This is a genomic window from Asticcacaulis sp. (genome assembly GCF_051954415.1).
In the GTDB taxonomy this organism is placed as follows: domain Bacteria; phylum Pseudomonadota; class Alphaproteobacteria; order Caulobacterales; family Caulobacteraceae; genus Asticcacaulis.
This window is the reverse complement of record NZ_JBQCHT010000036.1, coordinates 1-55,808: the sequence shown is the minus strand read 5'-3', so window position 1 is coordinate 55,808 and position 55,808 is coordinate 1. Positions and strand designations below refer to the sequence as shown.

At 59.6% G+C, this 55,808-nt stretch carries 56 protein-coding genes (1 of these 56 running past the window's edge); 30 read left to right on the top strand and 26 right to left on the bottom strand.

Going from position 1 to position 55,808, the window contains the following annotated elements; translation table 11 throughout:
• The 6 genes from grxD to purC form a co-directional block, all read right to left on the bottom strand.
• Positions 1-278: the 5' portion of a Grx4 family monothiol glutaredoxin gene (grxD, locus tag ACTHND_RS14105; RefSeq protein ID WP_440178586.1), read on the bottom strand. It extends 58 nt beyond the left edge of the window; 278 of the gene's 336 nt are visible here — the first part of the coding sequence; it begins with the start codon at positions 276-278; the stop codon falls past the left edge of the window.
• A gap of 74 nt (positions 279-352) precedes the next feature.
• Positions 353-1,264, bottom strand: a complete 912-nt coding sequence (locus tag ACTHND_RS14100) for an aldo/keto reductase (RefSeq protein ID WP_440178585.1) — start codon at positions 1,262-1,264, stop codon at positions 353-355.
• Positions 1,265-1,510: 246 nt separating this feature from the next.
• Complete coding sequence (gene purL, locus ACTHND_RS14095) at positions 1,511-3,721, bottom strand: phosphoribosylformylglycinamidine synthase subunit PurL (protein WP_440178584.1); 2,211 nt, start codon at positions 3,719-3,721, stop codon at positions 1,511-1,513.
• Positions 3,722-3,808: 87 nt separating this feature from the next.
• Positions 3,809-4,480 carry a phosphoribosylformylglycinamidine synthase subunit PurQ gene (gene purQ, locus ACTHND_RS14090; protein ID WP_440178614.1) on the bottom strand — a complete coding sequence of 224 codons (672 nt, stop codon included), beginning with the start codon at positions 4,478-4,480 and terminating at the stop codon, positions 3,809-3,811.
• Positions 4,481-4,486: 6 nt separating this feature from the next.
• A complete protein-coding gene (gene purS, locus ACTHND_RS14085; RefSeq protein WP_440178583.1) occupies positions 4,487-4,726 on the bottom strand; it encodes a phosphoribosylformylglycinamidine synthase subunit PurS in 240 nt (79 codons plus the stop codon).
• A 1-nt stretch (position 4,727) separates the two neighbouring features.
• Entirely contained in the window at positions 4,728-5,489 is a 762-nt protein-coding gene (gene purC, locus ACTHND_RS14080) for a phosphoribosylaminoimidazolesuccinocarboxamide synthase (protein WP_303831377.1), read from the bottom strand.
• Positions 5,490-5,787: 298 nt separating this feature from the next.
• Between purC and ACTHND_RS14075 the strand changes: the two genes are divergently transcribed.
• Positions 5,788-6,108: a DUF1476 domain-containing protein gene (locus ACTHND_RS14075; protein WP_303831376.1), complete on the top strand. Its 321-nt coding sequence runs from the start codon at positions 5,788-5,790 to the stop codon at positions 6,106-6,108.
• A gap of 36 nt (positions 6,109-6,144) precedes the next feature.
• Positions 6,145-6,327 carry a hypothetical protein gene (locus ACTHND_RS14070; RefSeq protein ID WP_440178581.1) on the top strand — a complete coding sequence of 61 codons (183 nt, stop codon included), beginning with the start codon at positions 6,145-6,147 and terminating at the stop codon, positions 6,325-6,327.
• Here ACTHND_RS14070 and ACTHND_RS14065 read toward each other — a convergent pair whose 3' ends face one another.
• Together ACTHND_RS14065 and purB are read right to left on the bottom strand one after the other, a co-directional pair.
• A complete protein-coding gene (locus ACTHND_RS14065) occupies positions 6,328-7,008 on the bottom strand; it encodes a 2OG-Fe(II) oxygenase family protein (protein WP_440178580.1) in 681 nt (226 codons plus the stop codon).
• A gap of 166 nt (positions 7,009-7,174) precedes the next feature.
• Complete coding sequence (gene purB, locus ACTHND_RS14060) at positions 7,175-8,476, bottom strand: adenylosuccinate lyase (RefSeq protein ID WP_440178579.1); 1,302 nt, start codon at positions 8,474-8,476, stop codon at positions 7,175-7,177.
• Between the two features lie 223 nt (positions 8,477-8,699).
• Here purB and ACTHND_RS14055 point away from each other — a divergent pair, with 223 nt between their 5' ends.
• The 4 genes from ACTHND_RS14055 to ACTHND_RS14040 all read left to right on the top strand — a co-directional run bounded on the left by ACTHND_RS14055 (position 8,700) and on the right by ACTHND_RS14040 (position 13,885).
• Entirely contained in the window at positions 8,700-9,989 is a 1,290-nt protein-coding gene (locus ACTHND_RS14055; protein ID WP_440178578.1) for a peptidoglycan-binding domain-containing protein, read from the top strand.
• Positions 9,990-10,048: 59 nt separating this feature from the next.
• Positions 10,049-12,946, top strand: a complete 2,898-nt coding sequence (galA, locus tag ACTHND_RS14050) for a beta-galactosidase GalA (protein WP_440178577.1) — start codon at positions 10,049-10,051, stop codon at positions 12,944-12,946.
• A gap of 65 nt (positions 12,947-13,011) precedes the next feature.
• Complete coding sequence (locus ACTHND_RS14045; RefSeq protein ID WP_440178576.1) at positions 13,012-13,455, top strand: hypothetical protein; 444 nt, start codon at positions 13,012-13,014, stop codon at positions 13,453-13,455.
• A 166-nt stretch (positions 13,456-13,621) separates the two neighbouring features.
• Positions 13,622-13,885, top strand: coding sequence for a hypothetical protein (locus ACTHND_RS14040; protein ID WP_303831367.1), 264 nt, complete (start codon positions 13,622-13,624; stop codon positions 13,883-13,885).
• A gap of 55 nt (positions 13,886-13,940) precedes the next feature.
• Here the strand turns inward: ACTHND_RS14040 and radC are convergent, their stop codons facing one another.
• Genes radC through map form a run of 3 tightly spaced genes read right to left on the bottom strand, consistent with a single transcriptional unit; the run spans position 13,941 to position 15,690 of the window.
• On the bottom strand, positions 13,941-14,684 hold the full coding sequence (gene radC / locus ACTHND_RS14035; protein ID WP_440178575.1) for a RadC family protein: 744 nt from the start codon (positions 14,682-14,684) through the stop codon (positions 13,941-13,943).
• Positions 14,684-14,851 (bottom strand): hypothetical protein, encoded by a 168-nt coding sequence (locus ACTHND_RS14030; RefSeq protein WP_440178574.1) that lies wholly within the window; start codon positions 14,849-14,851, stop codon positions 14,684-14,686. Before ACTHND_RS14030 ends, radC begins: the two co-directional genes overlap by 1 nt.
• Before the next feature lie 20 nt (positions 14,852-14,871).
• Positions 14,872-15,690 (bottom strand): type I methionyl aminopeptidase, encoded by an 819-nt coding sequence (gene map / locus ACTHND_RS14025; RefSeq protein WP_440178573.1) that lies wholly within the window; start codon positions 15,688-15,690, stop codon positions 14,872-14,874.
• Between the two features lie 172 nt (positions 15,691-15,862).
• Between map and ACTHND_RS14020 the strand changes: the two genes are divergently transcribed.
• Together ACTHND_RS14020 and ACTHND_RS14015 are read left to right on the top strand one after the other, a co-directional pair.
• The gene (locus ACTHND_RS14020; RefSeq protein WP_440178572.1) at positions 15,863-16,714 is read left to right on the top strand and encodes a division plane positioning ATPase MipZ; all 852 of its coding nucleotides are present in this window, start codon (positions 15,863-15,865) and stop codon (positions 16,712-16,714) included.
• The gene (locus ACTHND_RS14015) at positions 16,714-17,172 is read left to right on the top strand and encodes a J domain-containing protein (RefSeq protein WP_440178571.1); all 459 of its coding nucleotides are present in this window, start codon (positions 16,714-16,716) and stop codon (positions 17,170-17,172) included. Before ACTHND_RS14020 ends, ACTHND_RS14015 begins: the two co-directional genes overlap by 1 nt.
• A 130-nt stretch (positions 17,173-17,302) precedes the next feature.
• On the opposite strand, the gene ACTHND_RS14010 is transcribed toward ACTHND_RS14015, so the two are convergent.
• Positions 17,303-18,817, bottom strand: coding sequence for a D-alanyl-D-alanine carboxypeptidase (locus tag ACTHND_RS14010; RefSeq protein ID WP_440178570.1), 1,515 nt, complete (start codon positions 18,815-18,817; stop codon positions 17,303-17,305).
• Between the two features lie 476 nt (positions 18,818-19,293).
• Between ACTHND_RS14010 and ACTHND_RS14005 the strand changes: the two genes are divergently transcribed.
• The 3 genes from ACTHND_RS14005 to clpA all read left to right on the top strand — a co-directional run bounded on the left by ACTHND_RS14005 (position 19,294) and on the right by clpA (position 22,969).
• Positions 19,294-19,731: a phasin family protein gene (locus tag ACTHND_RS14005; protein ID WP_303831358.1), complete on the top strand. Its 438-nt coding sequence runs from the start codon at positions 19,294-19,296 to the stop codon at positions 19,729-19,731.
• 274 nt (positions 19,732-20,005) lie between these two features.
• The gene (clpS, locus tag ACTHND_RS14000) at positions 20,006-20,335 is read left to right on the top strand and encodes an ATP-dependent Clp protease adapter ClpS (protein WP_090648314.1); all 330 of its coding nucleotides are present in this window, start codon (positions 20,006-20,008) and stop codon (positions 20,333-20,335) included.
• A 321-nt stretch (positions 20,336-20,656) separates the two neighbouring features.
• Positions 20,657-22,969 (top strand): ATP-dependent Clp protease ATP-binding subunit ClpA, encoded by a 2,313-nt coding sequence (gene clpA, locus ACTHND_RS13995; protein WP_090647974.1) that lies wholly within the window; start codon positions 20,657-20,659, stop codon positions 22,967-22,969.
• A gap of 186 nt (positions 22,970-23,155) precedes the next feature.
• Here the strand turns inward: clpA and ACTHND_RS13990 are convergent, their stop codons facing one another.
• Positions 23,156-24,469: a hypothetical protein gene (locus tag ACTHND_RS13990; protein WP_440178569.1), complete on the bottom strand. Its 1,314-nt coding sequence runs from the start codon at positions 24,467-24,469 to the stop codon at positions 23,156-23,158.
• 129 nt (positions 24,470-24,598) lie between these two features.
• Here ACTHND_RS13990 and ACTHND_RS13985 point away from each other — a divergent pair, with 129 nt between their 5' ends.
• Entirely contained in the window at positions 24,599-25,597 is a 999-nt protein-coding gene (locus ACTHND_RS13985) for an LLM class flavin-dependent oxidoreductase (protein WP_440178568.1), read from the top strand.
• On the opposite strand, the gene ACTHND_RS13980 is transcribed toward ACTHND_RS13985, so the two are convergent.
• Genes ACTHND_RS13980 through ACTHND_RS13970 form a run of 3 tightly spaced genes read right to left on the bottom strand, consistent with a single transcriptional unit; the run spans position 25,594 to position 28,473 of the window.
• Entirely contained in the window at positions 25,594-27,369 is a 1,776-nt protein-coding gene (locus ACTHND_RS13980) for a DUF4153 domain-containing protein (protein WP_440178567.1), read from the bottom strand. The genes ACTHND_RS13985 and ACTHND_RS13980 overlap by 4 nt on opposite strands.
• Positions 27,370-27,418: 49 nt before the next feature.
• Positions 27,419-28,042, bottom strand: coding sequence for a histidine phosphatase family protein (locus ACTHND_RS13975; protein ID WP_440178566.1), 624 nt, complete (start codon positions 28,040-28,042; stop codon positions 27,419-27,421).
• Positions 28,042-28,473: an HIT family protein gene (locus ACTHND_RS13970; protein ID WP_440178565.1), complete on the bottom strand. Its 432-nt coding sequence runs from the start codon at positions 28,471-28,473 to the stop codon at positions 28,042-28,044. Before ACTHND_RS13970 ends, ACTHND_RS13975 begins: the two co-directional genes overlap by 1 nt.
• A 76-nt stretch (positions 28,474-28,549) precedes the next feature.
• Here ACTHND_RS13970 and ACTHND_RS13965 point away from each other — a divergent pair, with 76 nt between their 5' ends.
• The 5 genes from ACTHND_RS13965 (at position 28,550) to ACTHND_RS13945 (ending at position 32,936) form a co-directional block, all read left to right on the top strand.
• Entirely contained in the window at positions 28,550-28,954 is a 405-nt protein-coding gene (locus ACTHND_RS13965; RefSeq protein ID WP_440178564.1) for a fluoride efflux transporter FluC, read from the top strand.
• Positions 28,951-29,955, top strand: a complete 1,005-nt coding sequence (locus tag ACTHND_RS13960; RefSeq protein ID WP_440178563.1) for an RluA family pseudouridine synthase — start codon at positions 28,951-28,953, stop codon at positions 29,953-29,955. Before ACTHND_RS13965 ends, ACTHND_RS13960 begins: the two co-directional genes overlap by 4 nt.
• Positions 29,952-30,650 (top strand): HAD-IA family hydrolase, encoded by a 699-nt coding sequence (locus tag ACTHND_RS13955; RefSeq protein ID WP_440178561.1) that lies wholly within the window; start codon positions 29,952-29,954, stop codon positions 30,648-30,650. Before ACTHND_RS13960 ends, ACTHND_RS13955 begins: the two co-directional genes overlap by 4 nt.
• Position 30,651: 1 nt before the next feature.
• Positions 30,652-31,401, top strand: a complete 750-nt coding sequence (locus ACTHND_RS13950; RefSeq protein WP_440178560.1) for an ATP12 family chaperone protein — start codon at positions 30,652-30,654, stop codon at positions 31,399-31,401.
• 74 nt (positions 31,402-31,475) lie between these two features.
• Positions 31,476-32,936 (top strand): sulfotransferase, encoded by a 1,461-nt coding sequence (locus tag ACTHND_RS13945; RefSeq protein ID WP_440178559.1) that lies wholly within the window; start codon positions 31,476-31,478, stop codon positions 32,934-32,936.
• On the opposite strand, the gene ACTHND_RS13940 is transcribed toward ACTHND_RS13945, so the two are convergent.
• From ACTHND_RS13940 to ACTHND_RS13930, 3 genes are all read right to left on the bottom strand, one after another.
• On the bottom strand, positions 32,927-33,262 hold the full coding sequence (locus ACTHND_RS13940; protein WP_440178558.1) for an Mpo1-like protein: 336 nt from the start codon (positions 33,260-33,262) through the stop codon (positions 32,927-32,929). The genes ACTHND_RS13945 and ACTHND_RS13940 overlap by 10 nt on opposite strands.
• A gap of 390 nt (positions 33,263-33,652) precedes the next feature.
• The gene (locus tag ACTHND_RS13935) at positions 33,653-34,795 is read right to left on the bottom strand and encodes a GNAT family N-acetyltransferase (protein WP_440178557.1); all 1,143 of its coding nucleotides are present in this window, start codon (positions 34,793-34,795) and stop codon (positions 33,653-33,655) included.
• A gap of 46 nt (positions 34,796-34,841) precedes the next feature.
• Positions 34,842-35,309 carry a RidA family protein gene (locus ACTHND_RS13930; RefSeq protein WP_440178556.1) on the bottom strand — a complete coding sequence of 156 codons (468 nt, stop codon included), beginning with the start codon at positions 35,307-35,309 and terminating at the stop codon, positions 34,842-34,844.
• Positions 35,310-35,555: 246 nt separating this feature from the next.
• On the opposite strand from ACTHND_RS13930, the gene ACTHND_RS13925 reads away from it, so the two are divergent.
• The 3 genes from ACTHND_RS13925 (at position 35,556) to ACTHND_RS13915 (ending at position 37,599) form a co-directional block, all read left to right on the top strand.
• Complete coding sequence (locus ACTHND_RS13925) at positions 35,556-35,924, top strand: response regulator (RefSeq protein WP_440178554.1); 369 nt, start codon at positions 35,556-35,558, stop codon at positions 35,922-35,924.
• Positions 35,925-35,933: 9 nt separating this feature from the next.
• The gene (locus ACTHND_RS13920) at positions 35,934-37,307 is read left to right on the top strand and encodes a PleD family two-component system response regulator (RefSeq protein ID WP_440178552.1); all 1,374 of its coding nucleotides are present in this window, start codon (positions 35,934-35,936) and stop codon (positions 37,305-37,307) included.
• 103 nt (positions 37,308-37,410) lie between these two features.
• Positions 37,411-37,599 (top strand): hypothetical protein, encoded by a 189-nt coding sequence (locus tag ACTHND_RS13915; RefSeq protein ID WP_440178551.1) that lies wholly within the window; start codon positions 37,411-37,413, stop codon positions 37,597-37,599.
• Positions 37,600-37,647: 48 nt separating this feature from the next.
• Here ACTHND_RS13915 and rpmG read toward each other — a convergent pair whose 3' ends face one another.
• Positions 37,648-37,815 (bottom strand): 50S ribosomal protein L33, encoded by a 168-nt coding sequence (rpmG, locus tag ACTHND_RS13910; RefSeq protein WP_018079812.1) that lies wholly within the window; start codon positions 37,813-37,815, stop codon positions 37,648-37,650.
• A gap of 213 nt (positions 37,816-38,028) precedes the next feature.
• Here rpmG and ACTHND_RS13905 point away from each other — a divergent pair, with 213 nt between their 5' ends.
• Positions 38,029-38,610 (top strand): hypothetical protein, encoded by a 582-nt coding sequence (locus ACTHND_RS13905; protein ID WP_440178550.1) that lies wholly within the window; start codon positions 38,029-38,031, stop codon positions 38,608-38,610.
• Between the two features lie 211 nt (positions 38,611-38,821).
• On the opposite strand, the gene rnr is transcribed toward ACTHND_RS13905, so the two are convergent.
• Positions 38,822-41,215: a ribonuclease R gene (gene rnr / locus ACTHND_RS13900; protein ID WP_440178549.1), complete on the bottom strand. Its 2,394-nt coding sequence runs from the start codon at positions 41,213-41,215 to the stop codon at positions 38,822-38,824.
• A 51-nt stretch (positions 41,216-41,266) separates the two neighbouring features.
• On the bottom strand, positions 41,267-41,737 hold the full coding sequence (locus ACTHND_RS13895) for a response regulator (protein ID WP_440178548.1): 471 nt from the start codon (positions 41,735-41,737) through the stop codon (positions 41,267-41,269).
• 228 nt (positions 41,738-41,965) lie between these two features.
• Here ACTHND_RS13895 and ACTHND_RS13890 point away from each other — a divergent pair, with 228 nt between their 5' ends.
• Both ACTHND_RS13890 and ACTHND_RS13885 read left to right on the top strand, forming a co-directional pair.
• A complete protein-coding gene (locus tag ACTHND_RS13890; protein WP_440178547.1) occupies positions 41,966-43,423 on the top strand; it encodes a sensor histidine kinase in 1,458 nt (485 codons plus the stop codon).
• 23 nt (positions 43,424-43,446) lie between these two features.
• A complete protein-coding gene (locus ACTHND_RS13885) occupies positions 43,447-43,902 on the top strand; it encodes a response regulator (protein WP_440178546.1) in 456 nt (151 codons plus the stop codon).
• A 3-nt stretch (positions 43,903-43,905) separates the two neighbouring features.
• On the opposite strand, the gene ACTHND_RS13880 is transcribed toward ACTHND_RS13885, so the two are convergent.
• A complete protein-coding gene (locus ACTHND_RS13880; protein WP_440178545.1) occupies positions 43,906-44,601 on the bottom strand; it encodes a DUF1345 domain-containing protein in 696 nt (231 codons plus the stop codon).
• A 97-nt stretch (positions 44,602-44,698) separates the two neighbouring features.
• Here ACTHND_RS13880 and ACTHND_RS13875 point away from each other — a divergent pair, with 97 nt between their 5' ends.
• From ACTHND_RS13875 to ACTHND_RS13855, 5 genes are all read left to right on the top strand, one after another.
• Positions 44,699-45,148, top strand: a complete 450-nt coding sequence (locus ACTHND_RS13875; RefSeq protein WP_440178544.1) for an SRPBCC family protein — start codon at positions 44,699-44,701, stop codon at positions 45,146-45,148.
• Between the two features lie 98 nt (positions 45,149-45,246).
• The gene (locus ACTHND_RS13870) at positions 45,247-47,334 is read left to right on the top strand and encodes a prolyl oligopeptidase family serine peptidase (RefSeq protein WP_440178543.1); all 2,088 of its coding nucleotides are present in this window, start codon (positions 45,247-45,249) and stop codon (positions 47,332-47,334) included.
• Positions 47,331-48,266 (top strand): class A beta-lactamase, encoded by a 936-nt coding sequence (bla, locus tag ACTHND_RS13865; RefSeq protein WP_440178542.1) that lies wholly within the window; start codon positions 47,331-47,333, stop codon positions 48,264-48,266. Before ACTHND_RS13870 ends, bla begins: the two co-directional genes overlap by 4 nt.
• Before the next feature lie 2 nt (positions 48,267-48,268).
• Positions 48,269-49,192: a glutaminase gene (locus ACTHND_RS13860; RefSeq protein ID WP_440178541.1), complete on the top strand. Its 924-nt coding sequence runs from the start codon at positions 48,269-48,271 to the stop codon at positions 49,190-49,192.
• Between the two features lie 114 nt (positions 49,193-49,306).
• Complete coding sequence (locus tag ACTHND_RS13855) at positions 49,307-49,909, top strand: hypothetical protein (protein WP_440178540.1); 603 nt, start codon at positions 49,307-49,309, stop codon at positions 49,907-49,909.
• A 57-nt stretch (positions 49,910-49,966) separates the two neighbouring features.
• Here ACTHND_RS13855 and ACTHND_RS13850 read toward each other — a convergent pair whose 3' ends face one another.
• Positions 49,967-51,352 carry a protein adenylyltransferase SelO gene (locus tag ACTHND_RS13850; protein WP_440178538.1) on the bottom strand — a complete coding sequence of 462 codons (1,386 nt, stop codon included), beginning with the start codon at positions 51,350-51,352 and terminating at the stop codon, positions 49,967-49,969.
• The gene (locus ACTHND_RS13845; RefSeq protein WP_440178537.1) at positions 51,352-51,723 is read right to left on the bottom strand and encodes a cystatin domain-containing protein; all 372 of its coding nucleotides are present in this window, start codon (positions 51,721-51,723) and stop codon (positions 51,352-51,354) included. The genes ACTHND_RS13850 and ACTHND_RS13845 overlap by 1 nt, the downstream gene beginning before the upstream one ends.
• A gap of 56 nt (positions 51,724-51,779) precedes the next feature.
• On the opposite strand from ACTHND_RS13845, the gene nhaA reads away from it, so the two are divergent.
• Positions 51,780-52,979: a Na+/H+ antiporter NhaA gene (nhaA, locus tag ACTHND_RS13840; RefSeq protein WP_440178536.1), complete on the top strand. Its 1,200-nt coding sequence runs from the start codon at positions 51,780-51,782 to the stop codon at positions 52,977-52,979.
• Here the strand turns inward: nhaA and ACTHND_RS13835 are convergent.
• Complete coding sequence (locus tag ACTHND_RS13835) at positions 52,976-54,781, bottom strand: long-chain-acyl-CoA synthetase (RefSeq protein WP_440178535.1); 1,806 nt, start codon at positions 54,779-54,781, stop codon at positions 52,976-52,978. The genes nhaA and ACTHND_RS13835 overlap by 4 nt on opposite strands.
• A gap of 207 nt (positions 54,782-54,988) precedes the next feature.
• Here ACTHND_RS13835 and ACTHND_RS13830 point away from each other — a divergent pair, with 207 nt between their 5' ends.
• The gene (locus ACTHND_RS13830; RefSeq protein ID WP_440178534.1) at positions 54,989-55,426 is read left to right on the top strand and encodes a glycine zipper domain-containing protein; all 438 of its coding nucleotides are present in this window, start codon (positions 54,989-54,991) and stop codon (positions 55,424-55,426) included.
• Positions 55,427-55,808 lie beyond the last annotated feature (382 nt).

Genomic DNA, 55,808 nt, shown 5'->3' with positions numbered 1-55,808 from the left:
ATCTCGCGGACAATGTCGGCGCCGCCGATGAATTCCCCCTTGATGTAGAGTTGCGGTATGGTCGGCCAGTCAGAATAGGTCTTGATGCCTTCGCGCAGGTCATTGTCCTGGAGCACATCTACGCCGATATACTGAGCGCCCAGGTGATCGAGCACCTGGACGACGAGCGAGGAGAAGCCGCAGCGCGGCTGGTCAGGCGTGCCCTTCATGAACAGGACGATGTCGTGCCCCTTGATGGTGGTGTCTATGAAGGTATTGACGTCAGACTCTGCGCTCACGGTACGCTCTCCTAAAGTGGCTAACTGGCATATAGGCGAAGCAGGCTGGCAAATAAAGAGCAGGCGGGGCTTTTTTAACCGCCCGCCAGCTTATGGGCGCGTTCGTTGAAGCGGGCCATCTCGATCTGGGCCGGCACCGAAGAGGGCAGGTGGCGTTCCGGCACCTCGGCGAGGGCTTCCAGATGTTCCGGACTTTCGGCATCGATCAGAATGCACGACATGCTGGGCTGGGAAAGCGCATAACCCAGGCACAGTTCTTCCGGCGTCCAGTCGGGCGTCTGGTGCAGGAAGGCGTGGGTGCCGGCGCCGGCCAGCGGATTTTTGGGCTTGCCGCCAAAGAAGCCGCGGCGAGCCTCCTTTGGCACGACATCCGAGGCCTTGCGATAGGTGGCCGGGTAGAAATCGGTGGCAATGACGTTCATGTCGCGTACCACGGCGTCATCGATCTTGCGGCGCTTGTCCCAGCTTGAATCGATGTCGAAACTGGTCTGGATCACACTGTAAAGCGCGGAAGCAATCAATTCCGACAGATCGTCCGTCTCTCCCATCCCGCCCAGAAAGCGCAGCATCTTCGATTTTTGCAGGCTGTAGAGGAAGTTCAGGCTGTCATCCGGCAGGCTGCCGGCGCCTGGCGGGGCGAAATAGAGCAGGTCGAGCCATTGCAGGCCGGAGTCCTTTATGGCGCCGCGCAGGCGTTCCTTGAGTGGGGCCAGGGCATAGGCGTCAGGATCGCCTGCCTGGAAGGGCTCATGCGCATTCGCTGAAATGAACAGCAGCTTGCGATCAACCACGGAGAACGCATCGGCGGCGATCTGCAGAAAAGCCGGATCGAGACTGTCGAAATGGTAGGTATTGATGCCGTTTTCCAGCGCTGTGATGATCAACTTCTGCATCAGGGCATGATTGCTGTTGAGCAGTTCGGATTTCAGGCGCAGGCCGATGGTGGAAAGCGCCAGTCCGGAACGGCCGAAGGGACGGTAACGCATGGCTACGGTCTCCTGTCCGCTGGCCAGCCTGCGGGCATCATCATGGTCATGTCAGGCCGCCCCAAGTTAGCCGGTTGCAGATATACGCTGAAAACAACAGGATTCGTCTGGTCCCAGACTAGGCCGCAAACCGGTTAAGAGAGATTTAAGCCTGTTGTTGAAATCGTGTTCGGGGCAGCGATTTCGCAAACAAAAAGGCCGCCCGGCCATGAGCGGGGCGGCCTTGTTTTCAGGCTGGCAGATCGTTTACGCCTTGCCGGCCATGTAGTTCGGCAGCCAGTCCTCGTGCGCCTTGCGCAGGGCTTCGATGCTTAAGGACAGGCCGGTATAGCTGAGGTCCGTGCCGCCGGCGACACCGATAACGGCGGCATGGACATCGGCTTCCGCCGCCTGGGCGATGACGAGGTGGGCGGAGGCTTCATCGACCGCGATCAGGTAGCGTGCCTGGTCTTCGGCGAAACCGAAGACGTGATCGGCCAGTTCGGTCGGGTTCTTCAGTTGCAGGCCGACCTTTGACGCCAGAACCACATCGACCGCCGCTGACAGCAGGCCGCCATCGGAGAGATCGTGGACGCCCTTGGCGACGCCGGACTTGATCAGGCGGCGCACCAGGGTGCCGTTGTTCTTTTCGCAAGCCAGGTCGACCTTCGGCGGCGCACCGGCCTCGATGCCGAAGACTTCGCGCAGGTAGAGCGAGGAGCCCATCTCGCCCTTGGTTTCGCCGATCAGGATGATCACCTGGCCGGGCTGGACCTTGTTGAAGCCGACGCGCTGGTCGTAATCCTTGATCAGGCCGACGGCGCCGACGGTCGGCGTGGGCGGGATCGAGATGCCGTTGGTCTCGTTGTACAGCGACACATTGCCGGAGACGACCGGGAAGGACAGTTCGCGGCATGCTTCGGCCATGCCGTCGATGGCGCGGACGATCTGGCCCATGGTCTCGGGCTTTTCCGGGCTGCCGAAATTGAGGTTGTCGGTGATGGCGATCGGCTCGGCTCCGACGGCGGTCAGGTTGCGCCAGGCTTCGGCCACGGCCTGCTTGCCGCCTTCATAGGGATTGGCCTGGACATAGCGCGGGGTGCAGTCCGAGGTGACGGCCAGGGCCTTTTTCGTGCCGTGAACGCGGACCATGCCAGCATCGTGGCCGGTGGATGAATCCGCCAGGGTATCGGCCATGACGTGGCGGTCATATTGTTCCCACAGCCAGCGCTTGGAGGCTTCATCCGGGCTGGAAATGATCTTGAGCAGGGCGTCGTTGAGGTCATGCGTCACCGGCACGTCGGCCTCGGTCAGTTCCGGTTCCTGCGCCGGCTCGATCCACGGACGGTCATAGAGCGGGGCGTCGTCGGACAACGGAGCCAGCGGCAGGTCGCAGACGACCTCGCCCTTATGCTTCAGGACGATATGGCCGGAGGTGTTGGTTTCACCGATGACGGCGGCATCGAGGCCCCACTTCTTGAAGATGCGGTAGCCGTCTTCCTCGCGGCCGGGCTTGAGGATGGCCAGCATACGCTCCTGGCTTTCGCTGAGCATCATTTCGTAGGCCGTCATGTTGGTTTCGCGCTGCGGCACCTTGTCGAGGTCGAGCGTAATACCAAGGCCGCCCTTGCCGGCCATTTCCACGGAACTGGAAGTGAGACCGGCGGCGCCCATGTCCTGAATGGCGGCGACGGCACCCGAAGCCATCAGTTCGAGCGTGGCTTCGATCAACAGCTTTTCGGCGAAGGGATCGCCCACCTGGACGGTCGGGCGCTTTTCTTCCGAATCCTCGGAAAATTCAACGGAGGCCATGGTGGCGCCGTGGATGCCGTCACGGCCGGTTTTCGAGCCGAAGTAAACCACCGGCAGGCCGGGTTCGGGCGCGGCGGAATAGAAGATCTTGTCGGCATCGGCCAGGCCGACGCACATGGCGTTGACCAGGATGTTGCCGTTATAGCCGGCGTGGAAGTTGGTCTCGCCGGCCACGGTTGGTACGCCGACGCAGTTGCCATAGCCGCCGATGCCGGACACCACGCCTTCGACTAGGCGGCGGGTCTTGGGATGGCGGGGCTCGCCGAAGCGCAGGGCGTTGAGCAGGGCCACCGGACGGGCGCCCATGGTGAAAACGTCGCGCATGATGCCGCCGACGCCGGTCGCCGCGCCCTGATATGGCTCGATAAAGGACGGGTGGTTGTGCGATTCCATCTTGAAGATACAGGCCTGGCCGTCATCGATATCGATGACGCCGGCGTTCTCGCCGGGGCCGCAGATGACTCGCGGGCCGGTGACCGGGAATTTGCGCAGATGCAGGCGCGAGGACTTGTAGGAGCAGTGCTCCGACCACATGACCGAATAGACGCCCAGTTCGACGTCGTTCGGTTCGCGGCCGAGACGATCGAGGATGACCTGATATTCGTCTGCCTTGAGGCCATATTCGAGGGCCTTTTCGGCCATGGTTTTGGTGGTTGCGGTGGTCATGCGAGATGCCCTTTACAAGAATCCCCCCTGTGTTTCAGGGGGGATAAATCGTCTCAAGCTTCCTAAATCAGGAACCTATATTTAAATTCAAGCAGTCTGGAGCGCGTTCACCAGGCTTTGGAACAATGGCGCGCCATCGGCGGAACCCAGCGCGTCCTCGAAGGCGCGATCGGGGTGCGGCATCATGCCCAGCACATTGCCGGCCTTGTTGATGATGCCGGCGATGTCATTGACAGACCCATTGGGGTTTTCGGCATAACGGAAGACGACCTGGTTGTTGTCTTCGATGTCCTTCAGCACGTCCGGCTCGGCGAAGAAGTTGCCGTCGCCATTGCCCTGGGTCATCCAGACGCTCTGGGCATTGCCATAGGCATTGGTGAAGCGGGTATTGCGGTTCTCGATCTTCAGTTCGATCGGCTTGCAGACATATTTCAGGGCAGCATTGCGCAGCAGGGCACCCGGCAGCATCCCGGCTTCGCACAGGATCTGGAAGCCATTGCAGATGCCCAACACGGAAACACCGCGTTCGGCTTCGGCCTTGACCGCCTGCATGACCGGCGACAGCGAGGCCATGGCGCCGCAACGCAGGTAATCGCCGTAGGAGAAGCCGCCGGGGATGACGATGAGGTCGAGGCCGGAGGGCAGGGTGCTTTCCTCGTGCCATACCATCTCGACCTTGCCGCCGACCGTGGTTTCCACGGCCGTCTTGCAGTCGCGGTCGCAGTTGGAGCCGGGGAATACGAGAACCGCTGCCTTCAAAGCCATTTAAGCCACCTCAACCTTGTAGGATTCGATGACCGTATTGGCCAGGAGCTTCTCGCACATGGCCTTCAATTCGCCCTTGGCGGCTTCCTGGTCGGAACCATCGAGATCGAATTCCAGCAGCTTGCCGACGCGGACATTGGAAACGCCGTCCCAGCCAAGACCGTGCAGGGCGCCTTCAACGGCCTTGCCCTGGACATCGAGCACGCCGGGTTTCAGGTAAACGTGAACCTTGGCCTTCATGTTACTGCACTCCGCCTTCGATGACCTTGGGCATGTCGCCCATGATGCCGAGACGCTTGGCGACCTCGGTATAGCTTTCGATCACATTGCCCATGTCGCGGCGGAAGCGGTCCTTGTCGAGCTTCTCGCCCGAGGTCGAATCCCACAGGCGGCACGAATCCGGGCTGACCTCGTCGGCCAGGATAACGCGCGAGAAATCGCCTTCGAACAGGCGGCCATATTCGATCTTGAAGTCGACGAGGGTGATGCCGACCGCGGCGAACATGCCCGACAGGAAGTCGTTGACGCGCAGGGTGGTGGCCAGGATGTCGTCGATTTCCTGGGTATTGGCCCAGTTGAACGCCGTGATATGCTCCTCGGTGACCAGCGGGTCATTGAGCGCGTCGTTCTTGTAGTAGAATTCGATGATCGAGCGCGGCAGTTGCTGGCCTTCCGGCAGGCCGAAGCGCTTGGCCATCGAGCCGGCCACGACGTTGCGGCAGACGACTTCCAGCGGCACGATCTCGACTTCACGGATCAGTTGCTCGCGCAGGTTCAGGCGCTTGATGAAGTGGTTCTGGACGCCGATATTGTTGAGCTTGGTCATCACGAATTCGCTGATGCGATTATTGATGACGCCCTTGCCTTCGAGCTGGGCCTTTTTTTCGCCGTTGAAGGCGGTGGCGTCGTCCTTGAAGTACTGGACGAGCGTGCCGGGCTCCGGGCCTTCATAGAGGATCTTGGCCTTGCCTTCGTAGATTTTCTTGCGGTTTTTGGTGGTCATTGTCTGTTCCAGTCGGAATGTCCAAAACGGCGGTCGCGCCGGGAAGGCGGGGCCTTGCGAGGCGTTTCGGGAGAAGGCTCGAAGGCGGGAATATCGGGCAGCATCCTAAAGGACGCGCTTTTGCGCCGCAAATAAACAAAAATGTCCGTTCTGTATAGGGCGGACACGGACATTTCGTGTCTTTTTTAACCGCTCCGGTGTGCGTGCGGCTAAGAATCTGGTGGTTATCTGTCAGATGTAGTTGCGTCAGCACGAAAGGGGAACTAGAACCGGTTATACCTGAAAGGTTTTCTACTCTATGCCGATGTCCGATACCCAGCCTGCCGAATCCAATGAACCCCCGCTACAGGGGAGTGAGGCTTTTGAATTTCAGGCCGCTGCCGCCCGCAATCGCATGATGGCCCTGTGGGGGGCTGAAAAGATGGGCCTGACCGGCAAGACGGCGGAAAACTATGCCGCCGCCGTGGTCCGCGCCAATGGCGAACAGCCTTCTGAAGAAGACGTGATTCGCAAGGTTCTGGGTGACCTGACGGCTTCCAATATCGCCGTGCGTGAATCCGAAGTCCGCACCAAGGCGGCGGAATTCCTGGCCCAGGCCAGAGAAGCTCTGAAAAGCTGAAGCGTTGAAAAGCTGATTTCTTAGAAGGCGATGATTATGAAAAAGGTTGTTACAGCGTTCATGATCATCGGTTTTGCGGCTGCCGTGGCGGGATGCGCGACGGTCGAACCGTCGCCGGGCCTCGATACCCAGCCGATCGGCGCGCCACCACCCCCGCCGCCGTTGGATACCCAGCCGGTCGATGCCCCGCCGCCGCCGCCGCCAACCGGCGGGAACTGATTAGCCGAACCTTCCGGTAATCGAGAAACGTGGGCCGCCGGCATAGGGGGCGACGCTGGCAATGCTGCGTGGCTGGTCGCCGGCATAAAGCGACAGGTCGTTGAAGCGCGGCATAATCCCGCCTTCGATATCGCCCGACGGCGAATGGAACAGCATCTGACCGCCCCAGTCCGAGCGCCAACCTTGCGTGAAGTTCCATTCGAAGCACAGGCGGGCCGACGTGTCGGTATGCTGGGTGAAGAAGTCGCCATTGCGATAACAGACGGCATCGAGCGAGGCCAGGTCGAGCCCCGACAGGCCGGTTAGCTGGCTGCAGAAGGCCGCGAAGGCTTCCGATTTCAGCAGGTTGGAGAACGGGGCCAGCGCGATGGTATCGGCGTCGATCAGGTCGAGACCAAGGCGCAGGTATGACAGGCCGGTCTGGGCGCGTTCGGCGGCATCCTGCAAACGGGTCTGGATGGTTTCCGGCGACAGGGTTTCCAGTTCGGCGCGCGACAGGATGGCGGGCTTGCCGTCCCTGGTGACGATCTGGAGATCCCACGGGGTCTGCTGTTCGAGGGCATGATGGACGCGCAGGGCGTGGTCTTCCGGCAGGGCACCTTCGAGACGGATGCGGCCCTTGCCGGTAAAGCGGCTTTCATAGCCGGCAAAGTCGAACTGATCGGTGAGCAGGGTGGGCATGGGATGATCTCGCGTGAGTGGCCCCCTCCGTCTCGACGCGGCCTTCGGCCTTGCTCGACACCTCCCCCGCACGCTGCGCTACAGGGGAGGAGGGGGTGCGTTTCTCCTCCCCTGCAAAGCGGGGGAGGTGGCGGGCGAAGTCCCGCCGGAGGGGGCCTCTTTGAACTTACCCAAACACACGGCTGAAAATCGTATCGACGTGTTTGGTGTGGTAATCGAGATTGAAGAACGGCTCCAGTTGCTCGCGGGTGAAGAACTTCGAGACATCTTCGTCGGCGGCCAGAAAATCGAGGAAGTTGCCTTCGCCGCGCCAGACCTTCATGGCATTGCGCTGGACCGCCGAGTAGCTGTCTTCGCGCGACATGCCCTTCTGAGTCATGGCCAGCATGACGCGCTGGCTGTGAACCAGGCCGCCCAGACGGTCGATATTCTTCTGCATGTTTTCCGGATAGATCAGCAGGTTATCGACGACATTGGCCAGGCGGCGCAGGGCGAAATCGAGGTGAATGGTGGCGTCCGGGGCGATGCCGCGTTCGACCGAGGAGTGGGAGATATCGCGCTCGTGCCACAGGGCGACGTTTTCCATCGCCGGCACAACGGCAGAACGGACAAGGCGGGCGAGGCCGGTCAGGTTTTCGGTCAGGACCGGGTTGCGCTTGTGCGGCATGGCCGAGGAGCCTTTCTGGCCGGCGGAGAAGAACTCCTCGACTTCCAGAACTTCGGTGCGTTGCAGGTGGCGGATTTCGGTGGCCAGGCGCTCGATCGACGAGGCGACGATGCCGAGCGCGGCGAAGAAGGCGGCGTGGCGGTCACGCGGGATGACCTGGGTCGAGACCGGCTCGATTTCCAGGCCCATCTTTTCGGCGACATAGGCTTCGACTTCCGGGGAGACATTGGCGAAGGTGCCGACGGCGCCGGAGATGGCGCAGGTCGAGATTTCTTCGCGGGCCGTGACCAGACGCTTACGGGCGCGGGTGAATTCGGCGTAGTAGCCGGCCAGTTTGAGGCCGAAGGTTACCGGCTCGGCGTGGATGCCGTGCGAACGGCCGACGGTCGGTGTGAACTTGTGCTCCAGCGCGCGCTTCTTCAAGGCGGCGAGCACCAGGTCGACATCTTCGATCAACAGGTCGGCCGACTTTTGCAGTTGCACGGCAAAGCAGGTGTCGAGCACGTCCGACGAGGTCATGCCCTGGTGCAGGAAGCGGGCTTCCGGGCCGACGATTTCCGAAACGTGGGTCAGGAAGGCGATGACGTCGTGCTTCACGGTGCGTTCGATCTCGTCGATGCGGTCGGCGTCGAATTGGGCATCCTTGCCCTTTTCCCAAAGCATCTCGGCCGCCTCGGTCGGGATGACGCCGAGTTCGGCCATCTTGGTGGCGGCGTGGGCTTCGATCTCGAACCAGATCTTGTATTTCATCGCCGCGTCCCAGATGGCGGCGGCTTCCTTGCGGGCATAACGGGAGATCATGGGCGATACCTTTTGGGCTTGAAACAATTGTCGGGGTGGCAATGGGAATATGGGGCCGCAATGTCAAGCCCAAAAGCATCGCCGGGCCATAAACGGCAGGTGCCGGACACGGCCGCCAAACACAGTTAATTTACGCGTTGCGGGTGTGCGGACTTGGCGCAAGGGTTTATAAAGGGTTAATTTTGGGGCTGATTGCGAATCTGAGAAACTTGAGGGTGCTGTTGTGCGTAAGCTTTTTCTGAAAACGGGTGTCGCCTGTCTGATGGTAGCTGGCATCGGTATGGCCATGCCGGTCATGGCCCATGCGCACAAGCCGGGGCACAAGCCGACGGTAAGACCGGTATCGAAACAGTTCGATCAAGCGTCGCGCGTCACCGCTGAGCGGACCGTCACGGTCATCCAGACCGGCACCAGTGCCGCAGAACCGGTTCAGGGCGATATCGGACAGATCATCACCATGACCGAAGCGGCGCCGGTGGCCTGCCCCAGCGGCCCGGTCGGCTCGCCGGAATGGGAGCAGGTGCCGGAAGAACTGCGCAAGCACGCCATTCCCGGCCAGTGTTTCTCGCGTCTGCTGATGCCGCCGAAGACCGAACGCTATGTCGAGCATGTCATGGTGTCGCCGGAACGCGTCGAGACCCGCCGCATCCCCGAGGTAGTGGATATGGTCGATGAAGACATTATGGTCCGGCCCGAACGCGTCGAGCGCCGCCTGATCCCGGCCGTTACCCACGTCGAGACCGTGACCGAGGTCGTGCGTCCGGCCAGCTTCCGCGAAGAACGCATTCCGGCGCAATACGAAACACGCACCGAACATGTGATGGTGCGGGATGCGCGCCGCGAATGGGTGCGCACCGACGGTATCCCGACCGATGGGCCTATGGTGACCGCCGGCGATCATCAGCCGGTTGATTATCGCGCCGATGGCAGCCTGAGCTGGCCGGGCAAATATGCCGAAGGCACGCCGGAAGACGCCTATTACGAGCGCGATCCTTCGGTCTGGTGCCTCAAGGTGGTGCCGGGCGTCTATGAAGACCGCAGCTATCGCGTCGAGGTGGCGCCGGCCAGCGTTCGCCGTGTCGAAATCCCGGCCGAGACGCGCCAGGTACGCCGGACGGTGATCGACCAGCCGGAGCGCTATGAGCAGGTGGTGATTCCGGCGGTGATGGAAAAGCGCCGCGTCCGCAAGGTGATGCAGGAAGCCCACACCGAGACCTATACCGTGCCGGCAGTCTATGATGACGTGACGCGCGAACGCGTCGTCGGCGCGCCGCAACCGGTATGGCGCGAAGTCATCTGCGGCAAGAATACCTCGCAAGCCAAGATCATGGAGGTTCAACGCGCCCTGGCGGCAAAGGGTTATAACCCCGGTCCGATCGATGGCCAGCTTGGCCGCCAGACGGTCAGCGCCATGCAGAAATTCCAGGCGGATAACGGCCTGCCGCAGGGCCAGCCTTCAGTGGAAGCGGTGCAGATGCTGGGCGTGCCTCTCGTGCCCCTCAATCGGAATTAAATAATACTACAAAACGCGTCCCTTTCATGTGTATGCTCTGAAAAAACGGGAGCGGACATATGAATCGTCGGGAACTTTTCAAAAGCGCCAGCGCGCTGGCCGTGGCCGGCTTGTTGCCCCAGGCGGCTTTTGCCGGCACCAATGGGCCCGATGCCGCAGATAAGGGGGCGCGCGAAACCCTGTTGCTCGACAAGGGCTGGCGTTTCCATGACGGCGATATCGCCATGCCGGTGCTGGTCACCCACGACCAGACCTATAATGCCGCCAAGGCCGGCCGAGCTCTCGGCGCCGCCAGTCCGGCCTATGATGACAGCGACTGGGCGGAAGTCACCCTGCCGCACGATTTCGTCAGCTTCCAGCCGATCGAGAATGGCACCAATGTCGATCAGGGATACCGCCGGCGCGGCATCGTCTGGTATCGCAATCACCTGAGCTTTTCCGATGCCGACCGCGGCAAGCATATCGAACTGCAACTCGACGGCATCGCCACCTTCGCTACCATCTGGTTCAACGGCACGCTCGTGGCGCGCAACTGGAGCGGCTATAATTCGACCTATATCGACCTGACCCCTTACGTCACCTATGGCGACAGTGACAATGCGCTGGTGGTCCGCGTGGACGCCACGGCCATGGAAGGCTGGTGGTATGAGGGCGGCGGCATTTACCGTGACGCCTGGATCGTCAAGCGCAACCCGGTCCATATTGTGACGGATGGCGTGTTTGCCCATCCGGTCAAGGAAGGTGATGAGTGGACTATTCCCGCCGAGGTGACTGTTTTTAACAGCGGATCAAAGGAAGCCACAGCATTCGTAAATATGATCGTCACAGCCCCAGGCGGGATACGGATCAGTGAAGCGCGAATTTCTGTGACTGTACCCGCCTTGCAAAGACAAACTGTAAGCCTCAATCACAGTTTAGGGCCAGTGCGCTTATGGACGCTTGACGATCCATATCTCTATGAAGTTGAAACAGAACTGCTGCTGCCGGGACAGACAAGCCCCGGATTTGAAAGTCATCCGTTCACTGTGGTTCTTGACTATGTCGAGCAATTTGCTGGCTGCCGAACTCAAAAGTTCGACGCCCAAACCGGCTTCTATCTCAATGACAAACCACTGAAAATAAAAGGCGTCTGCCTGCATCAGGACCACGCGGGTGTTGGCTGCGCGGTGCCGGAGGGCGTGCTCGATTTCCGCCTGCGCAAGCTGAAGGAACTGGGTTGCAACGCCATCCGCTTCTCGCATAACGCCCAGAACAAGGCCCTGATGGACGCCTGCGACCGCCACGGCTTCCTTGTCATGGCGGAGAACCGCAACTTCAACGCCTCGACGGACTATCTTGAACAACTTGAATGGCTGGTGCGCCGCGATCGCAACCATCCCAGCGTTTTCCTGTGGTCGGTGTTCAACGAAGAGCCGATGCAGGGCACCGAACAGGGCTATGAGATGGTCCGGCGCATGAGCGCGGTGGTGAAGTCGCTCGATACGTCGCGTCCGGTGACAGCCGCCATGAATGATGGCCTGTTCACCGCGCTCAATGTGTCCGATGCGGTCGATGTCGTCGGCATCAATTACCAGCAGCACCAGTATGACGCCTTCCATGAAGCGCACCCCGATATCCCCATGTTCTCATCGGAGGATACCTCGGCCTTCATGACGCGCGGTGAGTACAAAACCGACGCCGGCAAGCACATCATGGCCAGTTACGACGATGACGCCGCGCCGTGGGGCGCCACCCATCGTCAGGCATGGAAAGAGATAGCGCCGCGGCCGTTCGTTGCCGGCACCTTTGTCTGGACCGGTTTCGATTATCACGGCGAGCCAACGCCGCACACCTGGCCGACCAATAGTTCCTTTTTCGGCATTATGGACCTGTGCGGCTTTGAAAAGACCGCCTTTTACATCCATCAGGCGCAGTGGATCGATGATCGGCCAGTGCTGGGGCTGGCGCCGCACTGGAACTGGAATAGCGGCGACAAGGTCCGCGTCATGGCCTGCGCCAATCTTGATGAGGTCGAGTTGTTCGTCAATGGCAAGTCGACAGGGAAGCAGGCCGTTGACCGGCTGAATATGAACTATTGGACGGTCGATTATGCACCGGGCTTTATTGAAGTGCGTGGGTATAGAGGCGGCAAGCTTGTCAGCAAGGTGCGTAATGAAACGACCGGCAAGGCCGTTGCCCTGCGTCTGGTAAAGGACCGCCCGACCCTGACCGGCGATGGCCGCGATGCCATGCCGGTCCGTGTGGAAGCGATCGATGCCAAGGGGCGCGTGGTGCCAGACGCCCATCACAAGGTCACGTTTGGCGGGACGGCGGCGATCATTGGCCTCGGCAATGGTGATCCGAACTGCCTCGAAGCCGAGAAAGGTGAGACGCGCTCGCTGTTCAATGGTCTGGCACAGGTCATTATCCAGGCGCCGGAAATGGGGCGGAATCCGACGACCGTCATCAATCTCACGGCCAGGGCAGACGGGCTGAAACCGGCCAATATCGAAATCTGGCTCGACGCCCCCAAGTCCGCAACTCCGCGGCAGCCGACCATGTCGCCGATGATGGTGTTGGATAGCTGGTTTCGGGCCCCGGACAGCGCAGGGCCTCCTGATCCCAACCAGAAGGCCGCCGATACCGATATGAACTCCTGGGCCTGGTTCCGCCCGGGCGAACTTTTCGGTGCCGCAAAGGCGGAAGGATATAGCCTTGTGGCCGCAAATTACACGCCGTTCGCCCGTATACAGAAAGCGGGCGGGAGGATCGTTTTCACCAATATTACAGGTATCTGCGACATCTATCTCGATGGCCAGGCCATAGGCCGCAAAGCGGATCCGGCGCCGGCAGGGCTGAGCGTCGCCATACCTCCGTTCAACGGGGCGCGCCGTTTGAGCTTGGTATTCAAACTCAGGGCCGGTGAACCGTTCGGCCTCGGCGGGCCGATCCGCATAGGCGGGCCAACCGAAGCCTGAAACATATCGCATTTTGACGAATACCTGCCTTACGCCTGAGGTGTAATGCTTAGGGAGTGTCATGAATGTTCGATCTCAGCAGCCTCGATCCGTTCGCCGGATACTGGTCCGGGGAAAGCGTCGTAGGGCCCAATCCGTGGACGAAAAGCGGGCCAAACCTAGGGCGCTGGGGCTTTCGTTTCGATGATGCCCGCAAGAACCTGATTTTTGATTATGAGCAAAGCGGGCCGGATGGCTCCGGATTCGATGGTCACGGGGTTTTCTGCGCCGACCCGGATTCGGAAGACCTGTGCGGGTTCTGGTTCGATGACCGAGGCTTTCCGCCTTTTCATCCGTTACGCGGGCAATGGAGCGATAACCGCCTGATTCTGCTCAATACGACGCCGCGCGGACAGGGGCGCTGGACGCTTCATATCGAAAATGGCGTGCTGAACTATCTGATCGAGGGACGTTTGTCAGCCGCGGAGACCTATTCAGCGGTATTAAGTGGCCAGTATCATCTGACGTAATGGCGTGTGAAATGCATTCTAATTCAGTAGCTTATCGGTAATTTTGTCGCCGCCTCTGTGTCTGGGGTGAATTTTTTGTGTCCGGGTTTGGATGGTTTGGCTATCGCCAGCGCGTCAAATCCGGGCTAAAGTCTGCCTTGCCGGACCAGATTTGATGAGGACGACTGTGAGCACCAGATTATATGATACGGCCTGGGTCAGTGTTGAAGGCGTAGACCAACCGCTTCAGGTCCAGAAGGACCGGCGCAATCCGGCGGCCTTTATCGTCGGCGATTATCTCTATGATATCGATGGCCGGCCGCTGCCATCGCAAGGCGTCGTGCCGAAAATCCTGAACCTGCACAGTCTGCAATCGGCGCGGGAGGCCGGCCTGCGGATCAATCTCGATGTCGGCGCCGCCTACCCCGAACCGCGCGAATTCCTGAGTTAAAAAGCGCTTTCCGAAAAGTGTGACGCACTTTTCGGATTAAAAGAGCGCGTAAAAACTAAAACGCGCCTATCTGCTTGAGGCTGGCCACGCCTTCGCGGCCGACGATCAGGTGATCATGGATGGTGATCTTGAGCGGTTTGCCCGCCGCCACAATCTGCTTGGTCATGTCGATATCGCCCTGTGACGGCATGGGGTCGCCGGACGGGTGGTTGTGGACCAAGATTACAGAACTCGATGACAGTTCGAGCGCACGACGCATGATCTCGCGTGGATAGGCCGGGGCGTGATCGACCGTGCCGTGCCCCATGATTTCATCAGCGATCAACTGGTTTTTCTTGTCGAGAAAAAGAATACGGAACTGCTCGCGCGGTTCGTGGGCCAGCGTCACCTTAAGATAGGAGACCAGAGCCGACCAGGAGGAGATGACGGTGGTGCGCTTGAGCGGCTCGGCCACCATCCGGCGCGTCGCCTCGAACATCAGGGCGAGGTCCAGAGCGATATCGGCTGTCATGCGCAGGGCCTTGCCCTTGTTATCCATCGCCGAAACCTGGAGCATGTCTTCCAGCGGCGCCGAAAGGGCGGCCGGTAATGAACCGAAGCGCGCCAGCAGGGCCTTGGCCAGCGGCTTGACATCGCGTTGCGGGATTGAGCGGAAGAGGAAAAGCTCCAGCAGTTCGTAATCGGGCAGGGCGGAGACGCCCCCCAGCCGCGCTCGATGACGCAGACGGTTACGATGGCCGCCATGATCCGGCAGAAGCGGATTTGAATTCACATCAAAGGCAACGGAGGCTTCTTCCATCAACGTTCCGCCCGAGCCAGTTTCAATAAGATGTCTGCTAGCTCAATAGCTTCTGCTTCTGAAAGTTCAGCAGGATCATTGTTCGCATTGTCAATTTTCAGATGAATGCCACCATCCAACCATACAGAGACTTCGCCACTTGATGTTGTGAAAATCTCTCTCTTCATTGTCTCCCCCGGCTTGATCTTTAGCCCAGAACAGGCGCCGGTTTGAACTGACCGGTCGGCGAAGCGGTAAACAGCTCCACACCGTTTTCCGTGACGCCGCAGCTATGCTCGCATTGGGCCGTCAGCATCTTGTCGCGCGTGACGGCGGTCCAGCCGTCGTTGAGCACCTTTACGTCGGGCCGGCCGAGATTGATCATAGGCTCCACGGTGAAGAACATGCCTTTTTCCAGGCGCGGACCGCTGCCGGCCTTGCCGAAGTGCAGGACGTTCGGATTGTCATGGAAGACGCGCCCGACGCCATGACCGCAGAAATCGCGCACAACCGACATGCGATGACTTTCGGCATATTTCTGGATCGCGGCGGCGATATCACCGAACGTATTGCCCGGCTTGATCTGGGCCAGGCCCAGAGTCATGGCTTCGTAGGTCACATCGATCAGGCGCTTGGCCTTTGGCGCCACCACACCGACCTCATACATGCGTGAGGTGTCGCCGTGCCAGCCATCGACAATGCAGGTGACATCGATATTGGCGATGTCGCCTTCGCGCAGGGTCTTTTCCGACGGAATGCCGTGGCAGACCACATGGTTGGGCGAAATGCAGACCGTATGCTGGTAACCGCGATAGAAGAGGCAGGCCGACAGTCCACCATGATCGGCGATGAACTCGCGCGCCAGGTCATCGAGATATGAGGTCTTCACGCCCGGCACCACATAAGGGATCAGCATATCGAGGCATTCGGCGGCGACACGGCCGGCCTTTCTCATGCCTTCAAAGTCTTCATCCGTATGGATGCGGATGGTTTCGGAGCGGAGCATATAGTCGGAATCTGTGGTCATGGCGGCAATATAGTCTTGTCGTCCGGCTAAATCCAGTAGGCCCAAAGGAAGTAAGCCAATAACTTACCCACGCCAAAATTTAACGCTTCGTTAATCGCGCCTCTGGCGGCATGACACGGATCAGCCTAAATGAGGCGTTACCACTGGGGATTAAGGTGGGCGGGAGTGCATAATGTCTGATACGCGTATTCTGGTGTTCGGGAATGAAAAGGGCGGGGCGGGGAAGTCCACTGTGGCCATGCACGTGGCCGTGCATCTGCTGCATCTTGGCAAGCGCGTGGCCTTTATCGACCTCGACCTGCGCCAGCGGTCGCTTGCCCGTTTCTTCTCCAACCGCGCCAAGTGGGCGGCGGCCAATGAAAAGGCGTTGCCGATGGCCTTCGAGCCGCACCTGCATGACAAGCCGGCGTCGCTGCTGGCTGTGCCCGAAGCAGAGGCGCGCCAGGCTTTCGATCGCGCGCTCGATGAAGCCGTTGAACAGGCCGATTACATCATCATCGATACGCCGGGTGGCGATCACGTTCTGTCGCGCCGGGCGCACGCCGTGGCGCACCTGATCATCACGCCGATGAACGACAGCTTTATCGATTTCGACCTGCTGGGCGAGGTCGATCCGGTGACGCTAGATGTCAAGCGCCCGTCCATCTATGCCGAAACCGTGTGGAATTCGCGCAAACAGCGCGCCGTGTGGGATGGCAAGTCGATCGACTGGATCGTGCTGCGCAACCGCCTGGCGGCCAATGAGGCGCGCAACCGCAAGCGGGTCGATGAGCGCGTGCAGGCCCTCGGCAAGCGCGTCGGCTTCGAGGTTCTGGCCGGCCTGCGTGACCGCGTCATCTATCGGGAACTGTTTCCCTTTGGCCTGACCGTGGCCGACCTGTCGGCGGACATCCGTCCGGTGGCGGTGTCGCTGACCCATATCGCCGCGCGCGCTGAGCTACGGGCCCTGATGGGCTCGCTGGGCCTGGAAGCCGGCGAGGAAGTGCCGCACACAGCCGAAGACCTGGAGGCCGTGGACGCCTGATGGTGTGGGTCGCGGGTGCCATCGCGGTGTTTCTGTTCCTGGCGTGGGTCGGGAAGCAGTCGCGTCTGGGGCGCCTGAAAGCGGGGCCGTGGATAAACCAGTTTCGCACCCTGCGGAGTTTTATCGCCATGGGGTTGGTGGTGCTGGGTGTTACTATGCTGTTGCGTGGCCTGATCTGGCAGGGGCTGGCGGCGTTTCTGGTGTCGTTTATCCTCGGCGGCAGCGTGCGTTATCAGGCATACTTTCGCCAGCCCGAGGCCCCGGCGGCGGCCAGTTATTCGTCGGAAGAGATTGCAGCGTATAACACGCTGGGCCTGGCCATCGGCGCGGACCGCAAGGCCATCAAGGAGGCATGGAAGCGGCTGATGAAAACGGCACATCCGGATCAGGGCGGGGATGTCGGCCGCGCCAGTGCGCTGAATGCGGCACGGGATGTGTTGCTCAAGCGCCGTCGCTAAACTTATGGGGCGTGGGGTCCGTGACCCCACATCTTCTCTATACCAATAGAAAAGCCCCGCCCGAATAGGGCGAGGCTTTTCTATTGGTAGGGAAAGGACTTGGGGCCACCGGCCCCAAACCCCATTAGCTTTAAGCGTCTGGCTTGATCACCATGCAGTCCAGGTGTTTGGCCGAGATATCCTTGCAGGCGGCCGACGCCTGGGCCTTGGTCAGGGTTACGAAGCGCGTGCGATACCAGCCATTGTCGTTCTTGCTGATGTCGGTGGTGCCGTTGGCCAGATGGTTGCTGAACTTCGACTTCATCTTCTTGGCCCAGTCATTGGCCAGGCTCTTGTCCTTGAAGGCGCCAATCTGGACAGCATAGACGGCCGTCGGATCTTTCTTCTTTTTACCCTTAGCCGCCTTGTCAGCCAGCGCCGCTTTCTTTGACTTGGCAGTTGTTTGGGCAGTTGGCTTGTCGGCCGCGGCCACCTTGGTCGCCGGCTTTTTCACCAGGGCGGCGGTGTTGGTGGCGGCGCTCAGGGTCTGGGCGACAGCCGGGGCCTTGATGGTCGAGCTGGCGCGCTGGACATCGACATCCGACGCATTGGCCTGTTCGCTGCCCTCAAGCGTTTCGCGCAGTTGCGCATCGCTCAGGGGCGCGTTACCACCCACCACATCACCATTATCCGCGAGGATCGTGTAGGGTTGCGGACCTTCCGGCATCCGTGCCTCGGCATCCATGGCGCGGGTAAATTCATTCTGCGCGATCTCGATCCGCTCCCCGCGGTCACGCCGGGCAATGACATCGAAACCGGTATTCATCAGGGCCGTGACGTGCTCGCGGCGCTGCGTCTTGTTCGAGCCGCCCAGCATGACCGCGATCAGGCGGTGATTGTTGCGCACGCCGGAAGCGACCAGGTTATAACCGGCGGCATTGGTGAAGCCGGTCTTCATGCCGTCGATGCCCGGCATACTGCGCAGGGGATTATGATTCACATAGGTGCGGCCGCGGAATTCCTGCGAGGGCAGGTTGAAATAGTCATAATACTGCGGATAGTCGCGCATCACGGCGCGCGCCAGGATGGCCAGGTCACGGGCTGAGGAAATCTGGCGCGGATCGGGCAGGCCGTTGGCATTGACGAAGCGTGTATGCGTCATGCCCAGTTCCTGCGCCTTGATCGTCATCATGGCGGCGAAGCGTTCCTCTGAGCCGCCGCCGATCTTTTCGGCCAGGGCCACGGCCAGGTCATTGGCCGAATAGAGGGCGATCAGGCGCATGGCTGTATCGACATCTATGGTATCGCCCGGCCTGAGATAGACCTTCACCGGCGCCTGTGACGTGGCGTGGGCGCTCATGGTGATCTGGTCGGTCGGCTTCAGCGTGCCGTGCGCCAGGGCATCGAACGCCATGTATAAGGTCATGATCTTGGTCAGCGAGGCGGGATAGCGGGCCGAGTCGGCGCGCTGGGCATAAAAGACCTCGCCCGATTGGGCATCGACCACGATAGCGGCGTAACGGGCGTTATCGGTCAGGTCCTGGGCGGCGGCAGGCAGGGCTATCAGGAAAACAGCCGAAGCCGCGAGAACAGCAGCTTTCAGCCCCTTGTTCCCGTTTGATATTGTCTCGCCAGCCCGTTTAAATATCCGCCCGATCCTACGCATCAAAACCTATCCTCAACTCGTTACACACGCGATTTGCACATTCAGATTGCCGCCGGACGCCCCAATGAGAAAACTGGTAAATAAGAAAACCGTGTCCCTTAAAATAAGAAAACAATGTGTTCTCAATGTGAGCGCTATAACATCATAACGTCAGAGACTTAGTCTGTCGTGAATTTTCCTTAAGCAAACCTTAAGCTCACCGTAACGTGACCGCAGGCTGCGTATTTCGCGCTGGTTATGCGCCTTTCACCATGCGAGACAACCACCGCGTTTATCAAGTTGCCAAGAAACTCCCATATGAGGAGAATCCGCAGGTCTGTAGGTTGTAAAATTTTTGTGCAGCGCAACATAAAGATTGACGTTATGCTGCGCTTGCGTTATATAGGCATCAACCGGGCAGAAGGTCCGATATCCAAGTTCAAGCGTTCAGGGATGTCGGGGATTGGCCCACGCATCATATGAAAAAGGAGTTACCCATGTCGGAAGCTGCTGAAACCGTAAAAGCCACTGTCGAAAAGTTCACCACCGCCGGCAACCAGGCGTTCAAGGACACGGTCGAAAAGACCCTGGCCGGCATCAATGAAGCCAATGGCCTGGCCAAGGGCAATGTTGAAGCCGTGGTCGAAAGCCTGACCGCCGCCACCAAGGGCGCGGAAACCGTTGGCGCCCAGGCCATCGCCTTCTCCAAGAAGAATTGGGAAGAAGCCGTGACCGCCGCCAAGACGCTGCAAGGCGCCAAGAGCATTCAGGAAGTCATCGAGCTGCAATCGAAGTACGCCAAGTCCTCGATGGAATCCTACGTCTCCGAACTGAACCTGCTGACCGAAACCCTGTCGGCCTCGTTCAAGGACACCTTCAAGCCGATCAATGCGCGCATGACCGCAGCCGTCGAGAAGTTCCAGTCCTATCGCTAAATAAATCCGGCCTTCGGGTCAGATGATTTTTAAAACCCCGTGCCATCAGGCGCGGGGTTTTTCATTTGGCGGCGCCGCAAAAAATCCGCCTTCCGTTTTTGAAATTTTGACTCTTAACAGGCGCGCAATTGGACTATCTTGTGCTCTCGTCTGCATTGCGGCTTGCAATCAGGCGACTCCGCCATATCTATTAGCGGAGAGTGCGCAAAGCACCCAAGGCACAGAACATACTGAGATGAGACGGGTTTTGACAGACATAGAGCAACAGGTGGTCATGGCGGCCGACAAGGGCACGGTGACCCGCCCCGGACAGACGCCCGGCCTGCTGATCGACACCAAGCCGAAGGCGCAAAAGCCCTCACTTTATCGTGTTTTGATCCTGAACGACGACTACACGCCAATGGAGTTTGTCGTTTACGTGCTTGAGCGATTCTTCAATAAATCGCGTGAGGATGCCACATTGATCATGCTGCATGTCCATCAAACCGGAGTGGGGGTCTGCGGCGTATATACCTACGAGGTGGCGGAAACCAAGGTGGCGCAGGTGGTGGATATGGCCCGTCGCCATCAGCATCCGCTCCAGTGTACGATGGAGAAAGACTGACGGAGACAGGCTGAGGGCGACAAAAGAGAAGTGCCCGTCATCAGCATTCATTGCAGTGTACGATGGAAAAAGATTGAGAGCGTGCTGATGACAAAAACGCAAAATGCCCATCAGCATCCATTGCAGTGTACGATGGAGAAGGACTGAGGAGGGGGATTACGGACGGCCGGGATTTTATCTGAGTTCTGAAGGGAGAATTCAGATCAGGTTCAGACTGAAGGGACCAGAATGAGCATGGTTAATTTTCTAAACCACGCGTTAAGAATTCGGGTCCAGAGTTTGAGTTGAGTAAAGCGTTTTCAAGTTTTATCGGAGGTCGTCATGCCGTCATTTTCCAGCGCATTAGAAGAGACCCTGCATCGCGCAGTCGGTCACGCCAATGCCCATCATCATGAATATGCGACGCTTGAGCACCTCCTGCTGGCCCTGATCGATGATGTCGATGCCGCGGCCGTCATGAGTGCCTGCAACGTCGATCTGCCCAAGCTGCGCACAGCGCTTGACGCCTATATCGAAACCGACCTGAAATCACTGGTCGAGCCCAATTCGGAAGAGGCCAAGCCCACGGCCGGCTTCCAGCGCGTCATCCAGCGCGCGGTCATCCACGTCCAGAGCTCCGGCCGCGATGAAGTGACCGGCGCCAATGTTCTGGTCGCCATCTTCTCCGAGCGCGAATCGCACGCCGCCTTCTTCCTGCAGGAGCAGGAGATGACGCGCTATGACGCGGTCAATTATATCGCCCACGGCATCGCCAAGAAGCCCGGCGCTTCCGAACCACGCGTCGTGCGCGGCGCCACGGAAGACAATGCCGGCACGGAAGAGAAGGGCAAGGGTGGTTCCACCGATGCGCTCGCCGCCTATTGCGTCGATCTCAACGAAAAATCGCGTCATGGCAAGGTCGATCCGCTGATCGGGCGTTCGGCCGAGGTCGAGCGCGCCATCCAGATCCTGTGCCGCCGTACCAAGAACAACCCACTGCTGGTCGGTGATCCGGGTGTCGGCAAGACGGCCATCGCCGAAGGTCTGGCCAAGAAGATCGTCGACGGCGAAGTGCCGGACGTTCTGGCCGGTGCCACCATCTACTCGCTCGACATGGGCACGCTTCTGGCGGGCACCCGCTATCGCGGTGACTTCGAAGAGCGCGTCAAGCAGGTTGTCAAGGAACTGGAGGCGCACCCCAATGCGGTCCTGTTCATCGATGAAATCCATACCGTCATCGGCGCCGGCGCCACTTCCGGCGGGGCGATGGATGCCTCGAACCTGCTGAAGCCGGCGCTTGCAGCCGGCACCCTGCGCTGCATGGGCTCGACCACCTACAAGGAATACCGCCAGCACTTTGAGAAAGACCGCGCCCTAGTGCGTCGCTTCCAGAAGATCGATGTCAATGAGCCGACGCTCGATGACACCATCAAGATTCTGAAAGGTCTCAAGCCCTACTATGAGACCTTCCACCATCTGAAATACACCGATGCCGCCATCAAGACGGCGGTGGAATTGTCGGCGCGCTATATCACCGACCGCAAGCTGCCGGACAAGGCGATCGACGTGATCGATGAGGCTGGTGCTCTTCAGATGGTCCTGCCGGAAAACAAGCGCCGCAAGGTGATTGGTCCGAAGGAAATCGAGTACGTGGTTTCCAAGATCGCCCGTATCCCGTCGAAATCCGTCTCGCGTGACGACACCACGGCCCTGCGCGACCTGAAGGCCGACCTCAACCGCACCGTCTTTGGTCAGGACGAGGCTATCGAGCAACTGTCCACGGCTGTCAAGATGGCCCGCGCCGGTCTGCGCGATCCGCAAAAGCCGGTGGGGTGCTACCTGTTCTCCGGGCCGACCGGCGTCGGCAAAACCGAAGTGGCCAAGCAACTGGCCGCCACCATGGGCGTCGAGCTCCTGCGTTTCGACATGTCGGAATATATGGAACGCCACACGGTGTCGCGTCTGATCGGCGCGCCTCCGGGCTATGTCGGTCACGACCAGGGCGGTCTGCTCACCGATGCCGTCGATCAGCAGCCGCACTCGGTAGTCCTGCTCGACGAAATCGAAAAGGCGCACCCGGATATCTACAACATCCTGTTGCAGGTTATGGATCATGGCCAGTTGACGGACGCGGTGGGCAAGAAGGTCGATTTCCGCAATGTCATCCTGATCATGACCACCAATGCCGGTGCTTCGGATAACCAGAAGAATTCGATCGGTTTCGGCCGCGAAAAGGTTTCGGGCGAAGACGAACAGGCCATCAAGCGCCTGTTCACGCCGGAATTCCGCAACCGTCTCGATGCCATCGTCACCTTCAAGCAACTGAAGCCGGACGTGATTTCGCAGGTCGTCCAGAAGTTCATCCTGCAACTGGAAATGCAACTGGCCGACCGCCACATCTCGATCGAACTGACCGACGAGGCGGCCGCCTGGCTGGCCGAAAACGGTTACGACGAACTGTATGGTGCCCGTCCGCTGGCCCGCGTCATCCAGGAAAACATCAAGAAGCCGCTGGCCGACGAAATCCTCTTCGGCAAGCTGGTCAAGGGTGGTCATATCCTGGTGAAACTGGCCGACGGCAAGATCGCCTTCGACATCACGCCCTCGCAAAAGGGCGCGGATAAACCGGGCGCGAAAGCTGAAATCGTAGAGTAAGGGCAGGCAGGGGGCTTGCCCCCTGCACCCGGATCGTTGACAGCGTGTGTTGAAGCGCTGACGGCTAAAAACAAATAGCCCTTCCGTGCAAACCGGAGGGCTTTTTTCATTCTTATACCTCCCTGGCTATGCCGGGGAGGGGGACCGCCGCGCTCTTGCGCGGTGGTGGTGGGGTGTCTTACTTTCTTACATGTGCAGATAATGCTCATTGCAATTGTCGCTTGGCTCATCCGGCGTGTATAGTCTTCCGGCGAATTCAACAGGGTGCCAGGTCGAAGGCTTGAACTCGACCTTCAAATCTTCCGGTTTCTGGCCTTCTTCGGCACAGGCTGCGTGGCTGGCAACAACGGTCCAACGGCCCTGCCGCACCATCAGCAGGGTAGCCAGTCGCCAGGTGCTGACATCCTTACGCACGTTTCGATCGAGTATCACCACGTCGTCACTGCCGTCATGATTAATGTCTGAGACCATGGCCATGCAGGCTTTCAGATTGTGGCTGGTAAAACAAGGCGGCAGGCCGTGATATGCCGGTTTCATCCATGTTTCACGCATCGGGGGCTCGGTCGCCCAGGGCAGGACAATGGTGCGATCGGCGAGGGCCTTCGCCAGGGATTCAGGGAGCGGTTTTGAAAGCGGCAGCCGCGCGATATGCGTGAGCAGCGGTGCCATAGCGCGCGCCTGATTAAGTTCGCCAGCAGGAGCGGGAATCGTATTCTCTCGAACCATGCAATCACTGTCGAAGAAATTGACCGCGTGTCCGTTTATCCACAACATATCCAAGGCTTGGGCGGGAAAGCCGATCTGTCTGTTTTCCACAGTAGCCAACTCCGTCTGGCATAGGCGCATGCGCACAGCGCTTTGCCACCCGCCACGCTTGAGTTTAAAGATGGTCAGTCTGTGCCCGACGGCCGGTTTGATGTATTCCTCCCATGTGCCGATAGTCTGAGCGTCGACAATAATCTCATCCTGGCTATCGCCGGTCAGGTCTGCCATGTGCAATACGCATTCGCCGGTAGCGTAGGTCTTTGGCGGCAGGAGACAGGGTAAGCGGTAACGCCATGTCTGCCAGAATCTTTCCGGAATTTGCTGGCCGGATAACAAATCTTGCCGCAGGGTCTTACCATCGAGAGGCATCCGCAGTTCGTTGAAACGAGTTTCCTTTTCCTGGATATTGCTCCCCCCCAAATGATCTCCGCCCCAATATGTTATGTGGCCAGATTCAAACCATTGCTCCTGAATAGCTACCGAGGTCTGACGGATTTTGTCTGTCGCGCCGTGTTGTTCAAGATCGCGTAAGGCATTCAGTCCAACCTTGCCCGAACGCAGTTTTAGATACCCCCAGTCGGCGCGATCCAGCGGAATCAGGCCTAGATTAATCGCCAGAACTTCGGCGGGCACGCATATAGCTGCAACCCGCGCCTGCGGTATATAGTTGGCGGTGACACCGTAACCAACAATTACGACGACTATTACAATCAGTCCCCTGAGTAGCCATTTCATATTGATCCCCCCCCCGTTTTGCACTATGCTACCAGAGATTTAATGCGACACCAGTGTCTATTAATTTGCATGAAAACCTCGCAATCGTAACCGTACTGCCTACATAAGGCGCAGACTTAGGAGCGCCGTATGATACCCTTTTCCATCCTCGACCTGTCGCAGATTGCCGAAGGCAGCAGCATCAGCGATGCCCTGGCCAATTCGGCGAAAATGGCGCAGGCGGCGGAAACGGCGGGATATCATCGCTACTGGCTGGCCGAACACCATGGCATGCCGGGCATCGCCTCGGCGGCGACCTCGATCGTCATCGCCCATGTCGGGGCGGCAACGAAGACCATCCGCATCGGTTCCGGCGGCATCATGCTGCCCAACCATTCACCGCTGGTGATCGCCGAACAGTTCGGCACCCTGGAAGCGCTCAATCCGGGCCGGGTCGATCTTGGTATCGGCCGCGCCCCCGGCACCGACATGATGACGGCGCGTGCCCTGCGCCGGAACATGGATGCCGGTGTCGAGAGCTTCCCAAACGATATCCTTGAGTTGCAGCATCTGCTTGGAGAGCCGGATGAGGGGCAGCGTATCCTGGCCGTGCCGGGCGCCAACAGCCATGTGCCGATCTGGCTGCTCGGTTCCTCTCTCTACAGCGCTCAACTAGCGGCGCAACTGGGCCTGCCTTACGCCTTCGCTTCGCACTTCGCACCGGAGCTGCTGTTCGATGCGCTCCAGCTTTACCGCACCCATTTCCGGCCCTCAAAGGTGCTCAACAAGCCAAAGACCATGGTCGGCGTGATGGGCGTAGCGGCGGACAGTGATGCCGAGGCGGAATATCTCTACACCTCAATGCAACAATCCTTCGCCAACCTGCGCCGCAATGTCCGTACGCCGTTCCCGAAGCCGTCCTATGACGCCGTGGCCGCGCTGACGCCGGAAGAGACCACCATGATCGACCACATGCTGCGCTACGCCATGGTCGGCTCACCGGCCACTATCGAAAAGCGCCTCGGCAGCTTCCTGGAGCAGACGGGGGCCGATGAACTGATCATCTCCATGCCGATCCACGATATCGCCGCGCGCCTGAAATCGGTGGAATTGTTCGCCAGTTTGCCACTGATGCAGAAGGTGGGTTAGTAGGAGACGAATCTTACATCGGCAGCATGACGGGTGGGTTGCTTGAATTTGTCGTCGCTGTACTGAACAGAGGCGGATGTGCCAAAGCGCAGTTTATTCCAGCGTGGTTTTTCGGCGACGAAATTACCGCTACGGAAGTTGCCGACAGCCTCGCCTTCAAGGGCTTGCCCCTGATTGATCAATACCCATCCGGTCTGTGTGCGAGTGAAGACGTATAGGTATGGCTCACCATAGAGCAGCAATTCACGATTGCCGTCATCATCCAGATCAAACAGTCGGCCCTCACATTTTTTGTCACTGGTGGTAATGCAGTCCGGTAAAGGGTAGGGCTCTTCCATGTAATGCTGACTCAGGAAGTCAGCCGGTACAGTGTCCTTCGTCAGCATGGTGATGCGTTTGAGATCGGGTTGATAGGTTTTGGGTTTGTCCTCATCCTTTGGCGGCGATCCCCAGCGATATCCATCAGGCATGACGATCGTATCTTTGGCACTTTTCCGAATAGCTTCCGTCTTTCCCGACTTGCTCAGGCGTTTCAGTTCATTCAGTCCATAGGTGCCGGTTTCAAACCGCAAGATGCGCCAGTCGAACTTGTCCGGCGTCACCTTGCCGCTATTAACGCGCTCAGTTTGCGATGACGCGCTAAGGCGATAGGGATCGGCAATTGGCGTCAGCACGCACAGGCAAATCAGCGCGGCTATAACGGCCAGCCCAATATTGACCGGCGCCAGCAGGGCCAGCCAGCTTTTTGGCATGACGGCCGCCATGGCATAGCCCAGTCCATAAAGCCCGGCGATAATAACACCGACCAGCGCCATGACGCGTTCCGGCGTCAGGCCATACTGGGCGATACGCAGCCATAGAGACCAGGCCGCCAGACTGGAGAAAACCAGCAGCAGCCCGCAGGCGATCCGCGCCGACCAGCGCAGGATGATATGCGCAGTGCGATCCTCATCGCCTTGTTGCCAGGCGGCATTGATCAGCAGGACCAGCGCCACGCAGCCCGCCAGAAGCGATGCCGTTGCCGCCTTAGTCTTCCATAGTGGCTCCAGCCCCGAAAAGCATAAAGACACCGCAAACAGCAGGCCGATCACCGTGATCACCGGCAGCAGCCATGACAGCACCCCCAGCACCAGGGCGCGGAAATTACGCATCAGCTTCGGCTGGACATCGCCGAGATTGACCGAGGCAGCGATAGCGAGCCCTGTCACTGGCCAGGCGAAATATTCGTTCAGGAGTAAGTCCTTGAACCAATGAAATCCGATAAAGCCGAGCAGACCCGCACCGAGAAACAGAATGGCCCAGAACAGCGCTGTGAAGAGACCGCTCAGGGCCAATTGCACGCCGCGCTTCCACGCCTCGTCGAAATATAGCGCGTAGGGCGCAATCGGCTTGCCCGCCTGATCGGCGCTGGAGATCAGTTCATGGCTGATGAACAGAAACGGGTAGATCAGGAAGGTCAGATTGAGGAAGAACGGATTATAGCGGTCATCGAGACCATGGGCCGCGCGGTTCCAGGCGATCAGGGCGATCAGGCCAAGTGCGATCACGCTCCAGATGGCGAGACTGATCCGCTTCATGGCGCCGGCACCGGCCCACAGGATAAAGGCGCCGAGGATCAGGGTACTGGTCACGATCTGCGCCCACACCGGCACATGCTGGCCCTCAAGGGCGTCGAAGCGCTTGATCAGAAAGGCGATCCCGAGCCCGAATACCAGCCCGACCGCCAGGCGGATGATCAGGGATTCATTGGCTTTCAATGATTGAGTGTTCATGGCGTTCCCCCGCTTATGGCATAGGGGTAACACGAAAAGCGTTCAGCCGCTATATCCTGCCCATGGTGGTTTGCGCGTTGTAAATCTGCTGGATCGGCGCGTTGTCCGGATCGAGCGGCAGCATCCGCCATTTGCCGCCATCTTCCTTAAAGCAGACCGGCGCGGCATTGGGGCTAGAATACATATCGTTGAGGAACTTGCGCGTCACAGCGCGGAACGGGATGCCGTGGAAAACGAACAGGCACTTGCCCGTTTCGCGGTATTCATTGACACAGGCGTAAACCCGGTCGATCACCTCCGGCAGCGGCTCCGCGTCCCACGGATAATGCTTGCCATCGACATCGGCCTGCGGATTCATATGCTCGCGCATGTCCTCGCGGTGCTGGTGGACTTCGTCGATGGTCATGCCCTCAAACAGGCCGAAATTGCGCTCGATCAAACGGCCGTCGATCACCGGCTCCAGCCCTGCGACCGCGCCCACGATACGGGCCGTTTCCAGCGCGCGGGAGAGGGGACTGGCAATGATCCTGTTGATTCCTTCGCCCGCCAAAATCTTCGCGGCCACATGGGCCTGCGCACGGCCCGTTTCGTTCAGCGGGATATCGGTCGAGCCCTGGAGGCGCATCTGCACGTTCCAGTCGGTCTGGCCATGACGAAGGACATAGAAGGTCATTACAGTTTCGCTTTAATCTGCGCGGCTATGTCTTTCAGTTCATTCAGATCTGACATCGTTCCGGCAGCGTGCGGATGCTCGTTTTCGCCCTCCCACACCGGAATGATATGGAAGTGGATATGAAAGACTGTTTGCCCCGCCGCCGCGCCGTTGAACTGGGCGATACGGATGCCATCGGGCGCCAGCGCCTCACGCACGGCACGACCGATGGTCTGGGTCTGGGTGATCAGGTTTTGCAGGTCTTCGGCCGGGATATCGAAGAGATTGCTCGCCGGCACCTTGGGGATGACGAGCGTATGGCCCCTGGATTGCGGGAACGCATCCATAAAGCTCAAAATCCGCGCGTCTTCATAGACCCTGGCTGAGGGAATATCGCCGCTCAGGATCTTGGCGAAGATGTTTTGCGGATCGTATTGGGCGAAAAGGCTCATGATTTACCTGTAATTTGTGCTGATTCCGAGTTTAGAGGACTATGATATGCAGGCCAAGAGGGGTATTAGCACGGCAATGATCAATCTCTTGCTAGTCATGCTGGGCGGCGCGTTAGGTTCCGCGTGCCGTTATCTGTTGGGCCTCGCGTCCGCCGGATGGTGGCGGCATGAGGGCTGGCCGCTCAATGAATGGCCGGTGGGCACCTTCCTGGCCAATGTCATTGGCGGCCTGCTGATGGGGCTTCTGATGGGGGAGTTGTTCGGCCCTCTGAAGGGTCTGTTCGACACCGAACGCGCCCGGCTTTTCTTCGGCATCGGTGTTCTGGGCGGCTTCACCACCTTCTCCTCGTTCTCGCTGGAAACAGTGCAGATGCTGGAGCGCCGCGCCTACGGACTGGCGGCCGGCTATATCGGCCTGTCGGTCATTCTTTCCATTGCCGCCGTGATGGCCGGCCTGTTCCTGATACGGAAATTTTCATGAGTAAAGACGTCAAGACCCTCTACATTACCGACGGCGAGGACGGTATCCGCGTCGATCGCTTTTTCAAGCGCCGCTGGCCGCATATCAACCATGTACAGCTCAACAAGCTGCTGCGTTCCGGCCAGGTGCGCGTCGATGGCGGGCGGGTGAAGACCGATACGCGCCTCGCTACCGGCCAGACCATCCGTGTCCCGCCGCTGCCGGAGGCACCCGATGTCGACCAGCAGAAGCGCGAGCGCGCCATGCTTTCGCCGCAGGAAATCCGCTTCGCTCATTCGCTGGTCCTTTATGAGGACGAGGACGTCATAGCGCTGAACAAGCCCTCGGGCCTGGCCGTGCAGGGCGGCACCAAGACCAAGAACCACGTCGACCGTCTGTTGTCGGCCTGGGGCGAGGGGCTGGAGCGCCCGCGCCTGGTCCACCGCCTTGACCGCGATACCTCCGGCGTGCTGCTGCTCGGCAAGTCTCCGCAGGCCGCTGCGCGGCTTTCGGGCGCTTTCGCCAAGCGCCGCGCCCACAAGACCTACTGGGCGCTGGTCGTTGGCAATCCGAAGCCGGAAGACGGCTATATCGATACACCGCTGGTCAAGAAGGGCTTCCACGACCGCGAAATCGTCCAGCCGGCCGAACCGAACGAACCCGGTGCCGAAGTGGCCGAGACCGAATATGTCACCATCTCGCGCGCCGGTCCGCGCGTCGCCTGGATGGCCCTGCGTCCGCATACCGGCCGTACCCACCAGTTGCGCGCCCACATGCAGGCCATTGGACATTCGATCCTCGGCGATCCGAAATATGGCAGCGAAGAGAGCCAGTCGCTTTCTGCCGGGCTGAACCTGCAACTGCATCACCGCCGCATCGAACTGCCGCACCCAACCAACGGCACGCTGATCGTCGAGGCGCCGCTCGATCCGGTCATTCAGGCCGGTTTTGACCGTTTCGGTTTCGATGAGCACGAGGCCGAGATTGATCCGTTTGCCAATAAGAAAAAGAAGAAGAGATGAGTTTACGTCTGGCCGTTTTTGATGTGGACGGCACATTGATCGATAGCCGCTCGTCGATCTTCCGCGCGGCAGTGGAAGCCGCTCATGCCATCAATATTGATCCGCCGACCTATGACGATGTGCGCGCTATTGTCGGTGTGTCGCTGTTCGATGCCCTGGCCATGATGCGACCAGATCTCGATAGCGAAACGATCGCGCTCTATACGCATGAGTTCCAGCAGGCGTTCCTGCGTTTCCACGCCGATCCGGATTTCAGCGAAGACCTCTATCTCGGCGCAGAGGACACCATGCGCGCGCTGAAGGCCGAGGGCTGGCTGATCGGCATGGCCACCGGCAATTCGCGCCGCGGCGTCACCCGCACCGTTGCCAAGCACGGCTGGGGCGATCTGTTCGATGTCACCTTTTGTGCTGATGATGGCCCTTCCAAGCCGCATCCGCACATGCTCCAGCGCAATCTCGATGCGCTCGGCGTGGCCACGCACGAAGCGGTGATGATCGGTGACGCCAGCCATGATATGAAGATGGCCTGCAGCGCCTATGTCCGCGCGGTCGGCGTCTCCTGGGGCTTTCATACGGTCGAGGAACTGCAACTGGCCGGCGCCCACGATATCGTCCACGATTTCACCGAGCTGAAGGCGCTTCTGGATAACTTCAATCCGGAAGTCCTGCCTGAAGCGAAACGCGCAAGTTATTGATATGACCTACAAAGCCGAAGCCCCTGACAAGAAATCCGATAGTCTGGGTTTTCGCCCCAAACGCTTCTGGGGTGGCACAGCCACCATGGAAGTGGAAGGCGGTTTTGCCGTTGCGCTCGATGGCCGGCCGGTCAAGACCCCCAGGGGCAATATCATGGTCCTGCCGAATGCCGCCCTGGCGTCGCTGGTCGAAGCGGAATGGGCGGCAGTCGGTGAATATGTCGATTACGAAGCCATGCCGCTGACCCGCCTGGGCTTTGCCAGCGTCGACCGCATGGACGAGGTGCTTGACGACACCCTGGCCGAGGTGACGCGCTATTCCGAAACCGACCTGCTGTGCTATCCGTCGGAATATCCGGCGGCCTTGCAGGCGCGCGAAGCCGCCGCGTGGCAACCGATCCTGGCCTGGGCGGATGCGGCGCTCGATCTCCAGTTCCAGCAAAACCAGAGTATCATCCACCAGCCGCAGCCGAAGGAAACCATCCGCCGCATTCAATCATTGATCGCCAAAGCCACGGCCTATGAACAGGCGGGGATTATGCTGGCCATCCCGCTGCTGGGTTCGGTGATCCTGGCCCTGGCCCTGTGGCGCGGTCATCTGACGGGCGAGGCGGCTTATCAATCCTCGCGCATCGGCGAGGACTTCCAGTCGGAAACCTGGGGTGTCGACGCCGAGGCCGCCAAGCGCGCCGCCGGGATGAAGGCGCAGGCGCAAAGCCTGGCGATATGGTTCCATGCCCTAGCTGTGTGAAATCTTTGACAAATTGTGTTTCCTCTACAAAGGTAAGAGGCCGCTGGCATTTATGGCAGGTTAGCAGGAAAACTATGACATACCTTACCCAGACACCGCTTGTTCTTCAGGCTCTTGAAGCTCTGAAAGCAATGAACCGCTATAAGGCGGTCAGCTTGTTGCGTCAGGATATGGCTGAGGCACCGGAAAGCGGAGAGCGTTGGCGCAGTGTTGCTAATCTGGCAGAGACTATCGGTGAAAAAGGCATTCAACTGGAGGCCATGCGGCGACTGGCGCAAACCCAGCCTCAGACCCTCGATAATTTGTTGGCCTATGCCCAAGTGCTGTCCCGCTATGGTCAATCTGAAATTTCCTTGCAGATTATCAATACCCTGCCAGGAGAAGTTCAGGCGCATCCGCAGGTGCAGCATTTTCTGGGCATGATCGCCAGCGAACATGGTGAATTCGATAAGGCGGAAAAACATTTTCGCCGGGCCTTGGTAAAGGCTCCGATGGTTGCGCAGACCTGGCACGCTCTGGCAGCCATTAAAACCTTTCAACCGGATGATGCTGATATTCTGTTGCTTGAAGCGGCACGTGGTGAAATGAACAACAAGCCGCCAGAGGTGAAGTCGACCTTTCTGTATGCGCTGGGCAAGGCCTACCATGACGCCGGAGATGCCACCAAAGCCTGGGAAGCGTACAACGCCGGCGCCAGTGCCATGCGCGATGCACAGTCTTATGACATCGGCTTTTGGCAATCTGCCGCTTACAAAATCAGACAGGACTTTACCGTCGAGAACATGACACGTTTGAGACCGTCGCAATGTAACGGCCAGCATCTTATTTTTGTAAATGGTCTGCCGCGGTCAGGCACGACGCTCGTCGAACAGATATTGGCCAGCCATTCTGAAGTCATTAGTGGCGGAGAGACCAACCTCAGCAATAGCTTGTTCAGGCAGAACGGCGACTTTTCCTTTTCCAGTGCCATTTCATACCAGACCCAGGCAAATCTGGCCGATCCCTGGGGAGAACTGGCGCAAGCCTATTTGAATATACTGACCGAACAGTTCGGCACCGGCAAACGCATTGTCGACAAGTCACTGAACCAGTCGAGATTTCTGGGACTGCTGATGCATAGTTTTCCGCAAGCTAGAATGATTTGGCTTAGGCGTAAACCTGAGGACAATGCACTGTCCATCTTCCGGACGCATTTCCGCCAGACATTGCCCTGGTCATGGTCGCTAAGTGATATCGCCGAATATATGCGCGTCGAAGACGCTTTATATGCCCATTGGACGGCCTTATTCTCTGACCGTATTCTCACTGTACCATACGAGCAACTGGTCAGTGAGCCGGATGTCTGGGCGCGCCGTATCCTTGCTCATGTTGACCTTGCTGAAGAGCCGCAGGTCTTTACCCCCCATATGAGGTCGGGATCAGTAATGACGGCCAGTGTGGCACAGGTGCGCGCGCCAATTACGACGGACCGCATTGGTGGCGCTGAGGCTTATGGTGACGCGGTAAGCCTGTTCCGCGAAGTGTATTATCGCTGACGGGAAAGAGCGAGTGCCCGACGCCAGCTCAATTTACCGGTCAGCCACAGGAAAAACATGTGGTAGTCGCCCATGAACGACCACAACGGATATTTGAAGGTCGCTGGCCTGTTGTGCTCGATAAAGAAATGCCCGATCCAGGCGCAGCCATAACCGGCGATAAGGCCAGCCGGAATCCATAACGGATTGCGGGTGGCGATGGTCAGGATCAGCGCCGCTATGCCGAAGGTCGAGCCGAGATAATGCACCGCGCGTGTCGCAGGCTGGCTGTGTTCGCTCAGATAAAAGTCGAAAAAGGCGGAATAGGTTCTGTAACGCTCGGCCATGGCTTCCTCCGAAGTTTGCGACCTTTGAAGAATATATCACTTCTGCACTTGGCCGACATTTTTCGAATTTTACATCAGCTAGATAATCTTTCCATCGTCGTCGCGGATGACGCCTCCAAGAAGAATTTGAAGGCGTTTCAGGGCCTCGATCGTTGTCTCCATACCTTGGATGCCGTGTCGCCCACTCACGTCTGCCTGAATACAAAGCGGGCGTCGTTCTCTGCTCAGATTTAAATAGGAAATGGGGGTGCCATCTCGATCAAAAAGTACCCAAGGGTGACGTTGTTCCGGAAGCTCTTTCGAAAGAAGGCTTTCGATTTCGCTCTCTGTACGACCTTCTATCTTCTCAAGAAAACAGCATCTCATAGTTTACGTTCCATAGTCCGGTCTTCATATCCCCTTTTTGAACGGCGAAGCTTCTTCCGTCAGCAGCAACATCTGTTCCGCCACGGCCTCGCGTTCGCGCACCAGGTAAGCCTCCACCGGTGCGCGCAGGCGCTTGTCGCGGATATAGTGCGCCGAATAGACGGGATTGGGCAGGTAACCGCGCGACAGCTTGTGCTCGCCCTGGGTGCCGGCCTCCACCCGTTTCAGCCCGCGCGCAATGGCGAAATCGATGGCCTGATAATAGCAGACCTCGAAATGCAGGAAGGGGATATCGACCAGCGCGCCCCATTGCCGGCCATAGAGGGTATCGTCACCGATAAAGTTGATCGCGCCGGCCACGGCCTTGCCGCCCTCATAGGCAAAGATTAGCGCCATCTGGCTGGCCATGGTTTCACGAATACGGCTGAAGAAGGCCCGCGTCAGATAGGGGCGTCCGGTGCCCCATTTGCGATCATAGGTATTTTCGATAAAGCCGTAGAAGCGATCGAGATGCGCTTCTGTGATCTCGTCGCCGACGATCCATTTCAGGTCAACCGTTGACTGAACGTCGCGCCGTTCGCGCCGGATGACCTTGCGGCGGTTGGAAGAGAGGGCGGCCAGGAAATCGTCAAACGCCGCATAGCCGCTGTTTTCCCACCAGAATTGCTGGTCTTGGCGTTGCAGCAGGCCCATCTCGCCCATCATTTGCCACTCGTCCTCGCGCGGGAAGGTGATATGCAGCGAGGACAGCTTATTGGTTTCACACAGCGATATAGCCGCCTGCACCAGCGCCTGACGGACCTCCGGATCGGGCGAGAGCAGGCGGGCGCCCGTCACCGGCGTAAACGGAATGGCGCCTTGCAGCTTGGGATAATAGTCGCCGCCGGCCTGCTCATAGGCCCGCGCCCACGACTGGTCGAAGACATATTCGCCCATCGAATGGTATTTGACATAGAGCGGCATCACGCCCCGGACGGCGCCGCCTTCATCGCTCAGCGAGATATGTACGGGCTGCCAGCCGCTGGCCTGGTCAACGCAACCTGTGGCCTCAAGCGCTTCGAGATAGGCGTATGAAGTGAAGGGGTTATCGTCGTCCCTTAAGCCATTCCATGCGCTTTCGCCGATCTCGGCAATTCGGTTATACAGCTTCAAGCTAAGGTCGGTCATGACGGCTATATGGGCATCACTTGTGAAATAGCCATCACGCGCAACCCTACCGGCGATCCGTCACTTCGATGAAGGCGTCGATCTCGACCGCGAAGCCTAGCGGGATCTTGTACATGCCGACGGCCGAGCGGGCGTGCTTGCCGGCATCGCCAAGGGCCGCCACCATCAGGTCGGAACAGCCATTGATCACCTGGGGGATATTGTAGAATTCCGGCCCGGCCTGGACGAAGGCATTTAGCTTGATCACGCGGACCACATTGTCGAGATCGCCGGCAGCGGCCTTCATCTGGGCCAGCAGGTTGATGGCGCACAGGCGGGCCGCTTCCACGCCCTGTTCCACCGTCACATCCACGCCGACCGTGCCCTTGATGCCGCCGCTGGCGTCATTGGAAAGCTGGCCGGAGATATGGACGTGATTCCCGGTGCGGACGAAGGGCACATAGTTGGCGACGGGCGCGGTGGGGACTGGCAGGGTTAGCCCTAAGGCGCGCAGACGGTCTTCACTTTTCGACATGAGGGAAAATCCTGAAATTATAACGGGTTGGCGCCTGTAGCGGCGCTGGCTGGCACGGGTTATAGCCGATTTGCAATGACTTCGGCCACCCCCATCTTTACCTTTTGTTACCTTCCCCTTCACCGGAGCTTAAGAGAGTCCGTGTAGGTTGTCAGCAGCAAAAGCCTTGGCGCGCACAGCGACCGATTCGGCAGGAATACGTGATGGGTACGGGGTCAGAGAGCTGACATGTTTGAAGGTTTGGGTATGAATCAAAAGAAAGTTCTCATTGTTGAGGACAACGAACTCAACATGAAACTGTTTCACGACCTGCTCGACGCGCAGGGCTATGAAACCTTCCAGACGGGCGAGGGCCTGTCCGCGCTCACCCTTGCCCGCGAACACCGCCCCGATCTGATCCTGATGGATATCCAGTTACCGGAAATCTCCGGCCTGGAAGTTACCAAATGGCTGAAGGAAGACGACGAGCTGTCGCACATTCCGGTGGTGGCCGTGACCGCCTTCGCCATGAAGGGCGATGAGGAACGCATCCGTGAAGGCGGTTGCGAAGCCTATATTTCCAAGCCGATTTCCGTCACCCATTTCCTCGATACGGTTCGCCGTTACCTGGGCTAGGGGGCGCCGATGACCGCCCGTGTCCTGATCGTCGACGACATCGCCGCCAATGTGCGCCTGCTCCAGGCCAAGCTGGAAGCGGAATATTATGATACCCTGACGGCGCCCAATGGCCGCATCGCCATCGAAATGGCGATTGCGGAACAGCCGGATATCATTCTGCTCGATGTCATGATGCCGGAAATCGACGGCTATGAGGTCTGCCGTCAACTAAAAGAAAAGCCTGAGACGCGCCATATTCCCATTATCCTGATCACGGCGCTCGATGGCCGTGAGGATCGCCTGTCTGGCCTGGAAGCGGGTGCTGACGATTTCCTGACCAAGCCGGTCGATGACGTCGTTCTGCTGGCGCGTTTACGGGCCCTGGTGCGTCTGAAACAGATGGTCGATGACCTGCGCGCCCGTGAGTCGTCTTCGCGCCGCGCCGGCCTGAGCGACGAGGCACTATACGACCGCCAGATTTCGGCCACCGGCAATGTGCTGATCCTCGATGACAATATCCGCCAGGCCGAGCGCCTGATGCTTCAGTTGGGCGAAGACCACCGCTGCGCCTATGAAACCGACCCGGTAAAGGCGCTGAAGATCGCCGCCGGCCGCGTCGATCTGGTCGTTCTCAACCTGACGGCCAAGGCGTTCGATCCCCTGCGCTGGGTGGCGCACCTGCGCACCCATGAAGCCACGCGCCAGCGGCCGGTCCTGGCCATCATCAATGCCGATGAACGCAAAACCATGCTCAAGGCGCTGGAACTGGGCGTCAATGATGTGGTGCCACGCCCGGTCGATGTGCTGGAACTGCGCGCCCGCGCCCGCACCCAGATCAAACGCAAGCGCTATGGCGATTTCCTGCGCAATACACTGGATCGCTCGCTGGAACTGGCGATCACCGATCCGCTGACCCACCTGAACAACCGCCGTTTCCTCGATCACCATCTCAACCTGGCCATGGCCCGTCATAATCGCGGTGCGGCCGAAGACGTGGTGTCGGTGCTGATGCTCGATATCGACTTCTTCAAGCGCGTCAACGACACCTATGGCCATGATGCCGGCGATGAAGTGATCCGCGAATTTGCCCGCCGCCTGAGCCTCAATGTCCGCGCCATAGATATGCCTTGCCGTTTCGGCGGCGAGGAATTCGTGGTGCTGATGCCGGGGACGGATCAGACGGACGCCCTGCATATCGCCGAACGGGTCCGCTCGCAGGTGGCTGATACGCCATTTGCCCTGGCGGATGGGCGCCGGCTGGATGTCACGGTGTCGGTGGGCGTCGCCACTTCGCGCGGCGTTGGGGATTCACCGGAAAGCCTGCTCAAGCGGGCGGACGAGGGGGTCTACGAGGCCAAGCAGTCCGGCCGTAATCGCGTGATTGTCAGGGCCGCGGCTTAAGTCTGTTTGAAGAAAACCACGGATAAGACACGGATGAGGCGCTTTGCGCCTCTGCACGGATCAACACGGATTTCAGTGTATTTTACAGACGACTGTGACCCTGATGAACAGCCTGTTCGACGGTAAAGCCTTCATTTTAAAGCCTTGCAAAACCTTTCAAGCGTCATTGATCCGCGATATCCATGCAGCTCATGAAATCCGTGACTTATCCGTGGTTAACTTAAAAACCGCAAATACCAGACGCAAAAAAGCCGCGCCGAGTATAGGGGGAACTCAGGCGCGGCTTCCTTAAAAGCCCTCCGGCGGGGGGATGCCGAAGGACAAACACAGCAAAGGCAGATTACTTAATCTTGCCTTCCTTGAATTCGACGTGCTTGCGCACGACCGGATCGTACTTCTTCAGCACCATCTTTTCGGTCTTCGTGCGGGCGTTCTTCTTCGTCACGTAGAAGAAGCCGGTGTCCGCCGTCGAGTTCAGGCGGATCTTGATGGAGGCTGGCTTTGCCATGACTTAAAGTCCTTAAGGTTCGGGTGCGGACCAAAAACAACCGTCATGGAACGCAAATAAACGAGAGGGGCGGAAAATACTCACAGAACGTCATAAGTCAATGGACAAATGACGTGAAAGAAGCGTTTTTTCGCTGTCAGACCGGCATAGACGCATTTTTGCCGTTAAGGTCAAGCTATCTGCGCGCCACTTTGCTGTTTTCGGGACAAATCCATGAAACGACTTCTCACCGCCGGTCTTGTTGTCTCCGGACTGATTCTGGCCCAAATTCTGGCAGCGCCGGCTTTCGCCGCCGACAAGCCCACCGGCTACCAGTCATCCGCGCCCCTAAGCCTGAGCGCGGCCGCTGGCGAGACCAATACGGCGAAGTCCGATCCGCTGACCGATGTCACCCGCGTAGACCTTGTGGTGCGCCTGAAATGTGCCGATGACAACTGTACCACGGCAGCCTTCGGCCTGTCGATCGATGACGAGGCCGGGGAGGCGGCGGCCCTGACCTTTACCGCCACCGAGGACGGCAAGTTGCAGGCCAAGGTCACCAAGGTCGGCGGCACCGGCGAGGAAGCGGTTCAGAGCTATCAGATGTCGCCTAAACCGGGTGATGATTTCGACCTGCGTATCCACTGGAACAACGGCAACCGCGTCACCTTCGATCTCTATGGCCGCAACCCGGTCACCGGTTTGGAAACCATGGAAAGCCACGACATCCAGCTCGATTCCGCGATCAAACAGCTCTCCATGCGCGCCTCCGGCGGCGACCTGACCCTGGAAAAGCAGAGCTATACGTTCCGCTGAAAGGATACTCCGCGCAGCGAAAAAGCCAGCGTGTTCGTCCGCCAGCGATAGCGGTAGCGTGTGATGATCCTGAACATCTGCGTCATCTGTGGATCAAAAACAAACTTCCACGCCCGCTCCGGCGACAGCAGGAAGTGGTATCCACAGATGACACAGATATTCCTGGCCGCTTCACGCTACCGCTATCGTCCGAGGTCAAGGCAGGCAAAGCCTACCGCTTCTTCTTTTTCTTCATGTTCTTGACGCCGTGCTTTGGCCCGCCGGACTTTATCGTCTTGTCGCGGAAGCCGGCCTTTTTGGGGCCCTTTCCGCGCGTCTGGTAGCCCGGACCCCGGCCGCGCACGCCCAGGCGGGGTTTTGGCGCATTGGGATCGGCGGCTTCCGGCTCGCTCAGCATTTTAAACACCAGCCCGCCGGTGATCGGCATGGCCTCGGTCAGTTCCACCTCGATCTGCCGGCCGAGGCGCCAGCGCTCGCCGCTGCGCTCGCCGATCAGGGCGTGCTGCACATCATCATGGACGAAGTAGTCATTGCCCAAGGAGGAGACCGGGATGATCCCGTCGGCGCCGGTATCGGTCAGCTTCACGAACAGCCCGAAGCGCGTCACGCCGACGATCCGGCCCGCGAAGGTGGCGCCCACCTTGTCGTGCAGGAAGGCCGCCACATAGCGCTCGATGGCCTCGCGCTCGGCCTGCATGGACCGACGCTCGGTGGCGGTGATGTGCTCGGCGGTATCGGCCAGGGTCTTGATCTCGTAGTCGGTCAGGCCGTCATCGCCCAGTTTCAACGCCCGGATCAGGCCGCGATGCACGATCAGGTCGGCATAGCGGCGGATCGGCGAGGTGAAGTGGGCATAGTTATCGAGATTGAGGCCGAAGTGGCCGTAGTTTTCCGGTGAATAGTGCGCCTGCATCTGGGTGCGCAGCACCACCTCATTGATGATCTCGGCGTGCGGACCTTCCTTCTGGCTGTCGAGCAGGGCATTGAAGCGTTCCGTGCGTGGCGGCTCGCCCTTGTTCCAGGGCAGGCCAATCGTTTGCAGAAAGTCGGCCAGATTGCTGACCTTCTCCAGCGAAGGCGTTTCGTGGACGCGGTAGATCAGCGGCGTCTTGTGCTTTTGCAGTTCCTCGGCCGCGCTGACATTGGCCTGGATCATCATCTCCTCGATCAGTTGCATGGCGTCGAGCGAGACGCGTTGTTCGATGGAAACGACATTGCCGTCCGCGTCCAGTTTTACGCGGCGTTCCGGCGAGGTGATGTGCAGCGGCTGGCGCACCGTGCGCCCACGCGTCAGGCAGGCATGGGCCGCCCACAGGGGCTTCAGCAGGGCATCGAGGATCGGGCCGGTCTTGTCGTCCGGATTGCCGTCGATGGCGGCCTGGGCCTGCTCGTAAGAGAGCTTGGCGGCCGATCGCATCAGGCCGCGCACGAATTTGTGGCCGATCTTCTTGCCGGCGGCATTGAAGACCATACGAACGGCCAGGGTCGCGCGGTTCTCGCCTTCCTGCAAGCTGCACAGGCCGGAGGAAAGGACGTGCGGCAGCATCGGTTCGACGCGGTCAGGGAAATAGGTCGAATTCCCCTTGTCACGGGCGTCGCGGTCGAGCGACGAACCGGAGGTGACGTAAGAGGCCACATCGGCGATGGCCACCCAGACGACATGACCGTCCGGATTGGCCGGGTCGTCATCGGCGTGGGCATAGACGGCGTCGTCGTGGTCCTTGGCATCCACCGGGTCGATGGTGACGAAGGGCAGGTCGCGCAGGTCGGTGCGCTTGCCAAGTGTCGGTGGTTCGGCGGTTTTCGCCTCGTCCTCAGTGCTCGACTGGAAGCCGATCGGCAGGCCGTGGCTGTGGATGGCCATGACCGAAGCGATCTTCGGGCTGTCCTCCTTGCCGATGACCTCCAGCACGCGTGCGGGCTTCGGGCCATATTTATGCACGCCACCGACCGGCGCGGCGATCACCACGTCGCCGTCTTCCAGCGTATCGAGATTGCCGCCGGTAAGCGTAAAACTCGACTTTTCCTTGCGATTGACCGATTCCAGCCGGTATTCCCTTGGCCCCTTGCGTGAGCGGCCGATCCGCACCACGCCGACCAGCTTGGGTGCGCCCTGGTCGAGCACCTTGATCAGATGGGCGACCCAGCCGTCCGAGGTCTGCTCGAAGCGGACATAGATGCGGTCGCCCATGGCCGGCGGCGTCTGGGCGGCCGAAGGTTTCAGGGGCGCGAGGCGGGCGAGCGGCGACGGGTTCTTCGGGTCGGTCTTGCCCCACTTAACCCATAACTCGCCGTCGATATCGCGCTCGACTACCTCGCAGACGCCGGTATCGGGCAGGGCGCCGATCGCCCCAAAAGATTTGCGGCCGCTCTTGTGCAGTCTGCCTTCCTCGCTGAGCGCCTTGAGCCGTTGGCGCAATGCCCGGCGGTCATCGCCCTTGAGACCGAACTGTTTCGCCAGGTCGCCGACATCGATCTCGCGCGAAGCCGCCAGGGCGTCGAGCAGGGTCTGGTCGTCAGGCAAACCTCTGGAAGGCCGGGATGCGACAGGCTTCTGAAGATGAGGGGCTTTGGCGGCGCGCGGAATGCGGGGGAGCTTTGTCATTGCCCCTAATGTAAGCGAGACTCAAACGGGACACCATCCCCCACAAAAGATTTAGCTGTAGGCCGGCGGCGGCTGGTCGGGCGGCAACTGCATCAGGGTGAACCAGTACTGCTCTATGCACGTCACTATATCGTCATAGGTTTCGGCATCCAGCGGCTTGGTGATGTAGCCATTGGCATGGTGGTCGTAGCTGTCGGTAATATCCATGTCGGCGCTGGAACTCGACAGCACGATCACCGGTATGCGCTTGAAGTCCGGGTCTTCCTTGACGGTTTGCAGGAAGTCCTGGCCGTGCATGTGCGGCAGGTTGAGATCGAGCAGGATCAGGTCCGGACGGGCGGCCTCGGCATGTTCGCCTTCGCGGCGCAGGATGCTCAGGCCCTTTTCGCCGGTCTCCGCCACCACGATGTCGCTGGCCAGGTTGGCGCGCTTGAAGGCTCGCCGGGTGAGCACGGCATCACCGCGGTTATCCTCGACCAGCAATACCTGTGCGGTGCGCGCCCTGTCTGCGATCCGGCTCATGCGACTCTGTCCTCCCCAGTCCAGTTTGGCCGAAGGTGTCTGATTTTTGACGGCCCCGCAAGCGGTAATCCATTAACTTTGTGCATTCAAAATCAAGACTTACCCTCGCGGGGCTCTTTGGTGTAAACCTGTTTTTTAAACGCAAGGCCGGGCGTTCATGTTATGAAGGCGCGGGAATAAGGCCGGGGAAAGACGTTGGGCGACATCCATCACAGCGTGGGCACCTTCATGCCATACGGAGCAGGTTTCCTGTGGCAGCCGGGCATATTGTGGCTGCATGTGCTGTCCGACCTCGGCATCGGACTTTCCGCCTTCGGGATGGGCTGGGCGCTTTTGTATATCCGCACGAAGCGCCGCGACCTGACCATGCGCAATCTCTACATGATCTTCGCGGTCCTGAGCGGACTGACGGGGATACTGGCGCTCGGTGATATCTGGCTGATCTGGCACGCCGATTACCTGGCATCGGGTCTGTTCCGGCTCGTCTATGCCGGCGTTTCACTGTGGTGCCTGGTAGCGGTTCTGCTCACCGTGCCGCGCGCCCTGACCCAGCCCAGCCCGCAGCAGCTTTCCCAGGCCAATGAGGCCCTGGAAAGCCTCTACCGGCAGAGCGAGGAAGCCAGCCGGGCGGTGATCGACAATGTGCTGGACGGCGTCATCACCATTGACGAGCACGATCGGATCCGCAGTTTCAATGCCGCCTGCGAAGACATGTTCGGTTATCAGGCCAGTGAAGTGATCGGCCGGCCCATTTCGCTGCTGATGCCCGACCCGACCTATACCGAGCATGACCGTTATGTCAGCGAGTACCTGCCGATCGATGCCGGCGCGCGGGCCGTACAGGCGCGGCGCAAGGACGGCACGACCTTTTCCGCCGATCTTTCGGTCAGCGCCTTCGATGTCGACGGCAAGCCGCACTATACCGGCATCATCCGCGATATTACCAAGGCCAAGCAGGCCGAGGCGGCACGCCAGAAACTGCTGAAACGCCTGACCGATTCCAATACCGAGCTGGAACGCTTCGCCTATGTTGCCTCGCACGACATGCAGGAACCCCTGCGCATGGTGCTCAATTTCAGCCAGATCATCGCCCATGACTATGCCGACAAGCTGGACGATGACGGCCGCGAGTACCTGAAGATCATCGGCGATTCGGCCGGGCGGATGCGCGACATGGTCCAGGATCTGCTCGAATATGCCCGGCTCGACAAGGACAGCGGACGTTACGACAAGGTCGATCTGCGCGTTGAGCTGGCCCATGTGCTGGAAAACCTGCGCACCCTGACGAAGGAAAGCCAGGCGGTCATCACCTATGATCCGCTGCCAGTCATCTGCGGCAATGGCGTGCAACTGATGCGCCTGATGCAGAATCTGATCGCCAACGCCATCAAGTACCAGAAACCGCGGCGATTGCCAGTCGTCCATATTGGCTGTGAGGACGATGGCGACGACTGGCGGATATCCGTGCGCGACAACGGCATGGGCATAGAAGACGCCTTTATAGACCAGATATTCGAACCCTTCCGGCGGTTGCATAGCTGGGAAGGCATACAGGGCTCCGGCCTGGGCCTGTCGGTGTGCCGGAAAATCGTCGAAAGCCACGGTGGTCGCATCTGGGCGGTTTCCGAACCGGATATCGGCAGTACTTTCTTTTTCACCATTCCGAAAAATCCGAAATCCGGGTAAGCTGCGCATCTGGGAGATAGACGATGGCCAATCTGCTTATTCGGGAAGGGCGTCCGGCCGAGATCATGTTGGTCGAGGACAATCGCGGAGACGCTCTGCTGGCGGCGCGCGCCTTCCGCCAGGCCGAGATCGAGAACAACCTGACCGTGGCCGAGACCGGTGAGAAGGCCCTGGCCATGCTGCGACGGGAAGGCGAACATGCCGGTCTCAGCCTGCCGGACATCATCCTGCTTGACCTCAACCTGCCGATGATGAGCGGCAAGGACGTGCTGGCGGAGATCAAGACTGACAACGTGCTGCGCCATATACCGGTGATTATCCTGTCCAGTTCGTCGGCGCCGCCGGATATTGCCGGCAGCTACGGGCTCCACGCCAATGCCTATATCGTCAAGCCGTTCAACCTGGAAAACTTCAGCGACGTGGTGCGCTCCATCGAGCAGTTCTTCTTTGTGCTCGCCGTTCTGCCGACGCCGGAATAGGGGCTATTTCGAGATCAGCGAAGCCGCGATATTGATCGTCAGGGCCAGGACGGTGGCGTTGAACAGATAGGCCGAAACGCAGTGGATCAGGCCGATTCGCCGCATATCGGTGGTGGCGAAATCAACATCGGCCGTCTGACCGGACGTGCCGATCACAAAGGCGAAATAGAGAAAGTCCATATAGTGCGGCGCATCCGTACCCGGAAATATCAGTCCGGCCTTGCCTTTATTGCGCGGTAGTTCGGCATAATAGCCGTGCGCATAGTGAAAGGTGAAGGCGAGGTGGATATAGGTCCACGAACTCATGAGGGTCAGGCCGGAAAGGGCGATATGCCACGCTTTCGCCGGATTGCTGACGGTCTGCGTGGTCGCCAGTTCGCCAACGATGGCGACGAAGCTCAATATGACGGCCAGGATCGATACCAGCAGAATCACCCCTTCGCCGTCGTCGTAAAGGTGCGCATGGCTTTTCAGGGTCTCATGATTCGCCGTCATCATGGCGTGCAGCGAGATGAGTATATAAAATACGGCGAAGCTGTTCCAGGCGACCAGAGATGCCGTGATACCGTTCAGCGGCGTCAGGAACAGGCAGCCGGCCAGAACGGCAAGCCCCACGGCGACAGACAGGAGCAATTGCGGCTTGTGGCGCAGATAGCGAATGACATGAAGGTCGAGGAAGCCGGTTTTTGCGGGTGTCATGAGACTCTAAAGACTTGTCAGTTGGCCGGCCTATGTTAGGCTCTTTGATCCGGCGTTTGTCAATTTTACCTTATCCGGGGAGGAACAGGGTCCGTTCATGGCGATCAGTTTTCAGCATGGTATCGATTTGCCGCAATCCCCGCATCAGGTGTTCACGCTTCTGGCCGATTATTCAAAAGTACCGCTCTGGCTCAAGCGCTGCGAAGGCGTGGCCAAGCAGGGTTCTGGCCCCAACAAGGTCGGCGACAAGCTGCGTTATGCCTATTGCGAGGGCGGCCGCCACGGCCTGATGGATGGGGTGATCACGGCCTATGAAGAAGACCGTCATATGGCCTACCGCTATTATGACAAAATGATGCAGGTCATTGTCGAATTCCGCATGGAGCCCAATGGTGAAGGCACGCGCCTGACACACCATATCGACATCACGCCGCATAGCTTCATGGCCAAGCTGATGTCGCCGATGTTCAAAATGAAGCTGCCGAAACAGACCATCCAGACCATGGAAAACATCCGTGCCCTGCTGGCTAAGGAAGCGGTGCCGTAACATTAAAATTCGGCAATGTTTCTGCTCCGACGCTCGACAAGTCCGTCAAAGGGGTCTTTAACACATACCAACTCGTAACAAACGACACAGGTTGGTCCATGTTCCTCAAATCCAAATTCACGGCTGTCTTGCTGGCCGGTTCGGTTTCTCTGATGGCGCTCTGTGGTGCGGCTCACGCGGCTCCGCTGACCTATAGCGAAATGATCAAGCTCGACCGGATCAATAGCTTCAAGCTTGATCCGACCGGCCGTTATGCTGTTCTCAGTATCCGCGTCACCGATATGGACAAGAACAAGGGCGTTAACTCGATCTGGCTGAAGGACCTGACCCAGCCGACCAAGGCGGAAGTGAAGCTGGCCGTTTCCGAAGGCGGCGCCTCGAATGCGCAGTTCGGCCCGGATGGCAGCATCTATTTCATCTCCGGCCGCGGCGAGGGCGGCACCGACCAGGTATGGAAGACTGATCTGATCGGCGCAGCCACCATGCAGGTGACGAATCTGCCGCTCGACGTGCAGGCCTACCAGATCACCCCGGACGGCAAGGGGATTGTCGTTGGCCTCGCCGTCTTCCCCGAATGCAAGGGCCAGGAGATCGCCTGCACCGTTCAAAAGCAGACCGATCGCAAGGCCGACAAGTCCTCCGGCACGGTCTATGACAAGATCTTCGTCCGCCACTGGGACACCTGGGCCGATGGCACGCGCAACCACCTGTTCTATGTGCCGATGGCGGGCGGCGATGCCGTGGCCCTGACCGACGGCTATGACGGGGATGTGCCTTCCAAGCCCTATGGCGACGAAGGAGACTACACGATTAGCCCGGATTCGAAGACGGTCTGGTTCTCGGCGCGTGAGGCCGGTAAGTCCGAGCCGTGGAGCACCAATTTCGACATCTACTCGGTGCCGGTCACCGGCGGCGCGCTGACCGACCACACGACCGATAACAAGGCCTGGGATGGCACCCCGCGGGTCTCGCCGGATGGCAAGACCGTCGCCTATCTGGCCATGAAGCGCCCCGGCTTCGAGGCAGATCGCTTTGGCATCATGCTGATGGGCGAAGACGGAAAGGCCCGCGAACTGGCACCAGACTGGGATCGCTCGGTCGCCGGGATGCAGTGGTCGAAGGACGGCAAGAGCCTGCTGGTCGATGCCGATGACGTCGGCAAGCACATCCTCTTCCGTGTCGACGTCAAGACCGGCAAGGTGACGCCGCTGACGAAGAATGGCCACACCAGTTCTTACGCCGAGACCCCGCGCGGGATGGTCTTCCTGCAGGACAGCCTGAACCGGCCCTCGACCTTTTATCAGGCCAAGCCGAAGGCTGCGTTTATCGATGAGGGCGCCACCAACCTGACGCAGTTCGACTCGGTGCTCGACGGCCTGACCACCGGCCAGTACGAGCAGTTTAGCTTCAAGGGCTGGAACAACGAGGACGTCCACGGCTACGTCATCAAGCCGGTGGGCTATGAAGAGGGCAAGTCCTATCCGGTCGCCTTCCTGATCCACGGCGGGCCGCAGGGCTCCTTCGGCGACGGCTGGTCCTATCGCTGGAACCCGCAGACCTACGCCGGCGCCGGTTACGCGGTGGTGATGATCGATTTCCACGGCTCGACCGGCTACGGCCAGGCCTTCGAGGATGCCATCTCGCAACACTGGGGCGATCGCCCGCTCGAAGACCTGCAAAAGGGCTGGGCCTATGCGCTCGACAAGTACAAGTTCCTCAACGGCGACAAAGCCTGTGCACTTGGCGCTTCCTATGGCGGCTTCATGGTCAACTGGATCGCCGGGAACTGGAAGCAACCCTGGAAGTGTCTCGTCTCGCACGATGGTGTCTTCGACTCGCGTATGATGGGCTATTCCACCGAGGAACTGTGGTTTGAGGAATGGGAGCAGGGCGGCATGATCTATGACGACCCGGCGAAGTATGACACCTTCAACCCGGCGCTTCATGCCAAGGACTGGTCGGTGCCGATGCTGATCGTCCATTCCGACAAGGACTACCGCATCCCGGTCGAGCAGGGCATCGGCGCCTTCACGGCGCTCCAGCGCCAGGGCATCGAGTCCGAGTTCCTGCGCTTCCCTGATGAAAACCACTGGGTGCTGAAGCCGGCCAATTCGCTGAAGTGGCATGACACGGTGTTCAACTGGCTGGATACGCATATCGGTGCCAAGTCGGAAGGTGCAAAATGATCTCGCGGCGCGGTCTCATCCTCAGTGGCGGGGCCGCGCTGGCGCTCGCTGGCTGTTCTGAAAAAGTGACGCAGGCGCTCGGGTTTGCCCAACGCATGATAGAAATCCAGAAGCGTCATGGCGGCCGGGTCGGGGTATCCGCCCTGACGGGCACGGCCACCGCCAATGCCGAAGCCAATGGCTCTTTGAGCATGCAGTCGACCGAGCGTTTCGCCATGTGCTCGACCTTCAAATGGGTGCTGGCGGCGGCCATCCTGCAACAGGTCGATCAGGGCAAGCTCAAGGTCGCGGACCTCATCAAGTATGACAAGAAAGACCTGCTTGAATATGCACCGGTCACCTCCATGCACGCCGCCAAAGGCGAAATGACCATTGGCGACCTGTGTTCGGCAGCGGTTTCGCTCAGTGACAATACGGCCGCGAACCTGCTGCTGCCGCTGATCGGCGGTCCGGCCGGCCTGACCGCCTTTGTGCGTCGTCTCGGCGATACCGTCACGCGTTTCGACCGCACCGAGCCTGCGCTCAACAGCAATATCGACGGTGACGCGCAGGATACCACGACGCCGGAAGCGATGAGTACCCTGCTGCGAACCGTCTTTACCGGCACCGGGCTCCAGCCGCAAAGCCTGAGCCTGCTCAAGGACTGGATGGTCGCCACGACCACCGGCAATGCCCGCATCCGCGCCGGCGTGCCGAAAGGCGCGGTGGTGGCCGACAAGACCGGCACCGGCGCCAACAACGCCACCAATGATGTCGGTGTTATCTGGCTGCCCAATAAGCCACCGGTCTTCCTGTCTATCTATACCTCCGGCGGCACGCTCGATGCCGATGGCCGCAATTCGGTCATCGCCGACATTACGAAACTGGTTTTTGACACGCTGAGCTTTGTCGAAACACTGGACACAGCGGACGCATCCAGCGCATCGTCCTGAGCATGAAATCAGGCGTTTCGATAGACGACGTGCTGGCCGAGGTGGCGCTGATGGTCAGGCCGCAGTTCGGCAAGGGGCGGCCGGCGGACTATATCCCGCAACTGGCCGGCATCGATCCCGGCAAGTTCGGCATGGCCGTCTGCACCGTGTCCGGTGGCGAGCATGTCATAGGCGATGCCGACGAGACCTTTTCGGCGCAATCGATCACCAAGCTGTTCGCGCTGGGCCTGGCGTTGAATCAGATCGGCGACGAGGTGTGGACCCGTGTCGGCAAGGAGCCTTCGGGCACGCCGTTCAACTTCCTCTCCCAGCTTGAATACGAGCAGGGCGTGCCGCGCAATCCCTTTGTCAATGCCGGCGCCCTGGCCATCACCGATATCCTGCTCGATACGGTCAAGGCGCCGGAACTGCTGGTGCGCGATTTTATCGGCATGTTGAGCGGCTCGCGGCTTGAGATCGATGCGGCGGTGGCGCAAAGCGAGATTGACACCGCCCACAAGAACCGCGCCATCGCCAATCTGATGCGTGGCGCCGGCACCATAACACACGCGGTCGAGGCAGTGATTGCCGCCTATTGCCGTCAGTGCGCCATCACCCTCTCGTGCCGGCAACTGGCGCGCGCCGCCCTGCCGCTGGCGGCCGATGGCTTCTCACCCATCGCCGAAGAGACCATCTTCCCATCACGCCTGACCCGCCGGCTGAACGCGCTGTTGCTCACCTGCGGCACCTATGACAGCGTCGGCTCCTTTGCCTATCGCGTCGGACTGCCGGCGAAAAGCGGCGTCGGCGGCGGTATCCTGGCGGTGGTGCCGGGACAGGCGACCATCGCCGTCTGGTCGCCGGAACTGGATAAATTCGGTTCCAGCGTGGTCGGTACGGCGGCGCTGGAATATTTCGCGCAACTGACCAACTGTTCCGTCCTGTAACTTTGCCAAACCTTTATGGCTGGCCCCGCCATCGGGATGCCAATCTTACAGAGGCGCGCCTAAACTCCCCTGACATCTGAGGACATCCGCGGACCAGGCGATCAGGAGACTCCCATGCCCAGAAACTACAATATCAACGACAACACCGGCGGCACCAATATGGTTGGCCGCGCCTACACGCCCCAGGTTGCCCCGTGGAATCGGGATGATGACGATGTCAGTGTCCAGCGCAGCCTGAGAGATGACGCCCAGGAATGGCGCGACCGTCGTGACCTCCGCAGGGATGAACGCCCGCTGGACCGCGACTATGATTATCGCAACCGTGACCGTTATGACCGCCAGGCGGATGCCTACTACCGCCGCGACCTGGTTCCGGGTTATGGCGATGACCGCGCCGGATACAGCGCCGATCAGGAGCGCGAGGACCGTCATCGCGCCGGACATCGCAGACACTGGGAAAACCGTGAACCCGATTATCGTTACCAGTTTAATGACTACCGCCGTGTCGACGAAGAAGATATGCGACGCGAGAACCTGGCGCGGCACCGTGACGATCACTCCGGTTACCAGCGGGGAAATGACCGTGGCGGCTGGATGAGCCGCGAGCATTCTGATTACGGCCGCGAGGATTATGACCGTGACCGCTACAATGACCGCGAGCGCTACTATGCCCGCGACGACGAAGACCGCAACCGGGGGCGCTGGAACCGCCGCTGACACCCTTGAGAGGGCAAGCCGAAAAGACGCCGGATGGAGCTTTCCTCCGGCGTTCTTTTACCATGCCAATGCCTGCCGGTAGGTTTCCGTGGCGGCCAGTTTGGCGTCGAAGAGCGACCAGTCGTCTTCCAGGGCGATCTGCGCCCAGATGGCCTCGATCTCGTCGATCAGCAGGGTTTCCGGATCGGCCTGCCTGAAGCGCGGATGATCAAGCTTTTCCGGTGCGGCAGCATCATAGGTTTTCAGCAGGTTATGGAAGGCAGTGAAGGCGGCGCCGGCATAGCTTTTGGCGCGCGGACCGGAAAGGGCGCGCGTTTCGCTCATACAGCCGCCGAACCAGTCATAAAACAGACCCTCGAAACTGCCGTCGCTGCGCAGGGTGGCAAGGAAGGCGTAGAGCGTGGCCACCAGTGGCGCATTGTCTGGTTTTGGCCGGATATTCAACCGCCGGCAGATGGCCAGGCCCAGTTCCTGTTCGTAGCGCACATTGAACGCGTTGAAACTGGTGATCAGCGGCTCAGGTTCGATGAGCAGTGTCAGGCAGCGGCCCAACTGGCCGAGGTTCCACAGCACCGCATCTGGCTGGCGGCCATAGGCATAAAGGCCGGTATGGTCGAAATAGGCGGCGGTAAAGTTCGGATCGTAATAAGGCAGGAAGCGGTAAGGGCCATAATCGAAGCTCTCGCCGGTGATGTTCATATTGTCGGTATTGAGCACGCCGTGGACAAAGCCGGCGGCCATCCAGCGCGCGGTGAGTTGGGCGGCCAGTGTTACCACTGAGTTGAAGAGGGTGGCCGTATCGTTACAGTCTGGATAGTAATTGGCCAGGACGAAGGCGACGAGATCGCGCAGGGTCTCGACCTCGTTGCGGTAGGCCAGGCGCTCGAAGGTGCCGAAGCGGATATGGCTGTGGCTCAGGCGGACCAGCACCGATGACCGCGTGGGGGATGGCTCGTCGCCGCGCACCAGTGGCTCGCCGGTCTCGATCAGCGAAAAGGACTTCGAGGTCGGCACGCCGAGCGCCTCCAGCATAGCGGTGGCCAGCACCTCACGCACGCCGCCTTTCAGGGTCAGCCGGCCGTCACCGCCGCGCGAATACGGCGTCTTGCCGGAGCCCTTGGTGCCGAGATCGAGGAGGCGGTCCTGATTGTCCAGCAGTTGCGCGAACAGGAAGCCACGGCCATCGCCGAGATCGGGATTATACTGGCGGAACTGGTGGCCATGATAACGCAGGGCCAGCGGGATCGGCTGGTTGTCAGGCAAAGGCTGGAAGCGGCCAAAATGGGCGATCCAGTCGGCATCGCTCAGGTGTTCCAGTCCCACCGATTGCGCTGCCCGTTGGTTGCGGTAGCGCAGGATTGTCTGCGGAAAATCGGCCGCGGTTACAGGATCATGCAGGGCGAGCGCACTCTGCGCCAGGCGGGGGGCGGGCTGGTAATCCATCAGTTGCAGGTCTTCACATCCTGCCAGGAGGTCAGTTGGTAAGTCTGGTTCAGGTCGCGGAAGACCCTGGCGGCGACAAAGCGGCCGTGGGTGAAAAGGCCGACCTTTTTCGTCTTGACCCGCAGGCACAGACTGTAATTGACGCCGGCGACCACCTGCCGACGGGCGGTCACGATTTCGGTCAGGGTATAGGGTTTGGGTGCGGCGGAAACCGCGAAATCTGCGGCGGCTTTTATGTCCGGGTCATCGACCGGCGCGGTCTGGTATCCGCCGACGATCGGCGGTGTGGGTTCAGCCGGGGTATGGGCGCAGGCCATGGACGCGGCCATCAGCAAGGCTGGAAAAATCAGAGGCAGGCGCGGTAATATCATGGTTTTGGCATCCGGTTTTGCTTGGATATAACGCCTGCGGCTGTTAGAAATCCATCATGAAAATGACTGCGCCCCAAAACATAGTCCTGAACAAGTCCCTGCTGGAATTCCTCAGAACCGAGGCCGGTTCCGGCACGGTCCTGGCCCTCTGCGCCGTGGTGGCGGTGGTCTGGGCCAACTCGCCCTTCGCGCAAAGCTATTTCGGCTTTATCCATCACCATTTCACCCTGTCCGTTCCTGGCTGGAGCCTCGATGAAAGCGTTCTTGAATGGACCAAGGAAGGGCTGATGGCCATCTTCTTCTTCATTGTCGGGCTCGAAATCAAATACGAGATTTTCCGCGGTGAACTGTCCAGCCCGCAGAAACTGGCCCTACCGGTGATTGCGGCCATCGGCGGTATGGTGGTGCCGGCTTTTGTATATGCCGGGATCAACCTCCTGCCGGGCGGCGACCTGCGTGGCTGGTCGGTGCCCATGGCCACCGATATCGCCTTTGCCCTGGCCATACTGGGGCTGGTGGGGAAAAGCCTGCCGGCATCGCTGCGTGTTTTCCTCCTGACCCTGGCAATTGTCGATGACCTCGGCGCGGTCTTGGTCATCGGCATATTTTACAGCCACGGCTTCCAGGTGGGATATCTGGCGGCGGTGGCGGGGCTGCTGGCCGTCATGGCGGCGGTGAAGCTGATCAGCCGGTCGCCCGTCGTGCTTTACACGCTTTACGCGGTCCTGTTCGTGCTGATCTGGGCGATGAGCATCAAGTCGGGGCTAGGGCCGTCCCTGGTCGCGGTCATGGCCGCCTTCTGCGTGACGCTCGATCCTGGCAGGAACGGCGAACCCGTGCTGAAACACGTGCTGCATTATGTCCACCCTTACGTCGCCTTCGGCATCCTGCCGTTCTTTGCCTTTACGGCTTCCGGTTTTTCACTGGCCGGCGCCGGGCTGGACAGCCTGACCGATCCGCGCTTTCTTGGCGTCACCCTGGGCCTCTTCGCCGGCAAGCAACTGGGCATCTTTTTCGCCGCCTGGCTGGCCATGCGCCTGAAACTGGCCGCCATGCCGGAAGGGGCGACCGCCTGGCAGCTTTACGGCGTCTGCCTCTTGTGCGGCATCGGTTTCACCATGAGCCTCTATCTCGGCGCCCTGGCTTTCCCGGCGGGTGATGACGCGGCCCAGATCGCCGTCAAGTCGGGCGTAGTCCTGGGCTCGCTGCTGTCAGGCTGCGCGGGGGCTTTCTGGCTGTCGCGGAAGGCAGTCTAAAGCCGAAGCTTGCCTGAGGTGATATCTTCGATCATCTCCGCCGTCAGCGGCACATAGTCGTCGCCATGGCAGACATAGATCGGGTCGGTGGTCTGCGTGATGTCGTAGCCCACCTTGATCAGGTCCATCTTCTTGTACTTGAAGGTGCCGGTGGTCTCGACATCATGCAGCATCCGCACGAATTTCGGCCGGGCCCATACCGGCAGCTTTGAATCGACAAAGTTCTTGAACACTTTCAGGTCGAAGCCTTCGCGGGCGATGATCGCCGCCATGCCGGCCTTGCCGTCGTGGTTCGGCACCGGCACGCCATAGATGATGGCTTCTTCGACGCCGGGCGCTGCGGCAGAATATTCCGCCACTTCCGATGTCGAGACGTTTTCGCCCTTCCAGCGGAAGGTGTCGCCGATGCGGTCGATGAAATAGAGATAGCCGGCCTTGTCCTGGCGCATCAGGTCGCCGGTGCGGAACCACTGGTCGCCTTTCTTGAAGACATCGGTCAGGATCTTCTTCTGCGAAGCCGCCTTGTCGGCATAGCCGGAATAGGCGTGACGGGCGTCCCCGGCGATCTGGCCGATGGCCTCACCGATCTCGCCCGGCTTGCATTCATAGCACAGGCCATTGGGTTGACGGTCGGGCATTTCGCTTTCCAAATCAAAGCGGACCAGCCGGACGTTGAAGCTCTTCTTGAGCATTTTCGGCACGCGGGCAATGGCGCCGGAATGGCCATCGAGGTTGAACAGCGACACATTGCCTTCGGTCGAGCCGTAGAACTCCATTACCTCTTTAATACGGAAGCGCGACTTGAAATGGTCCCAGACCTCCGGCCGCATCCCGTTGCCGAAGGCCATGCGCACCTTGTGCTTGGTTTCATCATCCGGATTGGGCGCCGGCGGCGAATTGACCAGATAGCGGCACAGTTCACCAATATAGACGATATGGGTGATGCCCTCGGCGCGGACATCGCTCCAGAACTGGCTGGCGGAAAACTTGCGCTTCAGCACCACGCCGGCGCCATTGAGCAGGGCGGCGCCTACGGCGCACAGCCCGCCGGTGGCATGGTAAAGCGGCAGGACGCAATAGACCTTTTCGTTCGGCTTCATCTGCGTCAGGCCGGCGAACGCCTTCATGTAGAGCTGGGCGCGGGCATTGGAGATCTTCGCCGCCTTGGGCAGGCCGGTGGTGCCGGAGGTATAGATATAGAGTGCGACATTATGGGCGGTCAGTCCGCTGCGGAAGGCACGATCGGGGCGGACAGAGGAGACGCCCTTCAGCGCAGAATCGAGGCTGCGGCAGTTCTCGGTCTCGCTCTCGCGCGGCAAATCGAGCACCCACAGGGCCTGGTGACGCTCTATCTGGCTTTCGATCTCCTGGAAGGCGACGCGCGTTGTCTGGTCGACAATGGTCAGGCTGGCCACCGAGATATTTATGCAGTGGGCGAGGCCGGCACCCGTCAGCGAATTGTTGATCAGGGCAGTGATGACGCCGATCTTGTTGAAGCCCAGCCAGATGGCCAGATAATCGAGCCGGTTGGGCAGAAAAAGGGCCACCGTATCGCCGGCTTTCAGACCGCGCTGGCGGCCCCAGTGGGCATAGCGGTTGGCCATGGTATCAAGCTGCTGGTAGGTGAGGGACTTGCCCTCGAACTTGACCGCCAGGTTATTCGGCCATTTCGTCGCCACGGCTTCGAAGTCGTCGCACACCAGGTCGTGCGAGTCGGGATTGACCGGCTTGACCCATTTCAGGATGCGCAGCAGGCGCTTCATGAAGATGAAATCACGCTTGATATTGGCGGCAAGACCCATGCGCTTAAGCTCCCGGTACATTCGCTCTAGGCGTTTACTATAGAGGATAACCTATAGCCGAATCGTTACCGGTAAAGCGCAAATTCGTGTCGGGCGTTATTTTCTCTGACGCAGCCGTAACGGAAAGCCAGGATGTTATGTCATGCAAATACCACAATGTTTTCCGATAGCTCGCCGCCAATAGCCAATTTTCGCATGGAGTTTCTCATGTTTTCCTCCCTCAAGGTTTTCGCCCTGGCCGCTGGCGCCTTTTCGCTGATCGCGGGTGCGGCGGCCCCGCTGACTGCCTCGGCTCAGAGCTATGACGGCTACTGCTACGTCAAGAAGTCGGACCTGGCGGGCAAGGACGCCGCCATCGGCGCCGTGGCGGGCGGTATCGCCGGCAATCTGCTCGGCAAGAAGGGCGACAAGACCAAATCGACCGTGGTCGGCGCGGCCGTAGGTGGCGCGGCAGGTTATGTCATCGGCAAGAACTCGCACGAGAAAGTGCGCTGCCGCGGCGCCAACTATTATGTCTACACCAAGGGCTATTATGAGCCTAAGCCGCGCGCCGATCACAAGGTGGTCTATTTCGAGGACCGCCCGGCGGGCATGAACTACTACTATATCTCGAAGGGCAAGGTGCGCAGCTATCGCGGCCACTGAGCAGGGTCACGGACCCTGCACCCTTAAGTCAGATGTGCTTTTGGGCCCTTTCGCGGACACGCGGAAGGGCCTGTGCTTTTTTAATCTCCCCCTCTTGGAGGGGGAGATTGGAAATTGCGGTCAGCAATTTTCAAGAGGGGGTAAAGGCCAAGGGGGGCACGAAGCGCCGGAAGGGGCATTGTTTGGCCGAACTGACAAGAGCTTTTCTCCTCCCTACGCAGTGGGGAGGGGGACCGCGAAGCGGTGGAGGGGCGCCCCACCGTCAATTGCTACCCAAAAGCCACCTCCCCATTGGCATGGGGAGGCGAAGTAACGGCGGCCCGGTTTTACATTCGCCCGCCGCTGCCTTTTCTGCCACGAAGGCGGCGCGATAATGGGCGTA

Bases quoted from the DNA above. Each gene is read 5' to 3' on its own strand.
- ACTHND_RS14100 (WP_440178585.1), bottom strand. From the start codon at position 1,264: ATGCGTTACCGTCCCTTCGGCCGTTCCGGACTGGCGCTTTCCACCATC.
- purL (WP_440178584.1), bottom strand. From the start codon at position 3,721: ATGACCACCGCAACCACCAAAACCATGGCCGAAAAGGCCCTCGAATAT.
- purS (WP_440178583.1), bottom strand. From the start codon at position 4,726: ATGAAGGCCAAGGTTCACGTTTACCTGAAACCCGGCGTGCTCGATGTC.
- purC (WP_303831377.1), bottom strand. From the start codon at position 5,489: ATGACCACCAAAAACCGCAAGAAAATCTACGAAGGCAAGGCCAAGATC.
- ACTHND_RS14075 (WP_303831376.1), top strand. From the start codon at position 5,788: ATGCCGATGTCCGATACCCAGCCTGCCGAATCCAATGAACCCCCGCTA.
- ACTHND_RS14070 (WP_440178581.1), top strand. From the start codon at position 6,145: ATGAAAAAGGTTGTTACAGCGTTCATGATCATCGGTTTTGCGGCTGCC.
- ACTHND_RS14065 (WP_440178580.1), bottom strand. From the start codon at position 7,008: ATGCCCACCCTGCTCACCGATCAGTTCGACTTTGCCGGCTATGAAAGC.
- purB (WP_440178579.1), bottom strand. From the start codon at position 8,476: ATGATCTCCCGTTATGCCCGCAAGGAAGCCGCCGCCATCTGGGACGCG.
- galA (WP_440178577.1), top strand. From the start codon at position 10,049: ATGAATCGTCGGGAACTTTTCAAAAGCGCCAGCGCGCTGGCCGTGGCC.
- ACTHND_RS14045 (WP_440178576.1), top strand. From the start codon at position 13,012: ATGTTCGATCTCAGCAGCCTCGATCCGTTCGCCGGATACTGGTCCGGG.
- radC (WP_440178575.1), bottom strand. From the start codon at position 14,684: ATGGAAGAAGCCTCCGTTGCCTTTGATGTGAATTCAAATCCGCTTCTG.
- ACTHND_RS14030 (WP_440178574.1), bottom strand. From the start codon at position 14,851: ATGAAGAGAGAGATTTTCACAACATCAAGTGGCGAAGTCTCTGTATGG.
- map (WP_440178573.1), bottom strand. From the start codon at position 15,690: ATGACCACAGATTCCGACTATATGCTCCGCTCCGAAACCATCCGCATC.
- ACTHND_RS14020 (WP_440178572.1), top strand. From the start codon at position 15,863: ATGTCTGATACGCGTATTCTGGTGTTCGGGAATGAAAAGGGCGGGGCG.
- ACTHND_RS14015 (WP_440178571.1), top strand. From the start codon at position 16,714: ATGGTGTGGGTCGCGGGTGCCATCGCGGTGTTTCTGTTCCTGGCGTGG.
- ACTHND_RS14010 (WP_440178570.1), bottom strand. From the start codon at position 18,817: ATGCGTAGGATCGGGCGGATATTTAAACGGGCTGGCGAGACAATATCA.
- ACTHND_RS14005 (WP_303831358.1), top strand. From the start codon at position 19,294: ATGTCGGAAGCTGCTGAAACCGTAAAAGCCACTGTCGAAAAGTTCACC.
- clpS (WP_090648314.1), top strand. From the start codon at position 20,006: ATGGCGGCCGACAAGGGCACGGTGACCCGCCCCGGACAGACGCCCGGC.
- clpA (WP_090647974.1), top strand. From the start codon at position 20,657: ATGCCGTCATTTTCCAGCGCATTAGAAGAGACCCTGCATCGCGCAGTC.
- ACTHND_RS13990 (WP_440178569.1), bottom strand. From the start codon at position 24,469: ATGAAATGGCTACTCAGGGGACTGATTGTAATAGTCGTCGTAATTGTT.
- ACTHND_RS13985 (WP_440178568.1), top strand. From the start codon at position 24,599: ATGATACCCTTTTCCATCCTCGACCTGTCGCAGATTGCCGAAGGCAGC.
- ACTHND_RS13980 (WP_440178567.1), bottom strand. From the start codon at position 27,369: ATGAACACTCAATCATTGAAAGCCAATGAATCCCTGATCATCCGCCTG.
- ACTHND_RS13975 (WP_440178566.1), bottom strand. From the start codon at position 28,042: ATGACCTTCTATGTCCTTCGTCATGGCCAGACCGACTGGAACGTGCAG.
- ACTHND_RS13970 (WP_440178565.1), bottom strand. From the start codon at position 28,473: ATGAGCCTTTTCGCCCAATACGATCCGCAAAACATCTTCGCCAAGATC.
- ACTHND_RS13965 (WP_440178564.1), top strand. From the start codon at position 28,550: ATGATCAATCTCTTGCTAGTCATGCTGGGCGGCGCGTTAGGTTCCGCG.
- ACTHND_RS13960 (WP_440178563.1), top strand. From the start codon at position 28,951: ATGAGTAAAGACGTCAAGACCCTCTACATTACCGACGGCGAGGACGGT.
- ACTHND_RS13955 (WP_440178561.1), top strand. From the start codon at position 29,952: ATGAGTTTACGTCTGGCCGTTTTTGATGTGGACGGCACATTGATCGAT.
- ACTHND_RS13950 (WP_440178560.1), top strand. From the start codon at position 30,652: ATGACCTACAAAGCCGAAGCCCCTGACAAGAAATCCGATAGTCTGGGT.
- ACTHND_RS13945 (WP_440178559.1), top strand. From the start codon at position 31,476: ATGACATACCTTACCCAGACACCGCTTGTTCTTCAGGCTCTTGAAGCT.
- ACTHND_RS13940 (WP_440178558.1), bottom strand. From the start codon at position 33,262: ATGGCCGAGCGTTACAGAACCTATTCCGCCTTTTTCGACTTTTATCTG.
- ACTHND_RS13935 (WP_440178557.1), bottom strand. From the start codon at position 34,795: ATGACCGACCTTAGCTTGAAGCTGTATAACCGAATTGCCGAGATCGGC.
- ACTHND_RS13930 (WP_440178556.1), bottom strand. From the start codon at position 35,309: ATGTCGAAAAGTGAAGACCGTCTGCGCGCCTTAGGGCTAACCCTGCCA.
- ACTHND_RS13925 (WP_440178554.1), top strand. From the start codon at position 35,556: ATGAATCAAAAGAAAGTTCTCATTGTTGAGGACAACGAACTCAACATG.
- ACTHND_RS13920 (WP_440178552.1), top strand. From the start codon at position 35,934: ATGACCGCCCGTGTCCTGATCGTCGACGACATCGCCGCCAATGTGCGC.
- ACTHND_RS13915 (WP_440178551.1), top strand. From the start codon at position 37,411: ATGAACAGCCTGTTCGACGGTAAAGCCTTCATTTTAAAGCCTTGCAAA.
- rpmG (WP_018079812.1), bottom strand. From the start codon at position 37,815: ATGGCAAAGCCAGCCTCCATCAAGATCCGCCTGAACTCGACGGCGGAC.
- ACTHND_RS13905 (WP_440178550.1), top strand. From the start codon at position 38,029: ATGAAACGACTTCTCACCGCCGGTCTTGTTGTCTCCGGACTGATTCTG.
- rnr (WP_440178549.1), bottom strand. From the start codon at position 41,215: ATGACAAAGCTCCCCCGCATTCCGCGCGCCGCCAAAGCCCCTCATCTT.
- ACTHND_RS13895 (WP_440178548.1), bottom strand. From the start codon at position 41,737: ATGAGCCGGATCGCAGACAGGGCGCGCACCGCACAGGTATTGCTGGTC.
- ACTHND_RS13890 (WP_440178547.1), top strand. From the start codon at position 41,966: ATGCCATACGGAGCAGGTTTCCTGTGGCAGCCGGGCATATTGTGGCTG.
- ACTHND_RS13885 (WP_440178546.1), top strand. From the start codon at position 43,447: ATGGCCAATCTGCTTATTCGGGAAGGGCGTCCGGCCGAGATCATGTTG.
- ACTHND_RS13880 (WP_440178545.1), bottom strand. From the start codon at position 44,601: ATGACACCCGCAAAAACCGGCTTCCTCGACCTTCATGTCATTCGCTAT.
- ACTHND_RS13875 (WP_440178544.1), top strand. From the start codon at position 44,699: ATGGCGATCAGTTTTCAGCATGGTATCGATTTGCCGCAATCCCCGCAT.
- ACTHND_RS13870 (WP_440178543.1), top strand. From the start codon at position 45,247: ATGTTCCTCAAATCCAAATTCACGGCTGTCTTGCTGGCCGGTTCGGTT.
- bla (WP_440178542.1), top strand. From the start codon at position 47,331: ATGATCTCGCGGCGCGGTCTCATCCTCAGTGGCGGGGCCGCGCTGGCG.
- ACTHND_RS13860 (WP_440178541.1), top strand. From the start codon at position 48,269: ATGAAATCAGGCGTTTCGATAGACGACGTGCTGGCCGAGGTGGCGCTG.
- ACTHND_RS13855 (WP_440178540.1), top strand. From the start codon at position 49,307: ATGCCCAGAAACTACAATATCAACGACAACACCGGCGGCACCAATATG.
- ACTHND_RS13850 (WP_440178538.1), bottom strand. From the start codon at position 51,352: ATGGATTACCAGCCCGCCCCCCGCCTGGCGCAGAGTGCGCTCGCCCTG.
- ACTHND_RS13845 (WP_440178537.1), bottom strand. From the start codon at position 51,723: ATGATATTACCGCGCCTGCCTCTGATTTTTCCAGCCTTGCTGATGGCC.
- nhaA (WP_440178536.1), top strand. From the start codon at position 51,780: ATGAAAATGACTGCGCCCCAAAACATAGTCCTGAACAAGTCCCTGCTG.
- ACTHND_RS13835 (WP_440178535.1), bottom strand. From the start codon at position 54,781: ATGGGTCTTGCCGCCAATATCAAGCGTGATTTCATCTTCATGAAGCGC.
- ACTHND_RS13830 (WP_440178534.1), top strand. From the start codon at position 54,989: ATGTTTTCCTCCCTCAAGGTTTTCGCCCTGGCCGCTGGCGCCTTTTCG.